Annotated in this window: 48 protein-coding genes (1 of these 48 only partly in view); 31 read left to right on the top strand and 17 right to left on the bottom strand. The window is 72.8% G+C overall.

Going from position 1 to position 57,671, the window contains the following annotated elements; all coding sequences use genetic code 11:
- Window positions 1–286 precede the first annotated feature (286 nt).
- A complete protein-coding gene (locus ABZ783_RS02875; RefSeq protein ID WP_357434098.1) occupies window positions 287–568 on the top strand; it encodes an iron-sulfur cluster biosynthesis family protein in 282 nt (93 codons plus the stop codon).
- A 10-nt stretch (window positions 569–578) separates the two neighbouring features.
- Here ABZ783_RS02875 and ABZ783_RS02870 read toward each other — a convergent pair whose 3' ends face one another.
- From ABZ783_RS02870 to ABZ783_RS02855, 4 genes are all read right to left on the bottom strand, one after another.
- Window positions 579–1,679 (bottom strand): hypothetical protein, encoded by a 1,101-nt coding sequence (locus ABZ783_RS02870; protein WP_357434096.1) that lies wholly within the window; start codon window positions 1,677–1,679, stop codon window positions 579–581.
- Between the two features lie 212 nt (window positions 1,680–1,891).
- Window positions 1,892–2,443: a PepSY domain-containing protein gene (locus tag ABZ783_RS02865; RefSeq protein ID WP_357434094.1), complete on the bottom strand. Its 552-nt coding sequence runs from the start codon at window positions 2,441–2,443 to the stop codon at window positions 1,892–1,894.
- Window positions 2,444–2,524: 81 nt separating this feature from the next.
- Window positions 2,525–3,802: a HAMP domain-containing sensor histidine kinase gene (locus ABZ783_RS02860; protein WP_357434092.1), complete on the bottom strand. Its 1,278-nt coding sequence runs from the start codon at window positions 3,800–3,802 to the stop codon at window positions 2,525–2,527.
- Window positions 3,799–4,494, bottom strand: coding sequence for a response regulator transcription factor (locus ABZ783_RS02855; protein WP_357434089.1), 696 nt, complete (start codon window positions 4,492–4,494; stop codon window positions 3,799–3,801). The genes ABZ783_RS02860 and ABZ783_RS02855 overlap by 4 nt, the downstream gene beginning before the upstream one ends.
- A gap of 336 nt (window positions 4,495–4,830) precedes the next feature.
- Here ABZ783_RS02855 and ABZ783_RS02850 point away from each other — a divergent pair, with 336 nt between their 5' ends.
- The 4 genes from ABZ783_RS02850 (at window position 4,831) to ABZ783_RS02835 (ending at window position 9,915) form a co-directional block, all read left to right on the top strand.
- Entirely contained in the window at window positions 4,831–7,266 is a 2,436-nt protein-coding gene (locus tag ABZ783_RS02850; RefSeq protein ID WP_357434087.1) for a M14 family zinc carboxypeptidase, read from the top strand.
- Between the two features lie 133 nt (window positions 7,267–7,399).
- Complete coding sequence (locus ABZ783_RS02845; RefSeq protein WP_357434085.1) at window positions 7,400–8,677, top strand: YibE/F family protein; 1,278 nt, start codon at window positions 7,400–7,402, stop codon at window positions 8,675–8,677.
- Between the two features lie 99 nt (window positions 8,678–8,776).
- The gene (locus ABZ783_RS02840) at window positions 8,777–9,259 is read left to right on the top strand and encodes a septum formation initiator (protein WP_357434083.1); all 483 of its coding nucleotides are present in this window, start codon (window positions 8,777–8,779) and stop codon (window positions 9,257–9,259) included.
- Between the two features lie 263 nt (window positions 9,260–9,522).
- Window positions 9,523–9,915: a cupin domain-containing protein gene (locus tag ABZ783_RS02835; RefSeq protein WP_357434081.1), complete on the top strand. Its 393-nt coding sequence runs from the start codon at window positions 9,523–9,525 to the stop codon at window positions 9,913–9,915.
- Between the two features lie 23 nt (window positions 9,916–9,938).
- Here ABZ783_RS02835 and ABZ783_RS02830 read toward each other — a convergent pair whose 3' ends face one another.
- Window positions 9,939–11,132, bottom strand: coding sequence for a threonine synthase (locus tag ABZ783_RS02830; RefSeq protein ID WP_357434079.1), 1,194 nt, complete (start codon window positions 11,130–11,132; stop codon window positions 9,939–9,941).
- Window positions 11,133–11,140: 8 nt separating this feature from the next.
- On the bottom strand, window positions 11,141–12,175 hold the full coding sequence (locus tag ABZ783_RS02825) for a DNA polymerase ligase N-terminal domain-containing protein (protein WP_357434076.1): 1,035 nt from the start codon (window positions 12,173–12,175) through the stop codon (window positions 11,141–11,143).
- 137 nt (window positions 12,176–12,312) lie between these two features.
- On the opposite strand from ABZ783_RS02825, the gene ABZ783_RS02820 reads away from it, so the two are divergent.
- Complete coding sequence (locus ABZ783_RS02820) at window positions 12,313–13,101, top strand: aldo/keto reductase (RefSeq protein ID WP_357434074.1); 789 nt, start codon at window positions 12,313–12,315, stop codon at window positions 13,099–13,101.
- A 123-nt stretch (window positions 13,102–13,224) separates the two neighbouring features.
- Here ABZ783_RS02820 and ABZ783_RS02815 read toward each other — a convergent pair whose 3' ends face one another.
- Complete coding sequence (locus tag ABZ783_RS02815; RefSeq protein WP_357434072.1) at window positions 13,225–14,358, bottom strand: cellulose binding domain-containing protein; 1,134 nt, start codon at window positions 14,356–14,358, stop codon at window positions 13,225–13,227.
- A gap of 341 nt (window positions 14,359–14,699) precedes the next feature.
- Between ABZ783_RS02815 and ABZ783_RS02810 the strand changes: the two genes are divergently transcribed.
- Complete coding sequence (locus ABZ783_RS02810) at window positions 14,700–15,806, top strand: FAD-dependent monooxygenase (RefSeq protein ID WP_357434070.1); 1,107 nt, start codon at window positions 14,700–14,702, stop codon at window positions 15,804–15,806.
- Window positions 15,807–15,948: 142 nt separating this feature from the next.
- Window positions 15,949–17,709: a cytochrome c oxidase subunit I gene (ctaD, locus tag ABZ783_RS02805; protein WP_357434068.1), complete on the top strand. Its 1,761-nt coding sequence runs from the start codon at window positions 15,949–15,951 to the stop codon at window positions 17,707–17,709.
- A gap of 755 nt (window positions 17,710–18,464) precedes the next feature.
- On the opposite strand, the gene ABZ783_RS02800 is transcribed toward ctaD, so the two are convergent.
- The 4 genes from ABZ783_RS02800 to ABZ783_RS02785 form a co-directional block, all read right to left on the bottom strand.
- Complete coding sequence (locus tag ABZ783_RS02800) at window positions 18,465–19,679, bottom strand: MFS transporter (protein WP_357434066.1); 1,215 nt, start codon at window positions 19,677–19,679, stop codon at window positions 18,465–18,467.
- Window positions 19,680–19,744: 65 nt separating this feature from the next.
- On the bottom strand, window positions 19,745–20,326 hold the full coding sequence (locus tag ABZ783_RS02795; protein ID WP_357434064.1) for an isochorismatase family protein: 582 nt from the start codon (window positions 20,324–20,326) through the stop codon (window positions 19,745–19,747).
- Window positions 20,327–20,340: 14 nt separating this feature from the next.
- Window positions 20,341–21,627: a nicotinate phosphoribosyltransferase gene (locus ABZ783_RS02790; protein ID WP_357434062.1), complete on the bottom strand. Its 1,287-nt coding sequence runs from the start codon at window positions 21,625–21,627 to the stop codon at window positions 20,341–20,343.
- Window positions 21,628–21,643: 16 nt separating this feature from the next.
- On the bottom strand, window positions 21,644–24,322 hold the full coding sequence (locus ABZ783_RS02785; protein WP_357434060.1) for a LuxR C-terminal-related transcriptional regulator: 2,679 nt from the start codon (window positions 24,320–24,322) through the stop codon (window positions 21,644–21,646).
- 201 nt (window positions 24,323–24,523) lie between these two features.
- Between ABZ783_RS02785 and ABZ783_RS02780 the strand changes: the two genes are divergently transcribed.
- From ABZ783_RS02780 to rdgB, 11 genes are all read left to right on the top strand, one after another.
- A complete protein-coding gene (locus tag ABZ783_RS02780; RefSeq protein WP_357434058.1) occupies window positions 24,524–26,098 on the top strand; it encodes a hypothetical protein in 1,575 nt (524 codons plus the stop codon).
- Between the two features lie 115 nt (window positions 26,099–26,213).
- Window positions 26,214–26,504 carry an ATP-dependent Clp protease adapter ClpS gene (gene clpS / locus ABZ783_RS02775; RefSeq protein ID WP_357434056.1) on the top strand — a complete coding sequence of 97 codons (291 nt, stop codon included), beginning with the start codon at window positions 26,214–26,216 and terminating at the stop codon, window positions 26,502–26,504.
- A gap of 2 nt (window positions 26,505–26,506) precedes the next feature.
- A complete protein-coding gene (locus ABZ783_RS02770) occupies window positions 26,507–27,004 on the top strand; it encodes a DUF2017 domain-containing protein (protein ID WP_357434301.1) in 498 nt (165 codons plus the stop codon).
- Between the two features lie 55 nt (window positions 27,005–27,059).
- Entirely contained in the window at window positions 27,060–27,548 is a 489-nt protein-coding gene (locus ABZ783_RS02765; protein WP_357434054.1) for a M67 family metallopeptidase, read from the top strand.
- Between the two features lie 71 nt (window positions 27,549–27,619).
- Window positions 27,620–27,973, top strand: coding sequence for a MoaD/ThiS family protein (locus ABZ783_RS02760; RefSeq protein ID WP_357434052.1), 354 nt, complete (start codon window positions 27,620–27,622; stop codon window positions 27,971–27,973).
- An 11-nt stretch (window positions 27,974–27,984) separates the two neighbouring features.
- Window positions 27,985–28,950, top strand: coding sequence for a pyridoxal-phosphate dependent enzyme (locus tag ABZ783_RS02755; RefSeq protein WP_357434050.1), 966 nt, complete (start codon window positions 27,985–27,987; stop codon window positions 28,948–28,950).
- 225 nt (window positions 28,951–29,175) lie between these two features.
- On the top strand, window positions 29,176–29,922 hold the full coding sequence (locus tag ABZ783_RS02750; protein ID WP_357434048.1) for an MBL fold metallo-hydrolase: 747 nt from the start codon (window positions 29,176–29,178) through the stop codon (window positions 29,920–29,922).
- A 92-nt stretch (window positions 29,923–30,014) separates the two neighbouring features.
- Entirely contained in the window at window positions 30,015–31,157 is a 1,143-nt protein-coding gene (locus ABZ783_RS02745; RefSeq protein ID WP_357434046.1) for a glycosyltransferase family 1 protein, read from the top strand.
- Window positions 31,158–31,177: 20 nt separating this feature from the next.
- Window positions 31,178–32,311, top strand: a complete 1,134-nt coding sequence (locus ABZ783_RS02740) for a glycosyltransferase (protein WP_357434044.1) — start codon at window positions 31,178–31,180, stop codon at window positions 32,309–32,311.
- 159 nt (window positions 32,312–32,470) lie between these two features.
- Window positions 32,471–33,196, top strand: coding sequence for a ribonuclease PH (rph, locus tag ABZ783_RS02735; protein ID WP_357434042.1), 726 nt, complete (start codon window positions 32,471–32,473; stop codon window positions 33,194–33,196).
- Between the two features lie 52 nt (window positions 33,197–33,248).
- Window positions 33,249–33,866, top strand: a complete 618-nt coding sequence (gene rdgB / locus ABZ783_RS02730; RefSeq protein WP_357434040.1) for an RdgB/HAM1 family non-canonical purine NTP pyrophosphatase — start codon at window positions 33,249–33,251, stop codon at window positions 33,864–33,866.
- A 24-nt stretch (window positions 33,867–33,890) separates the two neighbouring features.
- Here rdgB and ABZ783_RS02725 read toward each other — a convergent pair whose 3' ends face one another.
- Window positions 33,891–34,772 carry a LysR family transcriptional regulator gene (locus ABZ783_RS02725; protein WP_357434038.1) on the bottom strand — a complete coding sequence of 294 codons (882 nt, stop codon included), beginning with the start codon at window positions 34,770–34,772 and terminating at the stop codon, window positions 33,891–33,893.
- A 116-nt stretch (window positions 34,773–34,888) separates the two neighbouring features.
- On the opposite strand from ABZ783_RS02725, the gene kdgD reads away from it, so the two are divergent.
- The 12 genes from kdgD (at window position 34,889) to ABZ783_RS02665 (ending at window position 50,487) form a co-directional block, all read left to right on the top strand.
- A complete protein-coding gene (gene kdgD / locus ABZ783_RS02720; RefSeq protein WP_357434036.1) occupies window positions 34,889–35,803 on the top strand; it encodes a 5-dehydro-4-deoxyglucarate dehydratase in 915 nt (304 codons plus the stop codon).
- A gap of 5 nt (window positions 35,804–35,808) precedes the next feature.
- The gene (locus ABZ783_RS02715) at window positions 35,809–37,410 is read left to right on the top strand and encodes an aldehyde dehydrogenase (NADP(+)) (protein WP_357434034.1); all 1,602 of its coding nucleotides are present in this window, start codon (window positions 35,809–35,811) and stop codon (window positions 37,408–37,410) included.
- Between the two features lie 3 nt (window positions 37,411–37,413).
- The gene (gene gudD / locus ABZ783_RS02710; RefSeq protein WP_357434032.1) at window positions 37,414–38,781 is read left to right on the top strand and encodes a glucarate dehydratase; all 1,368 of its coding nucleotides are present in this window, start codon (window positions 37,414–37,416) and stop codon (window positions 38,779–38,781) included.
- 35 nt (window positions 38,782–38,816) lie between these two features.
- On the top strand, window positions 38,817–39,827 hold the full coding sequence (locus tag ABZ783_RS02705; protein WP_357434030.1) for a tripartite tricarboxylate transporter substrate binding protein: 1,011 nt from the start codon (window positions 38,817–38,819) through the stop codon (window positions 39,825–39,827).
- Window positions 39,828–39,829: 2 nt separating this feature from the next.
- Window positions 39,830–40,396 carry a tripartite tricarboxylate transporter TctB family protein gene (locus ABZ783_RS02700; protein WP_357434028.1) on the top strand — a complete coding sequence of 189 codons (567 nt, stop codon included), beginning with the start codon at window positions 39,830–39,832 and terminating at the stop codon, window positions 40,394–40,396.
- A 25-nt stretch (window positions 40,397–40,421) separates the two neighbouring features.
- Window positions 40,422–41,981, top strand: coding sequence for a tripartite tricarboxylate transporter permease (locus tag ABZ783_RS02695; protein ID WP_357434026.1), 1,560 nt, complete (start codon window positions 40,422–40,424; stop codon window positions 41,979–41,981).
- 2 nt (window positions 41,982–41,983) lie between these two features.
- Complete coding sequence (locus tag ABZ783_RS02690; protein WP_357434023.1) at window positions 41,984–43,162, top strand: mandelate racemase/muconate lactonizing enzyme family protein; 1,179 nt, start codon at window positions 41,984–41,986, stop codon at window positions 43,160–43,162.
- A gap of 28 nt (window positions 43,163–43,190) precedes the next feature.
- The gene (locus ABZ783_RS02685; RefSeq protein ID WP_357434021.1) at window positions 43,191–44,114 is read left to right on the top strand and encodes an AEC family transporter; all 924 of its coding nucleotides are present in this window, start codon (window positions 43,191–43,193) and stop codon (window positions 44,112–44,114) included.
- Between the two features lie 170 nt (window positions 44,115–44,284).
- A complete protein-coding gene (locus ABZ783_RS02680) occupies window positions 44,285–46,348 on the top strand; it encodes an acyltransferase family protein (RefSeq protein ID WP_357434019.1) in 2,064 nt (687 codons plus the stop codon).
- Between the two features lie 54 nt (window positions 46,349–46,402).
- Window positions 46,403–47,359: a glycosyltransferase gene (locus tag ABZ783_RS02675; protein ID WP_357434017.1), complete on the top strand. Its 957-nt coding sequence runs from the start codon at window positions 46,403–46,405 to the stop codon at window positions 47,357–47,359.
- Window positions 47,360–47,682: 323 nt separating this feature from the next.
- Window positions 47,683–49,104 (top strand): hypothetical protein, encoded by a 1,422-nt coding sequence (locus ABZ783_RS02670; RefSeq protein WP_357434015.1) that lies wholly within the window; start codon window positions 47,683–47,685, stop codon window positions 49,102–49,104.
- Window positions 49,105–49,122: 18 nt separating this feature from the next.
- Window positions 49,123–50,487: a lipopolysaccharide biosynthesis protein gene (locus tag ABZ783_RS02665; RefSeq protein ID WP_357434013.1), complete on the top strand. Its 1,365-nt coding sequence runs from the start codon at window positions 49,123–49,125 to the stop codon at window positions 50,485–50,487.
- 249 nt (window positions 50,488–50,736) lie between these two features.
- Here the strand turns inward: ABZ783_RS02665 and hutH are convergent, their stop codons facing one another.
- The 5 genes from hutH to hutU form a co-directional block, all read right to left on the bottom strand.
- Complete coding sequence (gene hutH / locus ABZ783_RS02660) at window positions 50,737–52,275, bottom strand: histidine ammonia-lyase (protein WP_357434011.1); 1,539 nt, start codon at window positions 52,273–52,275, stop codon at window positions 50,737–50,739.
- Entirely contained in the window at window positions 52,263–53,540 is a 1,278-nt protein-coding gene (gene hutI / locus ABZ783_RS02655) for an imidazolonepropionase (protein ID WP_357434009.1), read from the bottom strand. The genes hutH and hutI overlap by 13 nt, the downstream gene beginning before the upstream one ends.
- The gene (locus ABZ783_RS02650; protein WP_357434300.1) at window positions 53,537–54,889 is read right to left on the bottom strand and encodes a formimidoylglutamate deiminase; all 1,353 of its coding nucleotides are present in this window, start codon (window positions 54,887–54,889) and stop codon (window positions 53,537–53,539) included. The genes hutI and ABZ783_RS02650 overlap by 4 nt, the downstream gene beginning before the upstream one ends.
- Window positions 54,886–56,085: an allantoate amidohydrolase gene (locus tag ABZ783_RS02645; protein WP_357434007.1), complete on the bottom strand. Its 1,200-nt coding sequence runs from the start codon at window positions 56,083–56,085 to the stop codon at window positions 54,886–54,888. The genes ABZ783_RS02650 and ABZ783_RS02645 overlap by 4 nt, the downstream gene beginning before the upstream one ends.
- Before the next feature lie 115 nt (window positions 56,086–56,200).
- On the bottom strand, window positions 56,201–57,671 hold the 3' portion of the coding sequence (gene hutU / locus ABZ783_RS02640; protein WP_357434005.1) for a urocanate hydratase. The gene runs 185 nt beyond the window's last position; the window shows 1,471 of its 1,656 coding nt (coding positions 186–1,656); its start codon lies off the right edge, out of view; its stop codon occupies window positions 56,201–56,203.

The following is a 57,671-nucleotide window of genomic DNA, read 5'->3' as shown; positions in this document are numbered from 1 at the left end:
CGACGGAGGCGCGGCTGAAACTCCGCCGAATACCCACCTCACGGACCGCAAAACCCCTGCTCAACCCCCTGGTTACCCGATCGGGTGCCACACCCGTGGCCCCGGTGTCCACTGATCCGGCTCTATTTGACGGATGCCCCCGCAGGGGGCACCGTAGGCCATGAGGGCGGTGCGAGCTGCCCAGATTTGCCCGGCGAAGAGTGATTCGCCGTTCCGGTTCCGGGCCCGGCCGCGTATGGCCGCGTCGACCCGTCCTCGATCCCGAACCTGCCACGAGGAGTCCGCCATGCTGACCATGACCGACAACGCCGTCCTGGTGATCCGCGACCTCGCCGAACAGCAGGACGTCGCCGATGGTGGCGGGCTGCGCATCGCCGCCGACACCGACGCCGGCTCGCTCTCGATCGAGCTGGTGCCGCAGCCGGTGCAGGGCGACCAGGTGGTCGACACCGAGGGCGCCCGGATCTTCCTCGACGCCGACGCCGCCCAGCTGCTCAACGACACCTCCGTCGACGCGGTCGTCGACGAGGAGGGGATCGTCCAGTTCGGCTTCACCACAAAGGAGTGACGACCACCCGTCACCCGGCCCGGCGGTGAGTCTCACCGCCGCGGTGCGGCCGGCCGGAACGGCCCCGCTCAGGCCCGTCCGCGTGCCACGGGTCGTCGCGCTGCTCCGGCCCGGCGGGGAGCAGCGCCGCCAGTACGTGCGCCAGGTGGTGCGAGGTGCTCCAGGCGATCCAGTTCGCCGTCGAGCCGGCCCCCGCACCCCGCCGGGCCCGGCGCAGGATCTCGTGATCGCCCCACGAGAAGCCGGCCCCGGCAACCGGCCAGTGCGGCGCCGCCACGAGCGTGCGGCACAGGTCGGCGAAGCGCTCGTCACCCCGGCCGCCCCGCCGCGACCAGCGATACAGCCACCACGCCCCGTCCGTGGTGTAGCGCAGCGTCGGCAGCCGGTCGCCCGGCCCCTCCGCGTCCGGCTCCGCGCAGCAGACTCCGTAGTCGCCGTAGCCGACGCCGAGGTCGGCCAGCCGCTGCCAGAGCTGCCAGTCGAAGCGGTCCAGGCGGACCGGTTCGTCGGTGGGCAGCCGGGCCAGCGTCGGCGGCATCCCGCCGGCCACCACGGTCACCGAACGCCACGCGTGCCGCCGGGCCCACTCCGCCAGCCGCCGGACCCGAGACTCGGCCAGCCGGACGTCCGCCGGGCAGCAGACGTCCCCGGCGTCGATCAGCAGGTCGCACTGCTCCGGCACCAGCCGGGCCAGCCGCCACACCCGCTCTACCGCGCTGGTCGTTGCGTCCGGCCCGGCCCGGCCCTGACCGGTCCGCAGCCGCAGCACCGCCCGCTGGGCGTACGCCCGCGCGGCGGCACCGTGCGCCACCAGCCGCCGGTGGCTCTCCGCGAGCCCGATCACCGGCACCAGCGGTACGCCCCAGCGGACCAGCTCGCTGCGCGGCCCGTCTGGCAGCGCCGAGACATCGACCGAGGGAAGCAGCCCGGCCGGCAGCCGGCCGACCAGGTCCACGGTGTACGGCTCCACCGCGTGGACGTCGATGACCGGAGCGAGCAGCGGAGCGGTGACCTCGTCGAGATGGGCCAGCGCCTCCAGCTCACCCCGGCGGCCATTGAGTACAGGACGGTAGACCGCATCGGCCGCCCGACCCCCGTGGGCGGGCACCATACTTCAATGTATCGGGCGATTCGCGTTCGCCCACACTTTCGGCGGAATCGGGACGTCGTTGACGGCCGCTGACCAGCGGTGCTGGCACGGGCTGGCGTCGTCGGGCAGGACACCCCGACCACCTCCTGAGCCGACTGCCTGCTTGCGCGCTGGCACTCCGGGGTCCGGGCAGAAGACGTCCGCTCGGGCCCCGGAGCTGTGCGGCGGCTTGCTCAGTCGTCGTCGCGGTTTCGGGGCCGGTCCCCGCCGTGGTCGTCACCGCGGTCGTCGGTGCCGGTGCGGGGCCGGTCTCCGCCGTGGTCGTCGCCGATGTCGTGGTTGCGGTCGTCGCTGCCGCTGCGGGCGGCGGTGCGGTCGTCGCCGCGGCGACCGTCGTCGGCCCGCCGCTGCTCGATCTCGACCACGGTGCCGTCACCCCGGTCGACCTTTACCTCGTACGTGGTGCCGCCCTTGGCGACCTTGACGCTCCACACCCGACGGCCGTGCTCCAGCTCGGCCTCGATCTCCACGATCCGGCCGCCGCCGAGCCGGGCGAGCGCGATCTCGCCCGCCCGCTTGCCGCTCACCGCACCGTCGGCGGTGCCGCTCGGCGCCCCGCTGGACGCCGCGTCGTCGTCCGGCTTGGGGTTGTCGTCTGCGGTCGCTGCGGCGAGCGCGGGGCCGGGAGCCGGCCGGTCGGCCGCTGTCACGCCCAGCGCCACACCGGTCACCGCCAGCACCGCGGCCCCGCCAGCCGCCGCCAGGACCAAAGAAGTCCGTCGCATCGTCTCCACCTTTCCTCGGTTGTGCCGTCGAGGATCGGTCCGGAGTGGATAGCGGCGCGCTACCCGCGGGATAAGCCCGGGTTAAGGCCGGGGCGGCCCGAGCCGCAGCAGCACGAGCGCCCCACCGCCGGGGACGGTCTGCAGCTCCAGCCGGCCACCGCTGGCCCGGGCGGCCCGGTCGGCGATGTCCAGTCCCAGCCCGGTCGAACCCGCGTGGCTGGCGCCCCGACGGACCGTTCCGGACGGCAGACCCGGGCCGGAGTCGGCGACGGTCAGCGCGACCTGCCCCGCTTCGGGGGCGAGCCGGACGGCGAACGGGGTGCCGTCCGGCGTGTGCGCGAAGACGTTGCCCAGCAGCGCGTCCACGGCTGCGGCCAGCTCGTCCTCGGGCACCCCGACCGGCAGCGGGCCGGGCGCCAGGTCGAGGGTGACGGTGCGGCCGGTGTCCTCGGCGAGCACCGACCAGAAGGCCACCCGCTCGCGGACGACCGCTGCCGCGTCGCAGCCGGGCCGGCCGTCCGATGCCGCGCTGCGCCACCGGGCCTGCCGGATCAGGCCGGTGACGGCCCGTTCCAGGCCGTCCACCGCGGTGGTCAGCCGGGCCGCGTCGTCCGGGTCGCGCAGCGACTCGGCCTCCAGCCGCAGCGCGGTCAGCGGGGTACGCAGCCGGTGCGACAGGTCCGCGACCTGCTCACGCTCCTCGCGTAGCAGCACCTGGATCCGGCCGGCCAGGTGGTTCAGCGCGCCGGCGACCTCCCGCAGCTCGGGCGGCCCGGCCGGGGTGACCCGGGCGTCGAGTTCGGCGTTGGCGAGCCGGTGGGAGACCGCGGAGAGTTCGCTGATCGGCCGGACCAGCGTGCGGGCCAGCCGATCGGCGACCGCCAGCCCGACCAGCACCAGCAGCACGCCGAGCAGGGCCAGCACCAGCCAGGCCCGGGTCACCCCGGCGGTGAGCTCCGACCGGGGCACCACGGTCCGGATCACCCCGGTCCCGGCGTCGCGGCCCCGGACCGCGATGACCACCTCCCGGCCGTCGGCCGACTCGATGGTCAGGCTCTGCCCCCGTGCGGCGAGCGCCACCGCGGGCGTCCGTGGCACCGGCGTGCCGAGCACCGTGCCGTCGGGCAGGTACACGCTGATCGGTCGACCCGAGTCGGCGGCACGCTGCTCGACGGTGAGCCGGATGGTGTCCGGGTCCGCCGTGCCGACCACCGGTACCAGGCTCTGCGCCTCGGCGGTGGCCTGGACGGTCGCCCGGTCCGCGGCGACGGTGCGCAGCAGCAGCGCCAGCGGCACCAGGAAGGCGGTCAGGACGAGCACGCTGACGGCGGCGACGAGCAGCGCCAGCCGGCCCCTCACCGGCTGGCCCCGGGAGCCTCCAGCCGCACTCCGACTCCCCGGATCGTGTGCAGGTAGCGCGGTTCCTGAGCGGTCTCGCCCAGCTTGCGGCGGAGCCAGGACAGGTGCACGTCGACGGTCTTGTCGGCGCCGCCGTACGGGATCTGCCAGACGTCGGTGAGCAGCTCCCGCTTGCTGACCACCTGCCCGGGGCGACCGGCGAGGTGGTGCAGCAGGTCGAACTCGCGCGGGGTCAGTTCGACCGCGACGCCGTCCAGGCTCACCTGCCGGGAGCGCGGGTCGATCCGCAGTCCGCCGACCACCAGCGCCGCGTCCTCCGCCCCGGGGTCGCCGGCCGACCGGCGCAGCACGGCCCGGACCCGGGCGTCCAGCTGCGCCGCGGTGAACGGTTTCACCAGATAGTCGTCGGCCCCGGCGTCGAGCAGCCGGACGATCTCGCTCTCGTCGTCCCGCGCGGTGGCCACGATCACCGGCACCGAGCTGACCGCGCGCAGCATTCGGAGCAGCTCACGACCGTCCAGGTCGGGCAGTCCCAGGTCGAGCACGACCAGGTCGGGCCGGTCGTCGAGTGCGTCGCGCAACCCGGTCATCGCGGTCGAGGCGGCGGCCACCGCGTGCCCGCGCTCGCGCAGGGCCCGGATCAACGGGGTACGGATGGTCAGGTCGTCCTCGATGAGCAGCAGCCGGGGCACAGGGTGCACGGTAGCCCGCTGGAGCCGTCCGGGTCAGTCCTCGTCCGGGTTGTCGAGGCGGTCCGGTCTTCGACCGAACGCCCGATTGAGTCCGCAGAAATGTTAGCTGGGCTAATGATGCGGTTCGAGCTGCTCGGGTCGAGGGCTTGGCGGTGCGGGCAGCCCGGTCGGGATGATCGTTCCGATCGGTCGGACCAAGGTTCGCCCTGTCGCCACTGATCTTGACACTGGCTGAGAGGCGGCTCACACTTCCGCCCAACTGTGGCAGCCGGAGGTCGTGCCGGACACTCCCCCACCAAGCGGCCCTCGGGAATCCCCTTGCCTGGAAGGACTCTCATGAGGAGTAGCAGAAAATCGGTCAGAACGGGCCGCTGGTTGGCCCTGCTCGCGCTACCGCTGGCGCTCGCCTTCAGCGCCCCCGGCCTCGCGATGACGTCGGACGGCGAGGTGGCCCCCGACAGGGTGTCGAGTGGTGCGCAGAACGGCGTCGGGCTGATGCGCATCGTGGTCGCCGACAAGTCGGGCATCGATCAGCTCAACGAGCTGGGTGTCGACCTCGCCGAGTACGTCAAGCCGGTCGACAACGGCATCGAGGTGCACGCAATCCTCAGCCCGGAGGAGAGCCAGGCGTTGCGGGACATGGGCTTCGACGTCCAGGACGCCATTTCCGACCAGAACGACTACGCGGAGAACATGACCGAACGGGCCGCCACGATGCGCGCCCTGACGGCTGCGGCGGCCAGCACGGACACCTTGACCATGCTGCGCGCGGAGTGGTTCACCAGCCTCGAAAACCAGCTCTTCCTCAACATTGAGGTGAAGTCGAGCGCCGGCACCGACTCGACGACCGTGCTGACGGCGAGCTGGGACAGCGGAGCGGGTACCGAGATCGGCTCCGGTGGCACCGCCACCATGTCCCGGTTCACCGACGCCGGCCAGTACATGTACCACCGGTTCAGCAACCCGGTGGCCATCAGCGCCGCACCGGCCAAGGCAACCATCACCAGCAACAAGGGCGGCTCGGTCACCGTCGACGTGAGCAAGTGGCTGGGCAGCCCGCGCAAGGTCACCGGCAACCACCCGTACGTGTCGGACTTCGTCGACCACTACATGGACGCGACCGAGGTCACCGCGCGGATCAGCAGCCTGGCCGCCGAGTTCCCGAAGCTGACCCAGCTGATCGACCTGCCGTACAAGACGAACGGCTACCGGCGCCAGGCGCAGGCTCAGTTCGGCACCGCCTCGGCGAGCATCGTCTACGTCACCTCGAAGGCGTACGGCTCCGAGGGCGGCAACGACATCACCATGTCGCTGGTCAACCCGGGCGTGGCGAACGCCCCGCTGACGGTCGGCGTGTCCGGGAGGGCCGTCACGGTGAACCTGGCCACCAACGGCTCCGGCGCGATCAGCAGCACCGCGGCGCAGGTCGTCGCCGCGGTGAACGGCAACGCCGACGCCGCGAAGCTGCTCACCGCCAGCACCTACCGGGGTAACGTCGGCGCCGGTGTGGTGGCCGCGGCGGCGGTCACCAGGCTGACCGACAACCTGAAGGCCCCGGCGAGTGTGTCCCGCGACCCGTTCCAGATGAAGGCGCTGCGGATCGGCAAGCAGCGGGACGGCTCGAAGGTCGGCGTCTTCCTCTACTGCCAGGAGCACGCCCGGGAGTGGGTGACCCCGCTGGTCTGCGTGGAGACGGCCGAGCGGCTGCTGCGCAACTACGCGAAGGACCCGAACACCCGCAAGCTCGTCGATGACCTGGACATCTTCATCCTGCCCACGGTCAACCCGGACGGCTCGCACTACAGCATGTACGACTACAACATGCAGCGCCGGAACATGACCAACTACTGCCCGGCCACCTCGGCGGACCCGGCCAACCGCAACGCCTGGGGCGTGGACCTGAACCGGAACTTCTCGATCGGTTCGGTCTACGACGGCTACAACGGGGGCTCGACGAGCTGTACCAGTGACACCTACGCCGGTCCGAGCAAGTTGTCGGAGCCGGAAGCACGCAACGAGGTGTGGTTGGTCGACACCTTCCCGAACATCAAGTTCGCCATGAACAACCACTCCTACGGTGGTTACTTCATGTGGCCCCCAGGCGCGTACAAGACCGCCGGGCGGGAGGTGCTGCCGCGGGTGGACCAGGGCACCGAGGCCTTCTTCTGGACCTCCTCGGACTACATCCTCTCCCGCGTGCAGGAGCACCGAGGCACCGGGATCTGGCCGGGTCGCACCGGGCCGGTGACCGACGTGCTCTACTCGGCGGCCGGTAACAGCGCCGACGAGCACTGGTACAACCGGGGCATCATCGGCTGGGACTTCGAGGTCGGCGCGGACGTCTACAACCCGACGACCAAGCGGTTCACCGCGGTCGGCTTCCAGCCGTCCTTCGCCGAGGGTCACGAGGAGGCGATGGAGTTCGCCAACGGCAACATCGCCATCCTCGATGTCGCCCGGTCCTACGCGACGGACAAGCTCCAGCCGCGATCCGAGCTGAAGACCGTCAAGCAGGAACCTGGTGCCACGACCTTTACCTTCACCACCAGCGAGCCGGCGAACGTCTACTACACGCTCGACGGCAGCCGGCCGACGTTCGACTCCCCCAAGCTAGCGCTGGCCGGCATGCGGGAGGGCAACCAGACCCTCACGGTCAAGGGCAACACCACCGTCAACTGGTTCTCGATCGACATCGCCGGCAACGTGGAGAGCAACTACAAGCCGGACGGCAACGGCAAGAACTACAACAAGCAGACGGTAGCCATCCAGTAATCAACATCGATGGGAAGCGGTGGCCGTCGACCTCCGGTCGGCGGCCACCGCCGTTGTCCCGGCATGCCCGGCTCGGCTTCGTCCCCGCAGCCACCCCGATCACGCCCATCTCCGCTACCCACCGGAGCAACCGATGCACACCCACACCCGGCCGACCTCCCGGCCGCCGGTCGACCCGTCCCGCGACAGCGCAACCCGACGTCGGACCCTGCTGCTGCTCACTCTGATCCTGGCGCCGTTGGCCGCGGCGACGCTGCTCGGGATGGTGCTGCTCTGGCCGGACGGCAAGCCGGCGAGCGGTAGTGCCACCGCGAGCGCGCGCAGCCGGAGCCATCCCGAGGCGACGGTGCAGAGCGTCGCGACGTACGACTGCCCCGCCGGCAGTCAACAGCCCGGACCAGACGGCCGGCAACAGATGGTGACCTGCGCGTCGGTGCAGGCCCGGTTGGAGACCGGGCCGGAAAGTGGTGGCAGCGTGGCCGTCGACGTGCCGGCGGAGGTCTACCGCGCCGGCCTCGAACCCGGTGATCGGATCAAGCTGGTCCGCGTCTTCAACCACCAGAGCGGCCCGGCCATGTACGCCTTCTACGACTACTCCCGGACCCTGCCCATCTCACTGCTCGCGGCGGCCTTCGCCGTGGTCGTCATCGCAGTGGCCCGGATGCGCGGGCTGAAGGCCCTGATCGGGCTCGGCTTCGCTTATCTGATCATCGTCAAGTTCATGCTGCCCGCGCTGCTGACCGGTGAATCCGGCCTACTGGTCGGCGTGGTCGGCTCGTCGGCGATCATGTTCGTCGTCCTCTACCTGGCCCACGGATTCTCGGTGCGCACCACCTCCGCGCTGATCGGTACGCTGTTCGGCCTGCTGGCCACGGCCGGTATCGGGCTCTGGGCCACCAGCGCCGCCCACCTGACGGGCCTCGGTGACCACGACAGCGGTGCGCTCGCCCTCTTCGACACCCGGATCAACTTGCCGGAGATCGTGCTCTGTGGCGTCATCGTCGCCGGACTCGGCGTGCTCAACGACGTCACCATCACCCAGTCCTCGGCCGTGTGGGAGCTGCACGAACTGGGCTCGAACAGCTCCGCCCGACAACTGTTCGGCAGTGCCATGCGGATCGGCCGCGACCACATCGCCTCGACCGTCTACACCATGGCTTTCGCGTACGCCGGGGCGGCCCTACCCGTCCTGCTGCTGATCAACGCTTACGACCGCCCGCTGCTCAACGTGCTCACCACCGCCCAGATCGCCGAGGAGATCGTCCGGACGCTGGTCGCCTCCATCGGTTTGGTGCTCGCGATCCCGCTGACCACGGCGGTGGCCGTTGCGGTCGTCAAGGCCATCGGGAGCGCGACACCGACCCCTGCCCCGACCCCAGGCGGGATGCCGACCGCCACCGCCGCCGGATGACTAACTCGGCCGAACGGCTGCGGCCGTCGTCGAAGCCCCGCTGACTCATTTAACGTTCCCCAGTGCCGGCCTTAACCTTCCCTCGGGGACACTCGGCGCATGGGCCGTCGTCAGATCCTCGCCGCCGTCGGGTGGTTGGCCACCACCGTCGCCGCCACGCTCGTCGGGATGGCCGCGATCCAGTTGGTCGGCAAGGGCATCGCCGGCACCCCCGGCGGCGTACGCGACCAGCAGGAGGTCGAGCGGGCGCTCGCGTCCCCCGAGCCGGCACCCCCGCGGCCGACCCGAAGCCCGACCGGCTCGCCAGCCGTTGGCGCGACCGCCTCGGCGAGCCCGACGCCCACCGGCCGTCCGACCGGAGCCCGGAGCAGCTTCGCCACCCCGGGTGGCACGGCGGTGGCGGAGTGCGGGCCGGCTGGAGCCCGCCTGGTCACCTGGTCGCCCGCCCAGGGCTACCGGGAGAAGGAAGCCGAACCAGGACCGGACGATCACGTCAAGGTCCGGTTCGTCGGCCCCGGGGGCGAGTACGAGCTGAGGGTGCGCTGCGTCGGCGGGCAGCCGGTGGCCGACCCCCACGACTGAGCCGGCCGGCTGCCGGAACGGGTGCGCAGACGAGCGCACGGCGCCGCTCGACCGGGGTCGTAACGTCGCCGCGCTCTGGCCGTCTCCCACCACCGCAGCCGTACGGCGGTACGACAGCGGGGACTTGGCTCGACCGGCCAGGGTGCACCGGTCCTGGCGCAGCGGATGCCCGTCCAGAGGGGATCCAAACCAGGGCGGGTGGCAAATTCCACCATCCGCAAGTTTCGGCGTGACTGGTGCGGGCGATCGGGTATGTGCCCGCCATGGAGCATTTCACGATCGCGACCGTCGCCGAGAGGAGCCCGGACTTCCGGCGGGTGCTCTGGACCGGGCAGCACACCCAACTGGTGATCATGACGATCCCGCCGGGTGGGGAGATCGGCGAGGAGGTGCACGAGGGCATCGACCAGATCCTGACCTTCGTCAGCGGCACCGGGGAGGCCCGGGTGGCTGGAGAGAAGAAGGAGGTCGTCGCCGGCGACCTGGTGGTCGTACCCGCCGGCACCAGGCACAACTTCGTCAACACCGGCCCCAACCCGCTCGTCCTCTACACCGTCTACGGCCCGCCCGATCACGCCGACGGCGCGGTGCACCGGACCAAGGAGGAGGCCGACGCGGCCGAGGCCGCCGGCCAGGACGAGCCGCCCACCGGGTGACCGGCCAGGGATCGAGGTGCGGATCAGACCGCCACCAGCGGTACCCCGGAGACGTCCACCGTCTCCGGGTACTTCAGCCCGGCGCCGGTGTTCAACACCACCACCCGCTCGCCGGCCCGGATCCAGCCCCCGGCCCGCAGCTGCCGGGCGGCGGTCAGGCAGGCGGCCCCCTCCGGGCAGAGCAGCAGCCCCTCCCGGGCGGCGAAGTCACGCAGGTCGGCGAGGATCTCGGCGTCGTCCACCGCGATCGCCGTCCCGCCGCTCTCCCGCAGCGCGGTGAGGATCAGCTCGTCGCCGAGCGGGGCCGGCACGGTGATGCCGAACGCCACGGTCCGCGCGTCGGCCCAGGCGGTGGCGCGCGGCTCGCCGGCGGCGAACGCCCGGACGATCGGGGCGCAGCCGGTGGACTGCACCGCCACCAGCCGGGGCAGCCGGTCCTCCACCCAGCCCAGCTCGCGCAGCTCGTGCAGCGCCTTGTGGATGCCGATCAGCCCCACCCCGCCGCCGGTCGGATAGATGATCACATCGGGCACCTGCCAGCCGAGCTGCTCGACGATCTCGTACCCCATGGTCTTCTTGCCTTCCAGGCGGTACGGCTCGCGCAGCGTGCCGGCGTCGAAGATCCGTCCGCCCGACTCGGCGACCAGCCGGGCCACCCACCGGCCGGCGTCGCTGATCAGGCCGTCGACCAGCCGCAGGTCGGCCCCGGCCGCCAGGCACTCCCGCCGGCAGATGGTCGGGGCGTCCAGCGGCATGGCGATGGTCGCGCCCATCCCGGCCCGGGTCGCGTACGTCGCCCAGGCCGCGCCGGCGTTGCCGTTGGTGGGCATGGCGATCCGCTCGACGCCCAGCTCCCGGGCCCGGCTCACCCCCACCGCCGCGCCCCGGGCCTTGAACGACCCGGTCGGGGTGAGCCCCTCGTCCTTCACGATCAGGTCCGGGATGCCGATCTCCTGGCCGTACCGGGGGACGCGCAGCAGCGGAGTCCAGCCCTCGCCCAGCGTGGTCACGAAGCGTTGGTCGGCCACCGGCAGCAGCTCCCGGTAGCGCCACAGGTCGGCCGGGCGGAGACCGAACTGCTCCGGGGTCACCGAAGCGCCCACCGCGGCCAGGTCGTAGCGGGCCAGCAACGGGGATCCGCACGCGCACAGGTTCTGCAGCTTGTCGGCCGGATGCTCCCGGCCGCAGCGCGGGCACTCCAGGTGCGTCAGGTGCACGGTGGTCCTCAGCTCGGGTCGATGCTCAGCCAGAGCCGGCTGCGCCGACCCGGCTCGTACGGGGAGTCGAGCCGCTTGGCCACGACTCCCGGGAGCCCCTGTTCGCGGGCGGTCCGCAGGGCGTCCGCGCCGACACCCGGGAACCACGGCGGAGTCTGCCAGTGCTTCCCGGCCAGCGCCAGACCGTCGAGCAGTTCGCGGCGCTGGGCGTACGGCACGTCGAGGGTGGTCACGCCCTCCAGCCAGAGCAGGTCGATGCCCAGGAACTGGCCGTCCCGCTTGGTGGGCGGCTTGACCCGCCCGGCCGGATCGATGCGGACCAGCACGCCGTCCAGCACCGCCTCGGTGGGGGCCAACTCCTCGGCCATCGCCCGCAGCCAGGGGTAGTCCCCGGTGACGTCCGCGTCCGACTCGTCGAGCAGCCGCAGCCGGCCGCCCGAGACGTACGCGACCGCCCGCAGCCCGGCCCAGCGCAGCTCGTACCCCCAGGCGGTCTCGTCCTTCGGCAGGCCCTTCCCCGGGGCGGCGTGCATCGGGCGGACCAGCTCGGGCATCGGGGCCCAGCCCTCGGGGGCGGGGTCGGTGCGGCGGACCATCCAGTCCCGCCCCCGGCCCCCGGTGGCGAAGAGCACGTACCGGCCCTTCGTCCGCTTCCCGTCGAGCACCACGATCACCTCGTCGTCGCGCCACTTCTCGGCGCGGTACGTCCCGGTGTCGTGGATGGTCATCTTCCCGCCGCCGTACTCGCCGGCCGGGATCTCGCCGTGGAAGGTGAGGTACTCCATCGGGTGGTCCTCGGTGTGCACGGCGAGGTGGTTGCGACCCGGGTCGCGGGGCAGGCCGCGCGGCACCGCCCAGGAGGCCAGCACGCCGTCGTGCTCCAGCCGCAGGTCCCAGTGCAGGCTGCGGGCGTGGTGCTGCTGGATGACGAAGCGGGGCTTGCGCCGGGAGGTCCGCTTCCGCTCCGGGGCCGGTTCCGGCACCGGCTCGGGGGTACGCGCCGCGTCCCGCTTCCGCCGGTACTCCTCCAGCCGGTCAGCCACTCCCGCATTGTCCGGTACGCGGCGGCGCTCCGCAGGGGTGTCGTGGGGCGGATCGTCCCGTTTCCGCCGTCGGCGCCGGGCCCGTCCGCCGGCGGGTCGCCGGCATGGTGGGCCCGATCAGGGGTAGAACAGCCGCCATGACTGGTGTTGAGCAGCAACCCACCGTCCCGCTCTCCGGCGACGTCCGGATCCCGTTGCTCGGGTTCGGCACCTGGCAGGCCACCGGCCGGGCCGGTTACGACGCCGTGCTCGCCGCCCTCGACGCGGGCTACCGGATGATCGACACCGCCACCATGTACGGCAACGAGGAGGAGGTGGGCCGGGCGGTCAAGGAGAGCGGGCTGCGCCGGGAGGATGTCTTTCTCACCACCAAGATGCTGCCGGACCAGGTCGGCCGGGAGCGGGAGGCCATCGAGGCGAGCCTGCGGGCCCTCGACACCGACTACGTCGACCTGTGGCTGATCCACTGGCCGCCGTCCGCGCCCGGGGACAGCATCCCCGTGTGGCGGGAGTTCCTGGCCGCCCGGGACGAGGGCCTTGTCCGCACGGTGGGGGTGAGCAACTACAGCATCAGCCAGATCGACGAGCTGATCCAGGCCACCGAGGAGAATCCGGCGGTCAATCAGGTCCGGTGGAGCCCGACGCTGTACGACCGGCAGACGCACGCCGCCCACCGGGACCGGGGCGTGGTGCTGGAGGGCTACAGCCCGTTCAAGACCAGCGACCTCTCCGACCCGGTGCTGGTGCGCATCGCCCAGGCCCACGGCGTCTCCCCGGCGCAGGTGGTGCTCCGCTGGCACATCGACCACGAGATCGTGGTGATCCCCAAGTCGGTCCACCCGGAGCGGATCCAGGCCAACGCCGACGTCTTCCACTTCTCGCTCACCGCCGAGGAGATGCGCGACATCGACGCCCTCGGCGGCTGACTGCGGCGGGAAAGGGACGGCGGGCGAGGTGACCTGGACCGCGTCCGGTAAGCCGACCCGGTGTCCTGAGCCGGGTGCTGGGCGCCGGGGGCGCGGTCCGCACGGGCCGCGCCCCTTCTCCGCTCAGGCCCGCGCGCAGGTGACGCCGTTGAGGGTGAAGCTGGTCGGCGAGGAGTACGCCCCGCTCAGCGTGCCCTGGTAGCCGAAGCTGGTCGAGGCGCCCGGCGCCAGCGTCCCGTTGTAGCCGAGGTTCCGCGCGGTAACCGCGGATCCGCTCTGGCTCACCGTGGCGTTCCAGGCGCTGGTGATCTGCTGTCCGGCTGGCAGGTTGTAGCTGAGCGTCCAGCCGTTGACCGTCGACGAGCCGGTGTTGGTGATCTGCACGTCGGCGGTGAAGCCGTTGTTCCAGGCGTTCGGGGTGTACTTCACCGCGCACCCGGTGCCGGACGGCGGGGTGGTGGTCGGCGGCGTCGTGGTGGGCGGGGTGGTGCCGCCGCCGGTGTCGACGCTCTGCGAGAACGAGTTCACCGCCAGGCCGACGCCGCCCTGCCACGGCTCGAACCCGGCCTGGATGCTGGTCAGGTACCAGTCGGCGGTGATCGCGCCGCGGCTGCGGGTGTCGTTGATGAACGCCATGACGTCGAAGCTCATGCTGGTGATCGGCGACGGCGCCAGGTACGAGATGACGTTGTTCGACCCGTTGCTGCCCCGCCAGACCTCCCAGGTCCGCCCGGCCACGGTGGTGTTGCCCACCGGCGAGCCGATCGGCTGGATCGGGCCCTGCCGGTTGAACCAGATCATGATCTCCATCTGGTTGACCCCGTCCCGCTTCGGCGTGGGGTCGAGCCAGATGTCGTACGCCGCGTCATAGATCGCGCCGCTGACGTAGTTGTAGCTGATGCTGCTCGGCGCGCTGCTGATGTTCTTCACCTGGACCGGCAGGTTGGTGCCGGGCGAGCAGTTCGTGTAGTGGCACCCCACGAAGATCGACGGGTAGGAGACCGGCGCGCCGCTGGTGTTCCCCACCCCGTCCTGCCGGCTGATCGAGAAACCGGTCGAGGTCACGTTGATGCACTGTTGCGCGCTGGTGCCCCACCGGTTGTTCTGCACGACGTACCGGCTGCCGATGACGGTCGAGCCGTACTGCTCGCAGATCTGGGTGTCGGCGGAGGCGTTGCCGCCGGCGAGGACGACGGCGACGAGCGAACCGGCGGCCAGCAGGGCGGCGGCCGCGAGGGCTCTCAGTGGACGCTTCATGGTGCTCCTTGGGTGGCGGGAGGATGGCTGGTTCGGTCCGGGGAGCAAGGCCGGGAGCGCTCCCAAATTCCATTGCAACACATTTACATGTCTGAAAGCCTTCCGCAACCACCCGGTCGGATCTGTCCCGGATGGCGACGCCGGGTGACTGCCCACTCGCTCCCGCGCCGGGCGGCACGGCGCGACGTCCCCCGGTCGACGTGGGACTCCTGCTGGTGGGATCGCCGAGCCGCGCCGACGGGCGGTGCCGCCAGGGCCGATGGGCCCTTCCGCCTTTCGGTTGCGGGGAGTAGTGTCGTGCCTCCAACGCGTGCCGATCCCCTCCGGAGGCGTACCCCACCATGGGTGGTCCACCCCTGCGCATCCTCGTCGTCGGCGCAGGCATCGCCGGTCTCGCCGTGGCCCGAGCGCTGCGGCTGGCGGGGTTCCGGCCCGACGTCACGGAGCGGCTGCCCCCCACCGAGCGGGCCGACACCGGTCTCTACCTCCCCGGAAACGCGGCCCGGGCGCTGCGCCGGCTCGACCTGGACGGCCCGCTCCGCCCGCTCGGCCAGGTCATCCACCGCCAGCGGTTCCTCGACGCGTCCGGCGCGCTGCTGTGCGAGGTGGACCTCGACGCCCTGTGGGCCGGGGTGGGGGAGTGCCGGGCGCTGCCCCGCGCCGAGCTGCACCGGGTGCTGCTCACCGGCGCGGGCGGGGCGGTCCGGCACGGCGCCGAGGTCAGCGCCGTCGAGCCGCGCCCCGGTGGCGTCACCGTCGGCTTCACCGACGGGACCTGCGGGGACTACGACCTGGTCATCGGCGCCGACGGGCCGCACTCCGCGGTGCGTACCCTGGGCGCGCTCGGCGGCCCGCCCCGCCCCGCCGGCCAGGTGGTCTACCGGGGGATCGTCCGCGGCGGCCCTCGGGTCGCCGACTGGACCGCCCTGCTCGGCCAGCGCGCCGGCTTCCTGGTGGTGCCCATCGGCGCCGGGCGGCTGCACTGCTACGCCGACGAGGCGGGCACCATCCTCCCGGCCGACCCTCTCGCCCGCCTGCACGAGCTGTTCGGCTCCTACGGCGGCCCGGTCCCCGAGATACTCGCCGCGCTGGACGACGTGCACGTCGAGATCACCGAGGAGGTCGAGCTGGGGCGCTGGTACCAGGGCCGGGTGCTGCTCGTCGGTGACGCGGCCCACGCCACCGCGCCGACCCTGTCCCAGGGTGCCGCCATGGCACTCGAGGACGCCGTGGTGCTCGCCGAGTCGCTGAAGGCCGCCGGCAGCGTGGAGGCCGCCCTGGTCGCGTACGAGAGCCGCCGCCGGCCGCGTACCCGCTGGGTGCGGGACCGCACCCGGGACCGCAACCGGACCCGCGACGTGCCGCCGGCGCTGCGCGACCCGTTGCTGCGCGGCCGCGGCGGGCGCATCTTCCAGGAGCACTACCGGCTTCTCGTGGACCCGCTCTGAGGCGCTGCGCCGGGCGGCGGTGATCGTAGCGGCCCACCCCCGGAGGCGGTGCCACCTGCCGGGGACTATCCTCCTTGCGGATGACGGCTGCGCAGATGACCAGCGTTTGCCGAGCGGGACAACCCAGAACCGGAGGCCACTCGTGACCACCGTCGCACCCAAGCCGGTCGTGACCCGGCCCTGGCCGGTCCGCGAGCCGGTCAAGGGGTCGGCCATCGCGCGGCTGCTGCGCACCACGGACGCGAAGCAGATCGGGATCATGTACATGGTCACCGCGTTCGCGTTCTTCATGATCGGCGGCCTGATGGCCCTGATCATGCGCGCCGAGCTGGCGCGACCGGGCCTGCAGTTCCTGTCGCCCGAGCAGTACAACCAGCTCTTCACCATGCACGGCACGATCATGCTGCTGTTCTTCGCGACGCCGATCGTGTTCGCCTTCGCGAACTACGTGGTGCCGCTGCAGATCGGCGCGCCCGACGTGTCGTTCCCCCGGCTGAACTCTTTCGCCTACTGGCTGTACCTGTTCGGCGGCACCATCGCAACCGCCGGCTTCATCGCCCCCGGTGGCGCGGCCGACTTCGGCTGGACGGCGTACACGCCGCTGAGCAACGGTGAGCACTCGCCGGGCGTCGGCGGGAACATGTGGGTGGTCGGCCTGGCGATCTCCGGTCTGGGCACCATCCTCGGCGCGGTCAACCTGATCACCACGATCCTGACCCTGCGCGCCCCTGGCATGACCATGTTCCGGATGCCGATCTTCACCTGGAACATGCTGGTCACCAGCCTGCTGGTGATCCTGGTCTTCCCGCTGCTGGCCGCCGCGCTCTTCGCGCTCGCCGCGGACCGGCTGATCGGCGCGCACGTGTACGACCCGGCCACCGGCGGCCCGATGCTGTGGCAGCACCTGTTCTGGTTCTTCGGTCACCCCGAGGTCTACATCATCGCGCTGCCGTTCTTCGGCATCATCTCCGAGATCATCCCGGTCTTCTCCCGGAAGCCGATCTTCGGTTACAAGGGCCTGGTCGCCGCGACCATCGCCATCGCCGCCCTGTCGATGAGCGTCTGGGCGCACCACATGTTCGCCACCGGCCAGGTGCTGCTGCCGTTCTTCAGCTTCCTCAGCTACCTGATCGCCGTGCCGACCGGTATGAAGTTCTTCAACTGGATCGGCACCATGTGGCGGGGCCAGATCACCTTCGAGACGCCGATGCTGTTCTCCGTCGGCTTCCTGGTGACCTTCCTCTTCGGTGGCCTGACCGGTGTGCTGCTGGCCAGCCCGCCGCTGGACTTCCACCTCCAGGACTCGTACTTCGTGGTGGCGCACTTCCACTACGTGCTCTTCGGCACCATCGTGTTCGCCGTGTTCGCCGGCATCTACTTCTGGTTCCCGAAGATGTTCGGCCGGATGCTCGACGAGCGCCTGGGCAAGATCCACTTCTGGCTGACCATGATCGGCTTCCACACCACCTTCCTGGTGCAGCACTGGCTGGGCAACGAGGGCATGCCCCGGCGGTACGCCGACTACCTGCCCGACGACGGCTTCACCTTCCTGAACACGGTCTCCACGATCGGCGCCTTCATCACCGGTATCTCGACCCTGCCGTTCATCTACAACTGCTGGAAGTCGTACAAGGCTGGTCCGGTGGTCGAGGTCGACGACCCGTGGGGCTACGGCAACTCGCTCGAGTGGGCCACCACGTCCCCGCCGCCGCTGCGGAACTTCGACCGGATGCCGCGGATCCGCTCCGAGCGCCCGGCGTTCGACCTCAAGTTCCCGGAGCTGGCCGCCGGGCAGCAGAGCCTGGCCGGCCCGCCGGAGGGTGGCGCCAAGCCGCTGACGAGCGAATCCAACGGTGGCGCCAGCTACCAGGAGGACGTCGCCAGCAACCTCGACCGGCGCTGACCCGCTGCCGGCACCGCGCCACGGGCGCCGCACCCCACCGGGTGCGGCGCCCGTCGCCGTTCCGGCCGAACCGGCCGTCCGGTGCCGCATGGGCGCTGGCCGCGCGTGGGCGGTGGCCGCGCGTGGGCGGTGGCCGCGCGTGGGCGGTGGCCGCGGGCGGGCGCTGGCCGCGGGCGCTGGCCGCAACTTCGGGGACGTTGCTGTCTCTGCGGCTGCGGAGGGGCCAACTTCCGCGATGTTGTGCGGATCTTGCGCTCCGCACGGCCGGCGTCGCTGGCACCGCGCGCCGAGAGGTGACTCCTCAGCCGCTACGAACTTGATGACGCAAACGATTCACCTCAATCGGGCCGCCCTGGTGATCTCCACGTCATCAGGTTCGTAGGCGCACGAGAGCTAGTCGGGCCGGCAGCTGGGCCAGTCGGCCCGGTACCCGCGCCACCCGGGCCAGTCGGCCCGGCACCTGGGCGCGCTGGTGTGATGACGCCCTTGGGAGCCGATGTCGCCAAGTGATCCGGCGCCCCGCCACCCGACGGCGGCCGCCCTCTTCAGGCAACGTCCGCCCGGCTGGGAACGGGGTAGCAGGCAACGTCCGCCCGGTGCCCGGTGCCCGGTGCCCGGTGCCCGGTGCCCGGTGCCCGGTGCCCGGTGCCCGGTGCCCCGGTGCCCGGTGCCCCGGTGCCCGGTGCCCCGGTGCCCCGGTGCCCGGGTGCCCGGGTGCCGGGAGTCGGGTGGCCGGGGTGGGGAGGAGCCGGGGATCAGACGGTGGCGGGGGCCAGTTCCGGGGCGGCCGGCTCGGCGGCGGCCTGGCGGCGGTGGCGCAGCTCGATCGGGAGCACCGCCAGGGCGACCAGCACGCCGATCGCGCCGGTGACCGCGAAGCCCCACGGCGGGGACGAGGCGTCGATCACCGCGCCGGCGAGCGGCGCCCCGAGCGCGATGCCGACGGTGACGGCGGAGCCGTGCAGGCCCATCGCCTCACCGCGTACGCCGGCCGGGGCGAGCCGGCTGACCGCGTCGGCGGTCGACGCGATGGTGGGCGCGCAGAGCGCACCGGTCGGGATGAGCGCCAGGCAGAGCAGCCACCAGTGCGCCCCGCCCAACCCGACCGGGATCGTGGTGAGGCTGAGCACCGCCATCAGGACCAGCGGGGAGAACGAGCGGGTGACCGCCCCGTACGCGAAGCCGCCCACCAGTGACGCCACCGCCCACATGGTCAGCACGGCCCCGGTCCACCCGACCTCGCCGCCGGCACGCAGCACGGCGACCACGGCGACGTCCGTGCCGCCGAGCACCAGGGTGGCGGCCAGGCTCACCGCCAGCACGGCGAGCAGCCGGGGCGTCAACCATTCGCGGCGGGGCACCTTCCGGTGCGGGCCGGCCGGCTCGTCGGCGCTGCGGGTCGGCGGGTCGAGCAGCCAGAACCCGATCCCGGAGGCGACGATGCCGATCCCGACCGCCCACATGGTGAGCCGCGGGGAGACGGCGGTCGCCACGGCCACGGCCAGCGCCGGGCCGACCATGAACGACAGCTCCACCGACATCGAGTCCAGCGCGTACGCCGGGCGGCGCCGCTCGGCCGGCACCAGCGCGGCGACCGACTGGCGGACCACCGAGAAGACCGGCAGGGCGAGCAGTCCGGCCAGGAACGAGGCCGGCAGCAGCACCGGGTACGACAGCGCCGGGGCACTGGCCCAGAAGATCCCCTCGGCGATCGTGGTCAGCAGGAGCACCGGGCGTAGCCCGCGCCGGTCGACCAGCCGCCCGAGCAGCGGAGAGCCGAGCGCGGCGCCGACGGTCGACGCGGCGCCGACCAGGCCCGCGGCGCCGTATCCCCGGCCGAGGTCGAGCACGACGTGAAAGGTGAGCGTCACGCCGGTCGCGGTGAGCGGGATGCGGGCCAGCACCGACACCAGCAGCAGCGACCGGAGACCGGGCAGGGCGAGCGCCTCCCGGTAAGGCTTCAAGTTCACGACGGTCCGTACCTCCGGCGCACATCCTCGACCGGGGGTACGACAATCAGCAACCGATTACCTGGTCAAGCGGTCCTGATCACAGGCGCGCCGACCATGGTGACCCCGGCGCCGCCCATGGCCCGCAGGGCCACGTCCAGCGTCTCGGGTGCCACGGCGGCGGTGAGGTCCAGCAGCACGGTGGTGCCGAACCCCTCCCGGGCGGCGTCCAGGGCGGTCGCCCGGACGCAGTGGTCGGTCGCGATGCCCACCACGTCGACCCGGTCGACGCCGTGCTGGCGCAGCCAGTCGGCCAGGCACTCGCCGTCCTCGGCGTGCCCCTCGAACCCGGAGTACGCGGCCGCGTACTCGCCCTTGTGGAAGATCGCCTCCACCCGGCCGGTCTCCAGGTCGGGGTGGAACTCCGACCCGGGAGTGCCGACCACGCAGTGCCGCGGCCAGGATTCGACGTAGTTCGGCGGCTCGCCGAAGTGCGCGCCCGGGTCGATGTGGTAGTCCTTCGTCGCCACCACGTGGTCCCACCGGTCCGGCTCGGCGGCGAGCAGCCGGGAGATGCCGGCCGCCACGCCCGCCCCGCCGGCCACGGCCAGCGAGCCGCCCTCGCAGAAGTCGTTCTGCACGTCCACGATGATCAACGCGTTGCTCACGCTGGCGGTCCTCCTCAGGTCGCGGGTACGACGGTGACCGGAACGGCCGGGTCGCCGCCGGAGAGCTTCAGGCCTTCCCACGGAATGGAGATCAGGCACTGCCGTAGGTGCTCCCGCGACTCGTCGAGGGTGGGCAGCGCCACCGGCTCTCCGTGCACGATGAAGGAGTGCTGGAGCAGCCGGTCGTTCGGCTGCCGGTCCGGCACACCCTGCGGCACGATGATCTCCTCGGTCGCGGTGCCGGTCGGCTTGTGCCGGCGTACCGCCACTTTCCGGCCGCCGATGGTGGCCTTGCGCTCGGAGCGCTTGACCACCGGGCGGCCGTCGACCTCGACCAGCTTGTAGACCAGGCCGGCGGTGGGCGCGCCCGAGCCGGTCACCACGGCGGTGCCGGCGCCGTACATGTCGACCGGCTCGGCCGCGAGCGCGGCGATGGCGTACTCGTCCAGGTCGCCGCTGACGATGATCTTCGTCTCGGTGGCTCCGAGCGAGTCGAGCAGCTCCCGGGACTGCTGGGCGATCACCGCGAGGTCGCCCGAGTCGATCCGGATGGCCCGCAGCTCCGGCCCGGCCACCGCGATGGCGTTGCGGATGCCCTCGCTGATGTCGTACGTGTCGACCAGCAGCGTGGTGTCCTTGCCCAGCGTGGTGACCTGCGAGGCGAACGCCGCCCGCTCGTCGTCGTGCAGCAGGGTGAAGGCGTGCGCGGCGGTGCCGGCCGTGGGGATGCCGTACTTGTGGCCCGCGGCGAGGTTGGAGGTGAACCGGAACCCAGCCAGGTACGCGGCCCGTGCGGCGGCCACCGCCGCCCCCTCGTGCGCCCGGCGGGAGCCCATCTCGATCAGCGTCCGGCCGCGGGCGGCGGTGACCATCCGGGCGGCCGCAGCGGCGACCGCGCAGTCGTGGTTGAGCACCGACAGCACCAGCGTCTCCAGCACCACGCACTCGGCGAACCCGCCGGAGACGGTGAGGATCGGCGAGCTGGGGAAGAAGAGGTCACCCTCGGCGTACCCGTCGATGTCACCGGTGAAGCGGTAGTTGGTCAGCCACTCGGCGGCCCGGTCGTCCACCACCCGGCTGCGGCGGAGGAACTCGACCTCCTCGGCGTCGAACCGGAAATCCCGGATCAGCTCGATCAGCCGCCCGGTCCCGGCGACCACTCCGTAGCGGCGGCCCGCCGGCAGCCGCCGGGTGAACACCTCGAAGACGCAGCGGCGATCGGCCGTGCCGTCGCGGAGCGCGGCGCTGACCATGGTCAGCTCGTAGTGGTCGGTCAGCAGCGCGGGGCGAAGGGTGCTCACGGCTCCAGCCTAAAGTTCAGGCCGGATCCCCGCCGTCGTGCCCCGGCATCGACCACAGTGCGGCCCGCAGCTCGGCCCGGCCGGTCACCCCGAGCTTGCTGTAGACCCGCTGGAGGTGGTTCTCCACAGTGCGGGTGGAGAGGTAGAGCCGCTCCGCGATGGCCCGGCTGGTGGCTCCCTCGGCCGCGAGCGTCGCGACCTCCCACTCGCGGTCGGTGAGTGCGGGCCGCAGCCGCCGCAGGGCCGGGGTGGAGATCTGGTCGCCGCGGCTGAGCAGTGCGGCGAGTCGTTCCCGGACCGGCGCGGTCGCGGCGGCCCGGCTCCGGCCGAGCCGGTGCAGGGCCATCGCGGTCGCCTCGGCGGCGTACACGGTCAGGTCCCGGGCGGCGAAGTCGTCGGCGACGGCCAGCAGCTCGGGGACGGAGTCCTCGACCGTGGCGCGGGCGTACCGGGCGACCAGCGGCGGCAGCGCCCCGTCGACCCGCTCGGAGAGCTCGGCCAGGCGTTGCGCCACGGTACGGCGGCCGCCGTCGGTGCACATCGGCCCGACCGGGGCGGCGGCCTGGTCCAGCCGGACCAGGTCGAGCAGGACGAGCAGCTCGTGGCCGGCGAGGGTGTCCTCGCGGAGCCGGTCGGCCAGCGCGCACAGGTGCTTGGCGGCGGTCGGCAGGTCACCGGTGGCCGCGTGCACGGCGGCTCGGGCCTGTTCCAGCCACGGATACAGCACCGCCATGCCCGGGGCGTGGGTCCGGTCCGCCTCGGCCATCGCCTCGGCCGCGTGCGTGGCGTCGCCGCGCAGGGCCGCCGCCTGGGCACGCTCGGCGTGCGCCAGCCCGGCGTACACCCGGCTGGTGGCGAGCACCGCGCAGGCGCCGAGGCTGGTCTTGAGCGCCTCGTCGCTGCGGCCGCGCAGCCGCGCCGCGTACGCCTGGAGGATGGCCAGGTAGCCGGTGCCGAGCCGGAAGTCACCCGCGCCGGCCAGGTCGGCGAACTCGTCGGCGACGATCGCGTCGATGCCGGCCAGGTCGCCGGAGAGCGCCAGCCGGGTGCCCCGGGCCAGCTCCATGGCGAGCTGAAGGTATGGCATGTCGCCCCGCCAGCGGGCCGCCTCCGCCTGCACCAGGGCGATGGCGGTGGCGCTGCGCTGGTATTGCCCCTGCGCGGCCTGGAGGTGGGCGATGGTGCAGCGGACCAGCTCCCGGGCCGCCATGGGTGAGGCCGGGCGGTCCAGCACGGCCTGGGCGAGCCGCAGCGCGGCGTCGGTGTCCAACCGGTGCAGTCGCATGATCGCCTCGAAGGCGCGGACCCGGGCCCGGTCGGCCGAGTCGGTCATCTCGTCGCCGCGGGCCGCGATCTCCTCCACCGTGGACTCGCGGCTGAGCCCCCAGTAGCTGACCATGCCACGGACCGTCAGCCAGCGGCTGCGCCGCCGGTCGCAGCCGATCTCCCCGGCGACCGAGTCGAGCACCTGGATGGCCTCGTCCGGCCGGTCGCCGAACATCAGGATGGTGGCGAGCAGTTCCGCGGCGTCGAAGCCGCCGTCGGCGTCCAGCGCGGCCCGGGCCAGCCGGGTCGCCAGCGGCACGTCGTACCGGCCGAAGGCCTGGGCGGCCGCGTCGAGCAGCAGGGCCGCGTCCTGCGCCGTACCCGAGTCGAGCCGCCACACCGCGACCCGGAGCAGGTCGTCCCGGCGGCGCTTGCCGACCTGTTCCAGCAGCTCGGCCAGGGTGGCCTGGAGCCGGCGGGTCCGGCTGACCGGGCACTGCCGCCGCATCACCTCGCCGTAAAGGGGGTGGGCGAGCCGGACGTCCAACCGGCGGTCGTCGTGGACCATGGTGATCAGGCCGCGTTCCTCGGCGGCCTCCACGTCGGCCGGGTCGACCGCCTTCTGCAGCAGTTGCAGGCCGAGCGGCTCGCCGAACGCGACCAGCTCGACCACCGACCGCACGCCGGGGGTGAGCTGGCCGATCCGGATGTCGATCAGGTCGGTGAGGTTGGGGGCCAGCTCCAGCCGGCCGGTCCACTTCCACATCCCGTACGTCCGGCTCAGCTCGTCGCCGCCGGAGGCGGCCAGCACCAGCTCGCGCAGCAGCAGCGGGTTGCCCGCGGAGAGCTGGAACAGCCGCTCGGACGACTTGTCGTCGACCGGGCCGCCCAGGATCGCGGCGAGCAGGCCGCCGGTCTCGGCCGGGCCGAGCGGGGCCAGCTCGACCAGGTCGACCAGATCGTCGGTCCACAGGGCGCGGATCGGCAGCGGGATCTGCTCGCCGTTGCGCAGGGTGCCGATCACGGTCGCGTTCTCCGCCCGGGCGAGCAGATGCACCAGCGCGGCCGAGGGCGGGTCGAGCAGGTGCGCGTCGTCGATCGCGAGCACGATCGGTCGGCCGGCAGCCTGCTGCTGGAGCATGTCCACGGCCCAGCGGAGGACACCGGCGGGGGAGAGCCCCTGCGGCTGCTCGGCCGGGAGCACCTGCACCAGGCCGCCGAAGGGCAGCGTGGCGGTGGTGGCGCTGGCCGCGACGGACCAGATCGCGTACCGGTCGGTGGGGAGGGCGGCCACCCCTTCGCGCAGCAGTCGGCTCTTGCCGACCCCGGCGCTGCCGCTGAAGAACAACCCGCGCCCCTCGGGGTCGCCGACCGTTGACAACAGACGGTTGAGCTCTTCCGTCCGGCCGACGAACTCCCACCGACTCATCCCAGCAGCATATCGACGGTAATCCGTCCGCGCGCAGAGCGTCACGCACCGAAGTTGAGTAACTGGCCGATCAGCCCTGAGTATCGGGAGTGTTCGCTGTCGGACTTGCGACAGAAGTACTCTTCCGGCAGCCCAGATTAACCGCAGGATTTCCCACGCGACGCGGTCCGCAACCCGGTCGCCTGGTTGGGAGGCCATCTCATGAAGCGGCGTCCGCTGCCCTCGGTCGACGTGTCCGAACCGGGCGCGCCGGCCGAGCGAACCCGCTGCGCCCCGCTGCCAACCCGGCTCGGGGTGACCGAGCCCTGCCCCGAGGAGCCGCTGGCCGTCGTCGTCGCGGGTCCGGCCGGCGCCGGTCGGCGCGAGCTGCTCGCCGGCCTGCTCGAGGTGGCGCCCGGCATGCTGGCCGTGCCCGCCGGCAGTTGCCTGCTCGTCAACCACGCCAAGGTGCCGACCCGCGCCGCGTACGTGCCGGGCTACCGCCAGCCGCACTCGTACGGCGCGGATCCGCTCGCGGCCGGCCCCGCACTGGCCCGTCCGCCGCGCCGGGTGGAGCTGAGCCTGCCCGACCCGCTGCTGCGCCATTTTTCGGTGCTCGACACGCCGGACACCGGCTCCCTCGGCGTCGCCGGTGACCAGGTGCTGCTCGACGCGGTCGGCCGGGCCGGCGCCCTGCTCTTCGTGATCTCCGCCGACCAGGCGTTCACCGCCGCCGAGCTGCACCTGCTGGCGGAGGTGGCCCGGGCCCGGGTCGAGGTGTTCTTCGCGGTCACCCCCGGGGCGGCCGGCTGGGCGGCCCCGGCGGCCGGCCCGACGACGACGGAGGACCCGGGGGCGTCCGTCGCGTCGGCCGGTCGTGCCCGGCCGCCCGGGCCGCGTGCGGCGGACCGCCGGGTCGACCCGGCGGAGGTCTCCCTGGCGGCGCACCGGGCGGCCCTGCTGTCCGCGGTGCCCGGCCTCGCCTCGGCCCGCTGGTACCCGGTGCGGCAGGCGGACCACTCGGCCCTGCGCCGCGCCCTGGTGGGCTGGGCGGCGGACGAGGGACTGCGGCGGGCCAGCGCCCACCCGCCGGAGCCGCCCGGCGTGCACCACCGGGTGGCCGTCCTGCCCGGGCTCGACCCGGGCGACCTCACCGATCGCCTCGACCGTCAGGCCCGCTCGTGCGCCCAGCGGATCCGCCAGCACCTCGCCCTGGAACTGGCCAACATCCACCTCCGGGTGGTGCAGGAGATCGTCTTCGGGGTCGGCTGCGCGGGCCTGCCGCAGCTGCTCGACCGGGAGATGGAGGCGTTGTCGCTGCTCGCCACCGCCCAGTGCGACGAGGCGGTCCGGAGCATCGTCGATGACCTGGCGGCCCGGGTCTTCGGCGCGCCCCTGGCGGAGGGGGTGCGGCGCCGGATCACCCACGCCGTCCGGTGGGGCCTCGCCGACCAGCCGGTCGGCGGGGAGCTGGACCGGGTGCTCCTGGTCACCAGCACGGCCGGGGTGGCCGGGCTGAGCGGCACCGGGGCGACGGACGCCCTGGCCGGCTTCCCCGGTGCGGCCCGCGACGAGGTGCTGCCGCCCATCGGGGTGGCGCTCTCCGGCGGCTGCTGGCAGCACTGGCGCGTTCCCGGCAACGACGACCCGAACAGCGCCCGCTCCTGGTCGCAGCGGGCACTGCGGGAGGTCGAGCTGGAACTGTCCCGCGAGGTGTCCCGTCGCTTCGAGGTGATCCGGCTCTCGCTGGGGGCGGTGCTCACCGATGCTGTCGACCACGGCATCCTGCTCGCCTGAGGTCGGGCTCGCCGGCCGGCCGGCCGGGTCGCCGTGGGCGGCCCGGGCGGGTGATCCGGGCCGGGGTGACGTTCCGGTTCATCGGTTCCCCGGATCCGGTGGCACGATGGGGGGCATGGCGGCTCCACAGGTTGCGCCGGTCGAGACGCCGGACACTGAAGAGGTGCCGGCTTCCGACCGGCCCTGGGTGACCATCGTCTGGGACGATCCGGTCAACCTCATGACGTACGTGACCTGGGTGTTCCAGAAGCTCTTCGGGTACAGCCGAGAGAAGGCCGAGCAGCTCATGCTGGATGTGCACCACAAGGGCAAGGCGGTCGTCTCCAGTGGCGCCCGGGAGCGGATGGAGCACGACGCGTCGCAGCTGCACGCGTACGGCCTGTGGGCGACGGTGGACCGGTCGTGAGCATGTTCCGTCGCCAGGGCGACCGCTACGTGGCCACCTTCGCGGTGGACGAGGTCCGGGTGCTGCGCAAGGTCGCCTCCGAGGTGGTCGGCCTGCTCACCGACGGCTTCGACCACGGCGACCCGGTGGTCGGCCGGCTGTTCCCCGCGGTCTACCCGGAGGACGCGGCGAGCGCCGCGGAGTTCCGCCGCTACACCGAGGGTGACCTCAAGACCGCCAAGATCGACCAGGCCGGCGCCATCCTCGCCGCGCTGCCCGACGGTGAGGCCGGCGGCGAGGTGCGCCTCGACGCGGAGGCGGCCGAGGCGTGGCTGCGGGCGCTCAACGACGCCCGGCTGGCCATGGGGGTCCGGCTGGAGATCAAGGACGGCATGGACCTCGGGGAGGAGCTCGACGACGCGGTCGCCGCGGACCCGACCTCCTCCCGGGTGTTCCAACTGTCGGTCTACGCGTACCTCGGGTATCTGCAGGAATCCCTGCTCAACGCCCTGATCGACTGATTCGTGACGGTCACCACCTCGCCGCCCGTGACGCCCAGGCGCTACGCTGGTCGGCGTGCTGAGCATCGACCGGTCGATCATCGACGCGATCGTGGCCCACGCGCGTCGGGACCACCCGGACGAGGCGTGCGGCGTGGTCGCCGGTCCCGCCGGCAGCGACACCCCGACCCGGCACATCCCGATGGAGAACGCCGCCCGCTCCATGACCTTCTACGAGTTCGACTCGATGGAGCAGCTGCGGTTGTGGCGGGAGATGGACGACCGCGACGAGGAGGCGGTCGTCATCTACCACTCGCACACCGCGACGGAGGCGTATCCGTCCCGGACGGACATCTCCTTCGCCGGTGAGCCGCGAGCGCACTACCTGCTCGTCTCGACCCGCGAACCCGACACGGAGGAGATCCGCTCCTTCCGCATCGTCGACGGGGTGGTGACCGAGGAGCCGGTCCGGATCGTGGATGCCGCCGTGGACCCGCACGCCGTCCAGTCCTACATGTTCGGGCAGAGCCCGGCGACGGTCGACTACGAGTGTTCCGGCCGCTGACCTTTTCAGCGCCGGCACCTCCTTCTTTCCCCCGTCACCTGGCACTACCCGTTCAAGGAGCACGAGACATCATGGCCATCGAGGTTCGCATCCCCACCATCCTGCGCAGCTACACCGGCGGCGTGAAGGTCGTCGAGGGCACCGGCGACACGCTCGCCGACCTGCTCACCGACCTGGACGCCCGGCACGCCGGCCTGAAGGCCCGGCTGGTCACCGACGCCGGAGCGCTGCACCGGTTCGTCAACGTCTACGTCAACGACGAGGACGTCCGTTTCCTCGGCGCGCTCGACGCCAAGCTCAACGACGGTGACAGCGTCACCATCCTGCCGGCCGTGGCGGGCGGCGCGTTCGGCTTCGCGGCGGCAGCCGCGATCGCGCAGCACAGTGCCGCCGCGGCGGCTGGCGTGCGCGCAGCGCGCCGCTGACGGCGGCCGTCATGGCGCGGTACGACAGCCTGCTCGATGCCTGCGGCGGTACGCCCCTGATCGGGTTGCCCCGGCTCTCGCCGACGGTGCCCGACGGGGCGCCGCCGGTGCGGCTCTGGGCCAAGTTGGAGGACCGGAACCCGACCGGCAGCATCAAGGACCGGGCCGCCCTGTTCATGGTCCGCGCGGCCGAGGCGGCGGGGCAGCTCCGGCCGGGTGACACCATCCTGGAACCGACCAGCGGCAACACCGGAATCTCCCTGGCCATGGTGGCCAAGCTGCGCGGATACCGGCTGGTCTGCGTGATGCCGGAGAACGTCTCCACTGAGCGCGTCCAGCTGCTCCGGATGTACGGCGCGGAGATCATCTTCTCGCCGGCCGCCGGCGGCTCGAACCAGGCCGTCGCCACCGCGAAGCAGATCGCCGCCGAGCACCCCGACTGGGTGATGCTCTATCAGTACGGCAACGAGGCGAACGCCCGGGCGCACTACGAGACGACCGGGCCGGAGCTGCTGCACGACCTGCCCACGATCACCCACTTCGTGGCCGGTCTGGGCACCACCGGCACCCTGATGGGCACCGGACGCTTCCTGCGGGAGAAGGTCGACGGCATCCAGATCGTCGCCGCCGAGCCCCGTTACGGCGAGCTGGTCTACGGCCTGCGCAACATCGACGAGGGCTACGTCCCCGAGCTCTACGACGCGGGGGTGCTCTCCCGGCGGTTCTCGGTGGGCACCCGGGACGCGGTGCTGCGTACCCGGCAGCTTGTCGAGGTGGAGGGGATCTTCGCCGGCTTCTCCACCGGCGCGATCCTGCACGCCGCCCTGGCGGTGGCGCACGAGGCGGTCCGGGCGGGCCGCCCGGCCGACGTCGCGTTCGTGGTCGCCGACGGCGGCTGGAAATACCTGTCGACCGGGGCGTACGGGGGCACCCTGGCGGACGCCGAGGACGCTCTCGAGGGGCAGCTCTGGGCCTGACCGTTGGCGGTTCGGGCCGGTCGGCGTCATCCGCCGGCCGGCCCGCCCCCGCCGTGTCGGCATCGGACGTGTACGGGTGTCACGTTGATGACAACTTCCGTTGGATCATTCTTGCCCGCCCGGACCGACGCGTAGGCTGCGCAGCGTGGCGTACGCGTCGGTTGTGATCATCGGCGGAGCGACTGCCGGCGTTTCGACTACGAAGCGTGACATCGGGGCGACCGGATGCGACTGACCGTCCTCGGCTGCGCGGGCAGCTTCCCCGGCCCCGAGTCCCCCTGCTCCGCCTACCTGGTGGAGGCGGAGGGCTTCCGCCTCCTGATCGATTTCGGCCCGGGGGCGCTCTCCACCCTCCAGCGCTACGTCGGGCTGCACGCCCCCGACGCCATCCTCCTCACCCACCTGCACTGCGACCACATGCTCGACGCGGCGTCCTACGTGGTGGTGCGCCGCTACGCCCCGGACGGCCCATACCCGCCCCTGCCGGTCTACGCCCCCTCCGGCGCGCCGGACCGGATCGCCGGCGCGTACGGGCAGGAGGACAGCACGGTCGAGGACGTCTACCAGTTCTACGGGCTCCAGCCCGGCACCTTCCCGATCGGCCCGTTCACCGTCACCGTCGACCGGATGAACCACCCGGTCGAGACGTACGGCGTGCGGCTGGAACACAACGGCCGGGTTTTCTGCTACTCGGCGGACACCGCGCCCTGCGACGCGCTGCTGCGCCTCGCCCAGGGCGCCGACCTATTCCTCTGCGAGGCCAGCTACCTCGACGGCGTGGAGAATCCGCCGGACCTGCACCTGACCGGCCGGGAGGCCGGCGAGGCGGCCACCAAGGCGGGGGTGGGTCGGCTGCTGCTCACCCATCTGGTGGCGGCCTGGGGCAGCGAGGCGCACACCGTCGAGTCGGCGGCCGGGGCGTACGTCGGGCCGCTGGACGTGGTCCGCCCCGGCGCCTGCTACGACGTCTGACCACGACGGCGGCGCGCCGCGTTGCCGTAGTGTTCGCCGATCCGTCAGCGGCTGGTCGCCTGACGCACCCGTCCGGCCCGCACCCTCGGGCCATGCGGATCGCCATCGTGACCGAGTCGTTCCCGCCGGACGTGAACGGCGTGGCGAACTCCGTCGTCCGGACCGCCGAACACCTCGTGGCGCGGGGACACGAGCCGCTCGTCATCGCGCCCGCGCCGGCCCGGGGCCGGCACCGACCCACCGAACCGCACCCCTACCCCGTGGTGCGGATCCCCAGCCTGCCGCTGCCGCGCTACCAGGGCTTCCGGCTCGGCGTACCGACCGCCGGGCTGGCCGCCGCCCTGCTCGGCCACCGGCCGGACGTCGTCCACCTCGCCAGCCCGTTCGTCCTCGGCGCGGCGGGGGCGACCCTGGCCGTCCGGCACGACCTGCCCGTCGTCGCCGTCTACCAGACCGACGTGGCCTCCTACGCCCGCGCGTACCGGGTCGGCTGGGGTGAGGCCGCGGCCTGGCGCCGGCTCCGCGAGATCCACAACTGCGCGCAGCGCAACCTCGCGCCCTCGACCCGTGCCGCCGCCGACCTGATCGCCAACGGAATCCAGCGGATCTGGCTCTGGCGGCGGGGCGTGGACGCCGACCTGTTCCACCCGACCCGGCGCAGCGACCCGCTGCGCCGGACCTTGGCGCCCGGCGGCGAACTCCTCGTCGGCTACGTGGGCCGCCTCGCCCCCGAGAAGCGGGTGGAACTGCTCGCGGCGACGGCCCGGCTGCCCGGCGTACGGGTCGTGGTGGCCGGCGACGGCCCGGCCCGCCGGCAACTCGAACGCGCCCTGCCCGGGGTGCGGTTCCTCGGCGTGCAGCACGGGGAGGCGCTGGCCCGCCTCTACGCCAGCCTCGACGTGTTCGTCCACACCGGCCCGCACGAGACGTTCGGGCAGACGCTGCAGGAGGCCGCCGCCAGCGGGGTGCCGGTGGTGGCGCCGGCCAGCGGTGGACCGGTCGACCTGGTCGAGTCCGGCGTGACCGGGCTGCTGGTCCCGCCCGACGACGGGGACGCGCTCGCCGCCGCCGTGGCCGAGCTGGTCGCCGACCCCGACCGCCGGACCCGGTACGGCACCGCCGCCCGGGCGGCGGTCAGCCGCCGCAGCTGGAGCGCCGTCGGGGACGAACTGGTCGGGCACTACCAGGCCGCCGTCGCCGGCACGTCGCTCGCCGGCCTCCGGGCCCCCGGGTGAGCGGGGTCCGCATTGTCCGGGTGGCCAACTTCGTGACCGGCCGCTCCGGCGGGCTGCGTACCGCCCTGCGGCACCTCGGCGAGGGCTACCTGGCCGCCGGCCACGAACCGGTGCTGGTGATCCCCGGCGAGCGGTACGGCGACACCCGGCAGCCGTGGGGCCGCGTGGTCACGCTGCCGGGACCGGTGCTGCCGGGCAGCGGCGGGTACCGGCTGCTGACCGACCGGCGCCGGCTGGCCGGGGTGCTCGCCGACCTGGCGCCCGACCGGCTGGAGGTCTCCGACCGGAGCACCCTGCGCTGGACCGGCCGGTGGGCCCGGGCGCACGGCGTGCCGTCGGTGATGGTCTCGCACGAGAGCCTGACCGGGCTGCTCGGGCAGTGGCGGCTGCCGGGCGCCGCGGCCCGGCGGGTCGCCGACCGGCTCAACCGGGAGACCCTGCGCCACTACGACCGGGTGGTCTGCACCACCCGCTGGGCGGCGGAGGAGTTCGACCGGCTCGCCGGCCCGCCCGTCGACCTGGTGCCGCTCGGGGTCGACCTGACCACGTTCCACCCCGACCGCGCCGACCCGGTGCTGCGCGAGCGGTACGCCGACCACACCGAGGTGCTGCTGGTGCACTGCGCCCGGCTGTCGGTGGAGAAGCGCCCCGAGCTGGCGGTGGCCGCCCTCGCCCGGCTGCGCCGCGCCGGCGTACCCGCGGTGCTGGTGATGGTCGGCGACGGGCCGCTGCGGGCGACGCTGGCCCGGCGCGCGGCCGGACTGCCGGTGCACTTCGCCGGCTTCCTGCCCGACCGGGCCGCCATCGCCGCGCTGCTGGCCAGCGCGGACGTGGTGCTCGCACCCGGTCCGGTGGAGACCTTCGGCCTGGCCGGGCTGGAGGCGCTGGCCAGCGGCACCCCGGTGGTGGCCAACGCGGCCAGTGCGCTGCCGGAGGTGATCGGGCCGGGCGGGCTGGCCGCCTACGGCACCCCGTCGGCAATCGCCGCCGCGGTCGTCCGGCTGCTTCAGCGCCCCGAGGCGGCGCGGCGGTCGGCCGCCCGGCGCCGGGCCGAGGAGTTCGGCTGGCCCGCCGCAGTCGCCGGTTTCCTCCGCGCGCACGGCGTTGCACCGGTCCCCGCCGAGCCCGCCACGGAGGCACCCGGCCCGCCCTGACCCGTGCCGCTCCGCTCGTTCCGGCGGCGAGCAGGGCCCCCGCCACTGCCGGGTCGGACGGAACCGACCGGCCCGCGCTTCAGGCGCGGGCCACCGACCCGCCCAGGCAGAGGGCACACCGCGGCGCGCTTCGATCACGACACCGCATAAGGTGCAGGCATGGCGCGACCTGACGGGCGGCGGCCCGACCAACTCCGACCGGTGACCCTGACCCGGGGCTGGAGTACCCACCCGGAGGGCTCGGTCCTCGTCGAGTTCGGCGCGACCCGGGTGCTCTGCACGGCGAGCGTGACCGAGGGGGTGCCCCGCTGGCGTAAAGGCTCCGGGCTCGGCTGGGTCACCGCCGAGTACGCGATGCTGCCCCGGGCCACCAACACCCGCTCCGACCGGGAGAGCGTGCGCGGGAAGATCGGCGGGCGTACCCACGAGATCTCCCGGCTGATCGGCCGCAGCCTGCGCGCCTCCATCGACCTGAAGGCGCTCGGCGAGAACTCGATCGTGCTCGACTGCGACGTGCTCCAGGCCGACGGCGGCACCCGGACCGCGGCGATCACCGGCGCGTACGTGGCGCTGCACGACGCGGTGACCTGGCTGGCCGAGCGCAAGGCCCTGGCCGGCAAGGTGGAGAAGGTGATGCACCGTTCGGTGGCCGCGGTCAGCGTCGGCATCATCGCCGGCGAGCCGCGCCTGGACCTCTGCTACGAGGAGGACGTGGCCGCCGAGGTCGACATGAACGTGGTCTGCACCGGGACCGGCGACTTCGTCGAGGTGCAGGGGACGGGCGAGGCCGGCGTCTTCGCCCGGGAGCAGCTCGACGCCCTGCTGGACCTGGGCATGGTGGGCTGCCTGGAACTGGCCGACGCGCAGCGGAAGGCGCTCCAGTGAGCGCGAGGAGCGAGCTTGTGAGCCCCGCAGTCGCGAACGAAGGTGATCTCTCATGAACACGGTCCTGCTCGCCACCCGGAACCGGAAGAAGCTCGTCGAGCTCCAGCGGATCCTCGACGGCGCGCTCGGCGCGCACCGGATCGCCCTGCTCGGGCTGGACGACGTCGAGGAGTATCCGGAGCTGCCGGAGACCGGCCTGACCTTCGGCGAGAACGCGCTGATCAAGGCGCGGGAGGGCTGCCGGCGTACCGGCCTGCCGACCATCGCCGACGACTCCGGGCTCGCCGTGGACGCGCTCAACGGCATGCCGGGCGTGTTCAGCGCCCGCTGGGCCGGCCGGCACGGCGACGACCGGGCCAACTTCCAGCTGGTGCTGGACCAGATCGCCGACCTGGCGGACGAGCACCGGGGCGCCGCCTTCGTCTGCACGGTGGCGCTGGTGCTGCCGAGCGGCAAGGAACACCTGGTCGACGGCCGGCAGCCGGGCCGGCTGCTGCGGGCCCCGCGCGGCGACGGCGGCTTCGGGTACGACCCGATCTTCCTGGGCGACGGTCAGGAGCGGACCAACGCGGAGCTGACCCCGGAGGAGAAGGACGCGGTCAGCCACCGTGGCAAGGCGCTGCGCGAGCTGGCCAAGCTGGCCGCCAAGGTGCTCCTGCCGGCGGCCTGACCGAGCGTCGGCGCGGGTGCCTGGTCAGCCGGTCACCCGCGCCAGCAGCGCCGCCAGGGCCGGGTTCTGGTGGCCGGTGCGCCACACGCAGTGCAGCTTCACCGTGCCCTCCTCGATGTCGGTCACGTCGAGGAAGGCCAGGTTCTCCAGTCGCAGCGCGGACGCCGAGCGCGGCACCAGGGCCACCCCCAGGCCGGCGTTGACCACCGACAGCAGGGTGTGCACCTGGCTGATGTGCTGGACGTACCGGGGGGCGACGCCGGCCTGGTGGAACGCGGCGACCACCAGCTCGTAGAAGTACCACGCCTCCGAGGGCGAGTAGGTGACCACGTCGTGTTCGGCGACGTCGGCGAGCCGGGGCGGGCGGCCGAGCCGGGTCAGCGGGTGGTCGCGGGGCGCCGCCAGCACCAGCGACTCGGTGTGAACCAGCCGGGAGGCGAGCAGCTCGCTGCGCGGCACCTCGCGGACCAGCCCCACCTCCAGCTCGCCGGCGAGGATCGCGTCGAGCTGGACCCGGGTGACCATCTCGGAGAGCACCAGGTCCACGCCGGGCAGGTGTTCGGCCGCGGTGGCGATCCAGCGCCCGAGCACGGTCAGCGCCGACACGGCGGTGAAGCCGATCCGGATCGACCCGGCGGTGCCGTCGGCGACCCGGCGCGCGGTCAGCGGCGCGGTGGCGGCCAGGGTGAGCAGCCGCCGGGCCTCGTCGAGGAAGACCCGGCCAGCGGGGGTGAGGGTGACGCCGGTGGACGTCCGCTCGAACAGCAGCAGCCCGGTGGCGCGCTCCAGCCGCTGGATCTGGCGGCTCAGCGGCGGCTGGGTCATCCGCAGCCGGGCGGCCGCCCGCCCGACGTGGCCTTCCTCGGCGACCGCCACGAAGCCCCGGAGCTGATCGAGGGTGAACATGGCACCTCCAGCGATGATGCCGGGAAGGTATCAGCCAATGCCCAACTCGTGTTGGACCGGTATCACCCGAGGTGCTTAACCTCCTGGTCACCTACCCGAAACAGGAGTCCAGCGAGATGACGCGACACACGCCGGAAGAGCTTCAGCGCGTGCTGGGGAGCGGATTGCTGTCCTTCCCCGTCACCCACTTCACCCCCGAGCTGGAGTTCGACGAGGCCGCGTACCGGGAGAACCTGAGCTGGCTCGCCTCGTACCCGGCGGCGGGGCTGTTCGCCGCGGGCGGCACCGGGGAGTTCTTCTCCCTGACCCCGGACGAGATCGCCCGGGTGGTGCGGGCGGCGGTGGCGGCAAGCGGCGGCACGACGCCGATCATCGCGCCGGCCGGCTTCGGCACCGCCCAGGCGGTCGACCTGGCCCGCGACGCCGAGCGGGCCGGCGCCGACGGCATCCTGCTCTTCCCGCCGTACCTGACCGAGTCGAGCCAGGACGGCCTCGCCGCCCACGTCCGGGCGGTCTGTGCGGCCACCTCGCTGGGCGTGGTGGTCTACCACCGGGCCAACGGCCGGTTCACCGTGCCGACGATGGAGCAGCTGGTGGCGACCTGCCCCAACCTGATCGGCTTCAAGGACGGCGTCGGCGACATCGAGCTGATGACCCGGCTGTACGCCACGATCGGCGACCGGCTGCTCTACATCGGCGGCCTGCCCACCGCGGAGACGTTCGCCCTGCCCTACCTGGAGCTGGGCGTCACCACCTACTCGTCCGCGATCTTCAACTTCGCCCCCACCTTCGCGCTGGAGTTCTACGCCGCCGTGCGGGCCCAGGACCGGGCCGGCGTCTACACCCGGCTCAACGAGTTCGTGCTGCCGTACCTGGAGATCAGGAACCGCAAGGCCGGCTACGCGGTCTCGATCATCAAGGCCGGGATGCGGATCGTCGGCCGCCCCGCCGGCCCGGTCCGGCCACCGCTGACCGACCTCACCGCCGACGAGCAGGGCGCGCTGGCCACCCTCATCGAGAAGCTGGGCTGACCGCCATGACCACCACCGAGACCACGCCGCTCACCGGCGCTATGCTGATCGGTTCCGCCGAGGTCCACGGCAACGAGGGCGAGGTCCGGGCCGTCGACCCGCGTAGCGGGCGGACGCTGGAACCGGCGTACGGCCTGGGCGGCGCCGCCGAGGTCGACCGCGCCGCCGAACTCGCCTGGACCGCGTTCGACGGCTACCGGCACGCCGACCTGGCGACCCGGGCCGCGTTCCTGGAGAGCATCGCCGCCAACCTCGAGGCGCTCGGCGACACCCTGATCGAGCGGGTGGTGGCCGAGACCGGCATCCCGGCGGCCCGGGTGCTCGCCGAACGAGCCCGTACCTGCAACCAGCTCCGGCTCTTCGCCTCGGTCGTCCGCGACGGCGACTGGCTCAACGTCCGGATCGATCCCGCCCAGCCCGACCGGGTCCCGCTGCCCCGACCGGACCTGCGGCAGCGTCGCGTCCCGCTCGGCCCGGTCGCGGTCTTCGGCGCGAGCAACTTCCCGCTGGCCTTCTCCGTCGCCGGCGGCGACACCGCCTCGGCGCTGGCCGCCGGCGCCCCCGTGGTGGTGAAGGCGCACGAGGCCCACCCCGGCACGTCCGAGCTGGCCGGCCGGGCCGTCCAGGCCGCGGTACGCGAGCACGGTCTGCCCGAGGGCACCTTCTCCCTGCTGTACGGCGACGGCCCGGGGCTGGGCGCCGCCCTGGTCCGTCACCCCCGGATCCGGGCGGTCGGGTTCACCGGCTCCCGCGCCGCCGGGCTGGCCCTGGTCGCCGCAGCCGCCGCCCGCCCGGAACCCATCCCGGTGTACGCCGAGATGTCCAGCGTCAACCCGGTGTTCGTGCTGCCCGGCGCGTTGGCCGAGCGCGGCGCCGAGCTGGGCGCCGCCCTGATCGGCTCGGTGACCGTCGGCGTCGGCCAGCTCTGCACCAGCCCCGGCCTGGTCTTCCTGCCCGACGGCGACGGGTTCGACGAGTTCGTGGCGGCCGCCGCCGAGGCGGTCCGGGGCGTCCCGGCGGCGCCGATGCTGACCGCCGGCATCCACGCCGCGTACGACCGGGGCGTGGACCGGCTGGCCGCGCTCGACGGGGTACGCGCCGTGGCCCGGGGCGCCGCGGACGCGGGCATCGCCTGCGCCGGCCGGCCCGGACTGCTGGTCACCGACGGCGCGACGTTCCTGGCCGAGCCGGCGCTGCGCGAGGAGGTCTTCGGCGCGGTGACCGTGGTGGTCCGGGTGACCGGCGACGACCAGCTGCGGGAGATCGTCGACCGGCTCGACGGGCAGCTCACCGCCACCGTGCACGCGGCCCCCGCCGACCACCCGCAGGCCCGCCGGCTGCTCGCCGAGCTGGAGCTCAAAGCCGGCCGGGTGCTGATCAACGGCTGGCCCACCGGGGTCGAGGTGGGGCACGCCGTGGTCCACGGCGGCCCCTTCCCGGCCACCTCCGACCCGCGGAGCACCTCGGTCGGCACCCTGGCGATCGACCGTTTCCTGCGTCCGGTGAGCTACCAGAACGTGCCGGCCGACCTGCTGCCCGCCGAACTCGCCGACGACAATCCGCTGGGGCTGTGGCGACGCGTCGACGGCCATCCGGGACGGGACTGAGCCATGACCAGTCAACTTGCCGAGGCGCCCACCGTGACCCCGCCCCGCACCCCCGTGGTGACCGGGATGCGGGTCGTGCCGGTCGCCGGGCACGACTCCATGCTGCTGAACCTCAGCGGCGCGCACGCCCCCTTCTTCACCCGCAACCTGGTGCTCCTCACCGACAGCGAGGGACGGCTCGGCGTCGGCGAGGTGCCCGGCGGCCCGGCCATCACGCAGACCCTCTCCGACGCCCGGGACCTGGTGCTCGGCCGGCCCGTCGGCCAGCACCACGGCGTGCTGGCCGCCGTCCGGGCACGCTTCGCCGACCGCGACGCCGGCGGCCGGGGCGCGCAGACGTACGACCTGCGAACCACCGTGCACGTGGTGACCGCGCTGGAGGCGGCGCTGCTGGACCTGCTCGGCCAGCACCTGGAGGTGCCGGTGGCCGCCCTGCTCGGCGACGGCCAGCAGCGCAGCAGCGTGCCCACCCTCGGGTACCTGTTCTTCGTCGGCGACCGCAACCGGACCGACCTGCCGTACCGGAGCGAGCCGGACGCGGCCGACGACTGGCTGCGGCTGCGGCACGAGGAGGCGCTGACTCCGGAGGCCGTCGTCGCCCTGGCCGAGGCGGCCCGGGCCCGCTACGGCTTCCGCGACTTCAAACTCAAGGGCGGGGTGCTGCCCGGCCCGGTCGAGGCCGAGGCGGTGCGGGCGCTGGCCGGGCGATTCCCGGACGCCCGGATCACGCTCGACCCCAACGGCGGCTGGCTGCTCCGGGACGCCGTCGCGCTCTGCCGCGAGCTGCGCGACGTGCTCGCGTACGCCGAGGACCCGTGCGGCGCCGAGGGGGTCTTCTCGGCCCGCGAGGTGCTGGCCGAGTTCCGCCGGGCCACCGGCCTGCGTACGGCCACCAACATGGTCGCCACCGACTGGCGGGAGCTGGGCCACGCGATCCGCGCCGACGCGGTCGACATCCCGCTGGCCGACCCGCACTTCTGGACCATGGCCGGCTCGGTGCGCGTCGCCCAGCTGTGCGACGCCTGGGGGCTGACCTGGGGCTCGCACTCCAACAACCACTTCGACGTGTCGCTGGCGATGTTCACCCACGTCGCGGCCGCCGCGCCCGGCGAGATCACCGCCATCGACACCCACTGGATCTGGCAGGACGGCCAGCGGCTCACGAAGAACCCGCTGACCATCGCCGACGGCGCCATCGCGGTCCCCACCGCGCCGGGCCTCGGCGTCGAGCTCGACCTGGACCGGGTCGAGGCGGCCCACCAGCTCTACCTGGAACACGGCCTCGGCGCCCGCGACGACGCCGAGGCGATGCGCTACCTCATCCCCGACTGGACGTTCCACCCCAAACGTCCGTGCCTGGTCCGGGGCTGACCCCCACCACCCCCACACACGCACGAGGAGTCGTCATGAGATCCCCCCTCCCGTCCCCGTCCCGCCGCCGGCTGCTGGCCGGCCTCGCCGCGCTCGCCGTGCTGCCGGTCGCCGCCTGCTCCGGCGTGCAGGGCGGCAAGGACGCCGCGGGCGGCAACTACCCGACCCGCGCGGTCCAGTTCACCGTGCCGTTCGCCCCGGGCGGCAGCGGCGACCTGATCAGCCGGGCCATCGGCAAGGCCGCCGAGAAGCCGCTCGGACAGTCGGTCGTCGTCACCAACAAGCCGGGCGCCAACGGCGCCGTCGGCGGCAAGGAGGTGCTGGCGTCCGCGCCGGACGGCTACAACATCGCCCTGCTGGTGAAGTCGCTCTTCGCGATTACCCCGCTGGCCGTGCAGGACCCCACCGCCATCCAGCCGGACAAGATGACCATCCTCACCACGCTCACCCAGGAGGACTACGTCCTCGTGGTCAACGCGGCCTCGCCGTACCAGACGCTGGAGGACCTGCTCAAGGCCCCGTCCCTCCGGTACGCCACCACCGGCGTGGGCACCGGCGCCCAGCTCTCCCAGGCCCTGCTGTTCAAGGCGGCCAACGTCAAGGCCACCGACGTGCCCTTCGACGGGGGCGCGCCGGCCGCGACCGCCCTGCTCGGCAAGCAGGTGGACGTTCTCTCCGGCTCCCTCGCCGAGACCATGCCGCAGATCAAGGCCGGCAAGTTCCGCCCGCTCGCGATCTTCTCCGAGAAGCGCAGCAGCTACCTGCCCGACGTGCCGACCGCCCCGGAGAAGGGCTTCGACGTGGTGGTCGACCAGCGCCGCTTCATCGTCGCGCCCACCGGCCTGCCGGACGCGGTCGCCAAGAAGCTGACCGACTCCTTCGCCGAGGCACGCAAGGACGCCGCGTACGACAAGTTCCTCAAGGACAACTACATGGAGCGCTGGGAGGTTTCCGACCAGGAGGCGCGCCAGCACCTGACCGACGCCGCCAAGGAGTACGCCGACCTGAGCAAGAAGTTCGGCCTCACCTTCGGATCCGGGAAATGACGGTGAGCGACACCCGACCGGCCGCCCGGGCCGACGCCGTACCGCCCGAGACGCCGGGCGGGTCGGCCGCCGTGCCGCAGGAGGCCGCGGAGCCCGCGACCGCGCCGCCCGGGGAGGAGATCTCCCCGGGCGGCCCGGTCCTCGCCACCGTGGCGGGCGCGGTGCCAGTGCTGCTCGGGCTGGCCACCCTCTGGCTGGCCCACGGGCTGGGGCTCGGCACGCTGACCGAGCCCGGCCCAGGCCTGTGGCCGACGATCGTCGCGGTGCTGCTGCTGGTCAGCGGGGTGGCCCTGGTGCTGCGCGCCCGCGGGACGACGGACACCGAGGCCTTCACCCGGGGCACCGGCGTGGTGCTCGTCGGCGCCGCCAGTCTCGCCCTCTACGCGTTCCTGTTCGAGCTCGTCGGCTTCGAGATCCCCACCGTGCTGGTGCTGGTGCTCTGGCTGCGGTTCTTCGGGCGCGAGGGATGGCGCACCACCGCGCTGGTGTCGGTGCTCACGACGGCCGCCCTGTACGGGCTCTTCATCACCGCGCTCGGGGTGCCGCTGCCCCACCTGATCGTCATCTGACCCTCCGCCAGAGAGGAGATCCACCATGGACCTGACCCCCGTGCTGTCCGGGTTCGCGGTGGTGTTCGAACCGCAGAACCTGCTCTACTGCCTGCTCGGCGTGACGCTGGGCATGCTGGTGGGGGTGCTGCCCGGGCTGGGACCCGCGGCCACCATCGCCATCCTGCTGCCGGTCACGTACGGCATCGAGCCCGCCGCGGCGGTCATCCTCCTGGCCGGCATCTTCTACGGCGCCCAGTACGGCGGCACCATCACCTCGGTGCTGCTCCGGCTGCCCGGCGAGGCGTCGACCGTGGTCTCCGCGCTCGACGGCTACCAGATGGCCCGCAAGGGCCGGGCCGGTTCGGCGCTGGGCATCGCCGCGATCGGCTCGTTCATCGGCGGCACCGCCTCGATCATCCTGCTCACCCTCATCGCGCCGCTGGTCGCCGACTTCGCCCTGCAGTTCGGACCGGCCGAGTACACCCTGCTGGCGCTGATCGGCATCTTCATGGTCGCCACCCTCGGCAGCGGCTCCCTGGTCAAGAGCGTGGCCGCCGCCGGCGTCGGCCTGCTGCTGGCCACCGTGGGCCTGGACCCGATGGTGGGCACCCCCCGCTTCACCTTCGGCAGCGACCAGCTCGCCGACGGCATCGACTTCGTCATCGTCGCCATGGGGCTGTTCGGGGTGGGGGAGATCCTCTACAACCTGGAACACCGGCTGCGACCCCAACCGGCCGTGCTGTCCTTCGGGCGAGCGATCCCGACCCGGCCGGAGTGGCTGCGGTCCCGGCTGGCCGTGCTGCGCGGCTCCGTGGTCGGCTTCGTCCTCGGGGTGCTCCCCGGCGGGGGCGCCACCATGTCCTCGCTGGTCGCATACGCCGTGGAGAAGCGGGCGGCGAAGGACCCGTCCCGGTTCGGCAAGGGCGCCATCGAGGGCGTCGCCGGCCCGGAGAGCGCCAACAACGCCGCCGCGACCTCGTCCTTCATCCCGCTGCTGACCCTCGGCGTACCGGCGAACGCGACCATGGCGGTGCTCTTCGGCGCGCTGCTGCTGCAGGGCATCCCGCCCGGGCCGCAGCTCATCACCGAGCACCCGGACGTGTTCTGGGGCGTGGTCAACTCCATGTACGTGGGGAACATCTTCCTGCTGCTGCTGAGCATCCCGCTGATCGGCGTCTTCGTCCGCCTGCTGCGGGTACGGGCCGGTATCCTGGCCCCGCTCACCGTGCTGATCACCATGGTCGGTGTCTACAGCATCCGGAACAACGTCTTCGACATGTTCCTCGTGGTCGCGCTCGGCCTGGTCGGCTACGGGATGAAGAAGCTCGGTTTCGAGCCCGGCCCGTTCGTGCTGGCGTTCGTCCTCGGCGAGCTGCTCGAGTCGTCGTTCCGCCGATCGATGCGCCTCTTCGAGGGCGACTTCACCGGCTTCGTCCAGCGTCCCGTCTCGGCGGCGCTGGTCGCCCTGCTGGTGCTGACCGTGGTCGTCGTACCGGCGCTGCGGGCCGTCCGCGGCCGGCAGGCCGCCCAGGTCGAGCACCAGGTGACCACCCCGACCCCCGACGGCGGCCTCGCCGTCGCCGCCACCCGAACCGAGGAGTGATGGTGACCTCTCCCGCCGCGGCGCACCCGGCCGCCGCTTCGTCCCCTGCCGCCTCCGGCGACCGCATCGCCTGGGTCGGCCTGCGCCTGGTGTACCTGCCGCTGCGCACCCCGATCAGCGACGCCAAGGTGCTCACCGGCCGGCAGAAGCCGCTGACCGAGGTGGCGTTCCTCTTCGCCGACGTGGTCACCGCCGACGGCCACCACGGCCTGGGCTTCAGCTACTCGAAGCGGGCCGGCGGCCGGGGCCTGTTCGCCCACGCCGCCGAGGTGGCACCGGAGCTTGTCGGCGAGGACCCCAACGACATCGCCCGGCTGTGGCAGAAGCTGGTCTGGGCCGGCGCCTCGGTCGGCCGCAGCGGCCTGGCCACCCAGGCGATCGCCGCGCTCGACATCGCCCTGTGGGACCTCAAGGCGAAGCGGGCCGGCCTGCCGCTGGCCAAGCTGCTCGGCGCCCACCGCGACTCGGTGCCCTGCTACAACACCTCCGGCGGCTTCCTGTCCAGCCCGCTGGAGGAGGTGCTGGACAACGCCCGGGCGCTGGTCGCCGGCGGCATCGGCGGCATCAAGATCAAGGTGGGGCAGCCGGACACCGCGGCCGACCTCAAGCGGGTTACCGCGGTCCGGGAGACGCTCGGCGACCGGTTCCCCCTCATGATCGACGCCAACCAGCAGTGGGACCGGCGCACCGCCCAGCGGTTCGGCCGGGCCATGGAACCGCTGAACCTGGTCTGGATCGAGGAGCCGCTGGACGCGTACGACGTCGAGGGGCACGCCCGGCTGGCCGCCACCCTGGACACCCCCATCGCCACCGGGGAGATGCTGACCAGCCCGGCCGAGCACTGGCGGCTGATCGAGGCCGACGCGGTGGACTTCATCCAGCCGGACGCGCCCCGGGTCGGCGGCATCACCCAGTTCCTGCGGATCACCACCCTGGCCGACCACAAGGGACTGTCGATGGCCCCGCACTTCGCCATGGAGATCCACCTGCACCTGTCCGCCGCGTACCCGGGGGAGACCTGGGTGGAACACTTCGACTGGCTGGAGCCGCTCTTCAACGAGCGGCTGGAGCTGCGGGACGGCCGGATGGTCGTCCCCGACCGGCCCGGCCTCGGCGTCACGCTCAGCGAGCAGGCCGAGGCCTGGACGGTCGCCCGGACGGAGACCGGCGCGCGGCCCTGACCGGCCCGGCAGGCGGAGGAAGGCCCACGTGCAGGGTGTGCTGAACGGCTTCGCCGTCATCGTGGCCGTGATCGCCATCGGCTACCTGCTCGGGCGCGGCGGGGTGCTCGGCCCGGAGGCGGGCGGCGTGCTGTCCCGGGTCGCGTTCCTCGTCGCCACCCCGGCGCTGCTCTTCACCACGGTGGCCCGGGCCGACATCCACGCGGTCATCTCGTCCGTACTGGTCGTCACGGTGGTCAGCGCGACCGCCGTGGCGACCCTGTTCGTGCTGATCGCGAAGCTGTGGTGGCGCCGGCCGGTGGCCGAGACGACGATCGGCGCGCTCGCCTCGTCGTACGTCAACGCGGCCAACATCGGCATCCCGATCGCCGTGTACGTGCTGGGTGACGCCTCCTACGTGGCGCCGGTGCTGATGTTCCAGCTCGTGGTGATGGCGCCGCTGGCTTTCGTGGTCCTGGATAACGCGACCGGGCCACGGCGACGCTCGCTGCTCGCGACAGTCACCCAGCCGCTCGCCAACCCGATCACCATCGCCTGCGTCCTGGGCCTGGTGGTCAGCCTCACCGACTGGATGCCGCCGGAGCCGCTCATGCGGCCCGTCGAACTGGTCGCCGCGATGGCCGTGCCGGCCACCCTGCTCGCGTACGGCCTGTCGCTGCACGGCGCCCCGGTGCCCGGCTCCGGCGACACCGGGCCGGAGGTCCGGCTCGCGGTGGCGCTCAAGGCAGTGGCCCAGCCGGTGGTGGCCTACCTGGTCGCCCGGTTCGCGCTGGGCCTGCCGCACGTGCTCGTGCTGGCCTGCACGATCACCGCCGCGCTGCCCACCGCGCAGAACGTCTTCGTCTACGCGGCCCACTACGGGCGCGGCACGGTCCTGGCCCGGGACTCGGTCCTGCTGTCGACCGTGGCGGCGCTGCCCGTGCTGATCGGCGTGGCGGTGCTGGCCACCTGACCCGGGTGCCTCGCGGGAGGCCGGTCGGTCGGGACGGCAATCCGGGCCGCACGCCCGACAGTTCGGTCCGGGGCAGTGCTGGCAGGCGCGACCCGATACGCTCACCGCCGCCATACCGCTGCGGCCAGCAGTGGCTTGAACCCCTGCCCGTACGGTCGTTGTGAGGATCAGTGAACGTCTCCAGGGACACACCCCGCGGAGTGCTGCGGCCGGAGATCCAGGCGCTCCGGGCGCTCGCCGTGCTGCTGGTGCTGCTGTTCCATTTCTGGCCGCACCGGATTCCGGGCGGCTACGTCGGTGTCGACGTCTTCTTCGTCATCAGTGGTTTCCTCATCACCGCACACCTGGTGCGGGAGGTGCAGAAATCGGGCTCGGTCCGACTTGGTGCTTTCTGGGCCCGCCGCATCCGGCGTCTGCTGCCGGCTTCCCTGCTCGTGCTCGTCGCCACCGCAGCAGCCGTGTTCATCTGGGTGCCACAGCTCTACTGGCCGCAGATCCTCCGCGAGATCGCGGCAGCGACCGTCTATGCCGAAAACTGGCAGCTGGCGCACGACGCGGTGGACTACCTCGCCGCGGAGAACGTCCAGTCACCGGTGCAGCACTACTGGTCGCTCTCCGTGGAGGAGCAGTTCTATCTGGTCTGGCCCCTGTTGATCGTGATCGCGATCATGGTCGCCCGCCGGATCCGGCAGGCGGACCCGATCGGCGCGATCCGGGTCACGCTCGCCGTGATCGTCCTGGCATCCTTCGCCTACTCCGTCTACGAGACGTCGGCGAACGGCGCCGCCGCGTACTTCGTCACGCCCACCCGGGCCTGGGAGTTCGGGGCCGGAGCGCTGTTGGCGACGCTGCCGGCGTTCGGCGGGTTGTCCGGCGACCGCACCCGGGCGGCCGTCTCCTGGCTGGGACTGCTCATGATCGGCGTGGCGGCGTTCGCCCTCGACGCCGCCACCACCCCGTTCCCGGGCTACGCGGCGGCGCTGCCGGTCGTCGGCACACTCTGCGCCATCTGGGCGGGCGCTCCCGCACTGCGGTGGTCGCCGCTGGGGTTGATGAAGTCAGCGCCGGTGCAGAAGCTCGGCGACTGGTCCTACTCCGTCTACCTCTGGCACTGGCCGCCTATTGTGATCTTCGCGCTGGCAACCGGCGACAAGATGACCTGGCCGGTGAAGTTCGTCGCCATCGCCGGTGTCGTGGCGCTGGCCGCGCTGACCAAGCGCTTCGTCGAAGACCCGGTACGGTTCCGCGCGTTCGCCAGCGGGCGCCGACTCTGGCCGCAGTACGGCGCCGCCGCGGTCTCGATGGTGATGGTCCTGTCCGTCGTCTTCGTCGGCAACCAGCTGCTCGAGCAGAGCAGCCGGGCCAACAACTCGCGCCTCGATCAGCTCCTGGCCGGCGGGACACCCTGCCTGGGGGCGGAGGCCATGCTCGCGGCTGAACGTTGTGCCGACGGCCCCCTCGGCTCGCAGCTGTATCCCGAGATGTCGACGCTCACCAAGGACACCGGCTCCGCGTACCGGTGCTACGACCAGAAGCCGGCGGCCGACCTCTCGTCGTGTCGCATCGGCTCCCAGCGGCCGGACGCGACCAAGGTCGCCCTCGTCGGCGACTCGCACGCCGCGATGCTCATCCCGGCGATCGAGGGTCACCTCGAAGCCCACAACTGGACTGTCGACACCTATGTCGCCCGTGGGTGCATCTGGGCGAAGGTGGACGCCGCCGACCAGGCCGACCCGTGCTACGCGCGGCGGCACGCCATGGCGCAGCGGCTGGGGACCGGCCCGAAGTACGACCTTGTCATCATCACCGGGAGGCGGAGCGCCAGCGGCGATCGACCGACCGCGGACGGGCAGATCCGCGGGTACCTCGACGCGTGGCAGCCGGTGCTGGAGCGGGGGACCAGGATCGTCGTGGTGGCGGACAATCCGGGGCTCGGCGAGGACGACATGAGCTGTCTCGTCGACGACGCGGCGAACGGCGGGGATCCGACCCGGTGCGCCGTCGACCGCAAGGCCGGGCTCGGCACCCGCGACGCTCTTGCGGACGCCGCGCGGCGGACCGACGGCAAGGTCCGCGTCGTCGACCTCACCGACCTGTTCTGCACCGAGACCGAGTGCCCGTTGGTGATCGGTAACGTCATCGTCTACCGGGACAGTCACCACATCACCGCGACCTATGCGCGTACCCTGGGCCCGCACCTGGTCGAGCGGATCACCGGTGCCCTCGCGTCGTAACCCCTCACTGCCGTCCCTGCTGGGACCCGGCGCCGTAAGGAATGGTGATCACCGATGACCCCGCCCCTGTTCATCTCGTGGAAGCGCTATCAGCGGCGCTCGGACGTGCTCGCCGAGGCGCTCGGTGCGGAGATGGTGTGGCGGCCGCACCGGGCGAAGGGCAAGCTGTTGCGGCCCGGTGACTACCTCGCGCACGCCCGGCAGGACCTGGCCCGGATCCGGGCCGAGCGACCGCGGTACGTCATCGCTCAGACCCAGCCCCACTTCACCGCGCTCGCGCCTCACCTGGCCGGCGTGCCGTACGTCGTCGACGCGCACAACGGTCAGTTCCAGTCCTGGTGGCGGCGGGTTCCCGGCACCGAGCAGGTGCTTCGCGGGGCGCGCCTGGTGCTGACCCACAACCGGGAGGCGGATCGGATCGCTCGCGCCGCCTTCCCGGGGCTGCGGACGCTGGTGGTGCATGATCCGCTCCGGGAGATCCCCCCGGCGTCGCCCCGTGACTGGGTCTTCATCGTCGCGACGGCCGCGCCGGACGAGCCGATGGACGTCCTCATCGACGCCATCGAGGCGCTGCCGGACGTCGGCTTCGCCACCACCGCTCCCCTGCACAAGCTTCCCGAGCCGTTGCGCGAGCGGGCGGCGCGGCTGCCCAACCTGCGGACGCTGGGCTTCCTCGACCTCCCGGACTACGAGGCGGCGTTGGCCGGATCCCGCGCCGTCGTCGTCCTCACCGACCGGGAGGGGTGTCAGCCGAGCGGGGCCTGCGAGGCGCTCAGCGCAGGTCGGCCGCTGGTCCTGTCCCGGACCAGCACCACCGAGGAGCTGTTCGGCAGCTTCGCCACGCTGGTGCCGAACGAGTCGGTGGCGCTGGCTGCTGGTATCCGTGAGGCGCTGGATGAGGATCCGACCAGGGCGGCGCGGATCGCGGCGGCCCAGACCGCCTGGACGGCCCGAACGGCGGCCGAACTGGCGGAGCTGGCGTCGGCCCTGCCGGCGGAGGTGGCACCGTGACGATGGCTGGCGGGCTCGCCCTCCTCGGCGCTGCCGAGTTCTGGCGGTAGTGCTTGAGGCGCGCGGCTCCCGCGCGCCCGGCTGGGTCAGTCCATCGGCTGCCCCGGACCGTCTGACTGGCCGCCCGGCCAGCTTGCGTGAAAGGGGGAGAAATTGCCACCAGTCGGGTTGATCGCCGTTGGTTCGCAGCCGACGGAGGCGATCTCTGATGGTCGTGTCCTTCCCGTATAGTGCCCGAGAATGTAGCGCGGAGGAGATCGCAAGATGGACATATGCCTCGAAATGTGGTGGCCATCCGGACGATGGGAAGTGGCTGGCGTCTGATGGGTAACACCGCGTTCTCCGCCACCGCCGGGCACCGTTCTTCGGATGGTGTCCCGGCCGGGCGTTCTTCTTGGTCTACGGCCACCCAGATCATGGTCGTGCTCGCCATGGCGGTGATTGGCGTAAAGCCATTCATCGACGTATTCGGCGCGAAGGTCCCCGAGGATACCGTGGACGCCGGCATGGTGGCGACGGTGATCGGTGCCCTTCTCATGGCAGGCGCCTTTGTCGCCGTGGCGGTGATGTCCAAGCGGCTGCCGAGAGGTCTGACACCCGCACTCGCCGCGCTGCTGCTCATCGGCCTGTTCTCGGTAATCGACCTGCTGGCCGTCTCGGCCCGGGACGACTTCCTTCAGATCTTCACCACGACCCACGTACGCGAAATCTTCGGGCCGTACATTCGGCCAGAAGGTGGGATCATCACGGCGGCTGCTCAGCTGGCGGTCGGGTTCGCTCCGGTCGCGTTGTTGGCGGTCATGCTCGTCAAGCCGGAATGGTTCTCCCTCGATCGGCTTCGTTGGGTCCTTCTCCTCGTGGTCATCGGCACCGTCGTGCATTGTGTGATCGCCTGGCTGCAGGTCGCCGGCGTCGTGGACTACACCTACTTCTTCAACGAGCCGACCGGAAGAGTCGGGCGTGCATCCGGCGGCTACTTCCATCCGGCGTCGCTCGGTCGCCTTTTGATCTTCGCGGTGTTCATTCTCTACGCCGCCGGTGACCGGCTCCGGCTCAGCCCGCTGGCCCGTTACGCCGTGCTCGCCCTGCTGGTAGCCACCTCGGTCGTCAGCACCCACCGGATAACCATTGTCTGCGTGCTGTTCGTGATAGTGGCGTTCGAGATGCGCCGGCTCCCTGAGCTCACTCGACAGATATCCAATCTGCCGTTCCGTACCGCCGTCTGGGGGGCCGTCGTTCTCGTCGCGCTGGTGATCGTGTCGGCGATCCGCTGGGGGGCGTACCTGCTCGACCGCGCGCTGTTCGTCCTCACCCGGGTCGGCTCGCTCAACCCGGCAAACGACGAGTTCCTGCACGGCCGCGGGCAGATCTGGTTCCGGGTAGCGGAGGTGTGGCAGGACGCGACCCCGGACATCTGGCTCATCGGACTGGGCTACGAACCGTGGAACACGCACCTGGACCCGTTGCGGGTCTTCGTGGTCTGGGGATTCCTCGGGATCGTTCTCATGGCGGTGGTCTTCGTCAACCTCTGGCGGCTGACGAGACGTCTTGTCGGGGTCGAGGCGAGGTGGATGCTGACGGTCCTTTTCGCGCTGGTGGCCGTCAACGCCCTGACCCAGAAGCCGACCTCCTACTCGTACTTCATGTGGTTGTTCTTCCTCTGCCTCATGCTGATAGTCGCGTCCTTCCCCCGCGTGACGGTGCCGGGCGCCATGGCGACGGAGGCCAGCGGTGAACGCAAATGAACGCCCGGGTGGCTCGCGATGATCGAAACTGACCTGCGGAGCAGCACGGCGACACCGCGCCGGTCTGGAAGCGGCATGGCACGCCGCCTCCGGCAGTTGGGCATGCTCGGGGTCAGTCAAGCCGGCGTCACGCTGACCGCGTTCGTCACCCAGGTGCTGCTCGCCCGTAGCCTGCCGCAGGCGCAGTTCGGTGCCTTCATGTCGGTCATGTCGCTGGTGACGCTGGCCGCGCCACTGGCCACCTTCGGGGTCGCTGACTTCTGGTTGCAGCGCTTCGGCCGGGAAGGGCCAAGGGCGTTCCGTTGGGTGCGGCCGTCCATCGTGCTGGTCGCCGTCAGTTCCGGCCTGCTGGTCGCGGCGCTGGTCGGCTGGGGCCTGGTCGAACTGGATGAACCTGCCGACGCCGGGCTACGCATCGCGCTCGCCCCGATCATCCTGTCGCTCGTCGCCATGGCGCTCTCCGGGGCGGCCCTCCAACTGCGGGGTGCCTACGGGCAGCTCGCGGCGCTGCAACTTGCGCCGCAGGTGGGTCGACTCCTCGTGGCGCTACTGACCGGGATCCTCGGACTGTCGGCGCTCATGGTGGCGCTGGGCTACGCTCTCGTGGCTGTCGTCACGGTGGTCATGAGCGTCCTGGTGATCGCGCCGTTCTGGCACGGGCGAGCGACGCTGGAGGGCCACCCACCGGCACCCCGTCCTTCCACCCGCCGACCCCGGGTGGATCACCTCGTCGCCGGTACCGGCCTGTTCCTGCTCGGCAGCCTGTTCTATCAGCTGGGCATGAACCTGGGCGTCGTCACCTCCGCCGAGTTTCTGAGCCCGGAGGACGCCGCGGTGCTCGCGGTGCCGATGACCCTGTTGACCGCGATCTATCTCCTGCCACGCATCGTGTATCAGCAGTACTTCCTGGCGAAACTGCACCGGTGGTCCCGCTCCAACCGCAACGCGGTCCTCATCGCATACCGGGCCGGCACGATCGGGATGATCGGTCTCGGGGTGCTGCTCGGCGTGGTGGTTGCGGTCGCGGGCCGGTTTGCCATTCCGCTGATCTTCGGTTCGCAGTACCGTGCGTCCGTCCCGGTGATGGCCGTCCTCGCGATTGCGATCCCACTCCGCTTCGGCGCAGCCAGTGTCGAATCGCTGCTGACCAGCAACGGGCTGGTGCGGCAGAAGGTGCTGTATCAGGGGCTGGGATCGCTCGCCTTCCTGGCCGCGCTGGCCACCGCGATCCCGCTGTTCGGCGCCGCCGGCGCCGCTTGGGCGACGGTGTTGTCCGAGGCGATACTGCTCACCCTGTTCTGGGCAAAGGCGAAGCGGAAGGTCGTTGCGGACGCCGAGCTCCCGTCCTGGGCAGAGATCCGGCGGACCTTCGCCAGAAGCTGATCTTCAGCCGTACCAGATCGCCACGAAACCGGCGATGATCTGCGTCCGTGGCGGTCACCGGGTCACCAGCCAGGCGTCGGGCAGCAGGACGGCGGCGGCCGCCGGCCCGGTGAGCGGGCGGGCGGCCGCCGCGACCAGGGCGCACCCGATGACGGCCGGCCAGACCAGCCGGCGCCACCGGTGCGGCGCCAGCGAGCCTGGGTGCTTTGCTCCATCCTTCCAGGGTGGACTCGCCCGGCCGGGATCCGGTCAGCCGAGCGGGCCGACCTCCCGCTCGATCGCCGCGCGCAGCTCGGGACCGCGCACCACCTCGCGGGCGGCCTCCATGAGCGGGGCCAGGAACACGTCCGGTCCCGGCTCGCCCACCACCTCGCGCAGCGCGGCCAGCGCCGCCCGGCCCGCTGGCGACGGCTCCAGCGGCGTCCGGAGCTGGAGCCCGCGTACGGCGGCCAGCAGCTCCACGGCGAGCAGGCTGGTCAGGTTGTCCAGCACGGTCCGCAGCTTCTTGGCCGCCGCCCAGCCCATCGAGACGTGGTCCTCCTGCATGCCGCTGGTGGGCAGCGAGTCCACCGACGCGGGCGCGGCCAGCCGCCGGTTCTCGGCGACGATCCCGGCCGCCGTGTACTGGGCGATCATCAGCCCGGAGTTGACCCCGGCGTCGGGGGAGAGGAACGCGGGCAGCTCCCGGGAGCGGGTGACGTCGAGCAGCCGGTCCACCCGGCGTTCGGCGATCGCGCCCACCTCGGCCGCGGCGATGGCCAGGTAGTCGGCGGCGAAGCCGAGCGGCGCGCCGTGGAAGTTGCCGGTCGACTCGACCCGCCCGTCCGGCAGCACCACCGGGTTGTCCACCACCGACAGCAGCTCCCGGCCGGCGACGGCCGCGACGAAGTCCAGGGTGTCCCGGGCTGCCCCGGCCACCTGCGGAGCGCACCGCATCGAGTACGCGTCCTGCACCGCGTGCGCCAGGTCGTCCCGGTGCGAGTCCATCACCGCCGACTGCTGCAGCAGCCGATGGATGTTCGCCGCCGACTCCGCCTGGCCCGGATGCGGTCGGATGGCGTGCAGCTCGGGCAGGAACGGCCGCTCCGAACCGAGCATCGCCTCGATCGCCAGCGCGGCGGTGACGTCGGCCATGGTGAACAGGTGCCGGGCGTCGTGGATGGCCAGCAGCAGCATGCCGAGCATGCCGTCGGTGCCGTTGATCAGCGCCAGCCCCTCCTTGGCGGCCAGCTCGATCGGGGCGAGGCCGACCCGGCGCAGCGCCTCACCGCCGGGGATCCGCTCCCCGGCCGGGCCGAGCACCCAGCCCTCGCCGAGCAGCACCAGCGCGCAGTGCGCCAGCGGGGCCAGGTCACCGGAGGCGCCGAGCGAGCCGTGCTCGGGCACCCACGGGGTGACCTCGTGGTTGAGCAGGTCCACCAGGGCCTCGGCGACCAGCGGCCGGACCCCGGAGCGGCCGAGGGCGAGCGAGCGTACCCGCAGCAGCATCATCGCCCGGACCACCTCGCGGGGCATCGGCGCGCCCACCCCGGCGGCGTGCGAGCGGATCAGCGCGTGCTGCAGCTCGGCCCGCCGCTCGGGCGCCACGAAGGTGTTGGCGAGCGCCCCGAAGCCAGTGGAGACGCCGTAGACGGGCCGGCCGGCCGCCTCGATGCCGTCCACGATGGCCCGGCTGGCCGCCATCGCGTCCACGGTGGCCGGGTCGAGCACTACCTTGGCGGTGCCGCGGGCCACGGCGAGCACGTCGGCGGGGGAGACCCCGGTGGGCTGAATGCTTACGGTCGACATTGCGGCACTCCATCGTGCAGAACCTGGCGGATCAAGGGGACACCAGGCCGGTAGGCCAGGTGCAGGTGGGAGGGGGCGTCGAGGATCATCAGGTCGGCCCGAGCGCCCCGGGTCAGCCGCCCGACGTCGGTGCGGCGCAGCGCCGCCGCTCCGCCGGCGGTCGCGGCCCAGACCGCCTCCGCCGGGGTCATCCGCATCTCGCGTACGGCGAGGGCGATGCAGAACGGCATCGACGACGTGTACGACGACCCGGGGTTGCAGTCGGTGGCCAGCGCCACGGTCACCCCCGCGTCGAGCAGCCGCCGGGCGTCCGGGTACGGCGACCGGGTGGAGAACTCCGCGCCGGGCAGCAGGGTGGCGACGGTGGCGGTGTGCCCGCCCTCGGCGCACATGCAGTCGATCCGCTGCGTGGCGAGCGCCTCGACGTCGGCGTCGGACACGTGGGTGCAGTGGTCCACGCTGGCCGCGCCGAGTTCTACCCCGAGCTGCACGCCCGGACCGGGGCCGAGCTGGTTGGCGTGCACCCGCACCCCCAGCCCGACCGCCTGCCCGCAGGCGAGGATCGCCCGGGCGTGGTCCACGTCGAAGGCGCCCCGCTCGCAGAACACGTCGATCCAGCGGGCGTACGGGGCGGCGGCGGCCAGCATCGGTCCGCACACCATGCCCACGTAGTCGTCGGGGCGGTCGGCGTACTCGGCGGGGACCACGTGCGCGCCGAGGAACGTGGTGTCCTCGCTGAACTCGGCGGCGATCCGCAGCGAGCGGGCCTCGTCGGCAACGGTGAGCCCGTACCCGCTCTTGATCTCGATGGTGGTGGTGCCCTGCCGCATGGCCTCGGTGCGCAGCCGCTGCACGGTGGCCCGCAGCTCGTCGTCGGCGGCTGCGCGGGTGGCGCCGACGGTGGTGCGGATGCCACCCCCGGTGTACGGCTCGCCGGCCATCCGGGCGGCGAACTCGACGGCCCGGTCCCCGGCGAAGACCAGGTGGGCGTGGCTGTCCACGAAGCCGGGCAGCACCGCCGCTCCCTCGGCGTCGATCCGCCGGTCGGCGGCCGGGGTGTCGCGGGCCGACCCGACCCAGGCCACCACGCCGTCCTCGACCAGCAGGGCGGCGTTGCGCCGGATGCCCAGCGGGCCGCCCTCGCCCGCCCCGAAGGAGTTGGTGACCAACTCCCCGATGTTGTCCACCAGCAGGCTGCCCGAGTTCCGCACCGCCGGCCGCAGCCGGTCGCCCGGTCGCACCGGCCGCTCCGGGAAGCCGGTCATACGGTCACCCCCTCGATGGCGGCGCGCAGCTCGGTGGGCACGTCGACCGTGCGGTGCCGGCCGTCGGCGACCACCGTCCGCCCGTCGACCACCACGTGCGTGACGTCCGCCGCGGTGGCCGCGAAGAACGCCCCGACCGGCGGCACCCCGGCGGTCCGGGCGCTGTCCAGCCGTACGGTGACCAGGTCGGCCCGGTCGCCGACCGACAGCCGGCCGGCGTCACCCCAGCCCAGCGCGGCGTGCCCGCCGACGGTGGCGGCGGTGAGCAGCTCGGCGGCGGTGAAGTGCCCCCGTCTGCGGGTCCGCAGCCGCTCGTCCAGCTCCACGGCGCGGGCCTCCTCGAACAGGTCGACCACGGCGTGGCTGTCGCTGCCGAGGCTGAGCGGGCTGCCCGCCTCGGCCATCCGCCGGGCCGGCCCGATCCCGTCGGCGAGGTCCCGCTCGGTGGTGGGGCAGAGGCAGATCCCGGTCCGGCTCTCCGCGAGCAACGTGATGTCGGCGCTGGTCGGGTGGGTGGCGTGCACGGCGGTGGTGTGCCGGCCGAGCACCCCGTGGTCGGCCAGCAGCCGGGTCGGGGTGCAGCCGTGCACGGCCCGGCAGGCGTCGTTCTCGGCCGGCTGTTCGGACAGGTGCACGTGCAGCGGCCGGCCCTGGCGGTCCGCCCAGCCGGCCACCGTGGCGAGCTGCTCCGCCGGCACCGCGCGCACCGAGTGGATCGCCGCACCGACCCGGGCGTGGTCGTTGCCCGGGGTGAACCCGCTGACCCGCTCCGCCCAGCGCAGCGCGTCTCCATCGCCGAACCGCCGCTGCGGCCCGGCCAGCGGCGCGCCGTCCACCCCCGCGGTCAGGTACGCGGTGTCCAGCAGGGTGATCCGGATGCCCGCGTGCGCGGCCGCCTCGACCAGCGCCGCCGACATCGCGTTCGGGTCGTCGTACGCCGTCCCGTCCGGCGCGTGGTGCAGGTAGTGGAACTCGCCGACGCAGGTGATCCCGGCGAGCGCCATCTCCGCGTACGCGGCCCGGGCCAGGGCCAGGTAGGACTCCGGGTCGAGCCGGGCGGCCACGTCGTACATGACCTCCCGCCAGCTCCAGAAGTCGCCCCGCCCGCCGTGGGTACGCCCGCGCAGTGCCCGGTGGAACGCGTGCGAGTGGGCGTTGGCCAGGCCGGGCAGGGTGAGCCCGGGCAGCCGTACCGCGTCGTGCAGCACCTCCACCCCGGCGGTCGGCGTGCCGCCGCCGACCAGCGGGGTGACCGCGGTGATCCGGCCGCCCTCGGCCTCGATCAGCACGTCGGGCGTGGGTTCGGCGTGGTCGGGCAGCCAGGCGTACTCGGCCAGCCAGCGGGTCAGCGGCATGCCAGCTCCTCCAGCACCCGGGCCAGGGCGGTCACCCCGGCGGCGCAGTCGGCGTCGGTGGCGGACTCGGCGGGGGAGTGTGACACCCCGGTCGGGTTGCGGACGAAGAGCATCGCGGTGGGCAGGTGCGCGGCGAGCACGCCCGCGTCGTGCCCCGCCCCGGTGGGCAGCACCGGCGCGTCGAGCAGCCGGGCCAGCCGGTCGGCCAACCCGCCGTCGAACGCCACCAGCGGGGTCGCCGACTCCTCGGTGCAGGTCAGCTCGGTGCCGTCCCGCCGCGCCCGCTCGGCGGCCTTGTCCCGCACCGCCGCGACGAGGCCGTGCAGCGTCTCCGGCTCGGCCGCCCGGGCGTCCAGCCAACCGGTCACCCGGGACGGGATCGCGTTGGTGGCGTTCGGCTCGACGGCCACCCGGCCGACCGTGGCGTGCGCGTCGCGCAGCCGGGCCTCCTTGTTCGCCGCCAGCACGGTGAACGCGTAGGTGAGCATCGGGTCGCGGCGGTCGGCCATCCGGGTCGTACCCGCGTGGTTTCCCTCGCCGTGGAAGTCGAAGCGCCAGCGCCCGTGCGGCCAGATGGCGCTGGCCACGGCGACCGGCGCGGCCTGGTCGACCAGCGCGCGGCCCTGCTCGACGTGCAGCTCCACGAAGGCCGCGAAGCGGCCGAGCAGCGCCGGGTCGGCACCCGCCGGCCGGTCGCCCAGCGCCTCGGCGAAGCTCACCCCGTCGGTGTCGCGCAGCCCGGCCGCGCGGTCCACCGCGATCTCGCCGGTGAGCAGCCGCGACCCCAGGCAGGGTACGCCGAACCGGCCCCCCTCCTCCTCCACGAACGCGGCCACCGCCACCGGGCGGACCGGGGCGACGCCGGCCGCCCGCAGCTCGTCCACGGCGAGGAACGCGCTGACGATGCCGAGCGGCCCGTCGTACGCGCCGCCGTGCGGCACCGAGTCGAAGTGGCTGCCGGTGAGCACCGCCCCGCCCGCCACCGGGTCACCCCACCAGGCGAAGAGGTTGCCGTTGCCGTCCTCCTGCACCGGCATGCCCCGCTGCTCGGCCTGCTCGCGGAACCACGCCCGCAGCCGCAGCTCCGGCGCGGTCAGCGCGTACCGCAGGTAGCCGCCGCTGCCCGCGTCCCGCCCGACCGGGGCCAACTCGTCCCACAGCTTCCGGAACCGGGCCACCAGGTCCGTCACGCCGCACCCCGGTTGTTCGCGACTGCGGGGCTCCGCTGCGCTGCACTCCTCGCGCTCACGCCGTACCCCCGGTTGTTCGCGACTGCGGGGCTCCGCTGCGCTGCACTCCTCGCGCTCACGCCGTTCCCTCCGCCATCGGCACCCGGACGCCGGTGCGGACGGCGACCTCGCGGGCGTCGTCGTAGCCGGCGTCGACGTGCCGGATGACGCCCATGGCCGGGTCGTTGGTGAGCACCCGTTCGATCTTCTGCCCGGCCAGCGCGCTGCCGTCGGCGACGCAGACCTGGCCGGCGTGGATGGACCGGCCGATGCCCACCCCGCCGCCGTGGTGGATCGACACCCAGGACGCCCCGCTGGCCGTGTTGACCAGCGCGTTGAGCAGCGGCCAGTCGGCGATCGCGTCGGACCCGTCGGCCATCGCCTCGGTCTCCCGGTAGGGGCTCGCGACGCTGCCGCAGTCCAGGTGGTCCCGGCCGATCACCACCGGCGCGCTCAGCTCGCCGGCGGCGACCATCTCGTTGAACCGCACCCCGGCCTTGTCCCGCTCGCCGTAGCCGAGCCAGCAGATCCGTGCCGGCAGGCCCTGGAAGGCGACCCGCTCGCCGGCCATCCGGATCCACCGGGCGAGGGACTCGTTCTCCGGGAACAGGTCGAGGATGGCCCGGTCGGTGGCCGCGATGTCGGCCGGGTCGCCGGAGAGCGCCGCCCAGCGGAACGGGCCCTTGCCCTCGCAGAACAGCGGCCGGATGTACGCCGGCACGAAGCCGGGGAAGTCGAACGCCCGCTCGTAGCCGCCGAGCTTCGCCTCGCCACGGATCGAGTTGCCGTAGTCGAAGACCTCCGCACCCGCGTCGAGGAAGCCCACCATCGCCTCGACGTGCTTCGCCATCGACGCCCGGGCCCGGTCGGTGAACTCGGCCGGCTTCGCCTTCGCGTAGTCGCGGGCGTCGGCCAGCTCCACCCCCTCCGGCAGGTACGACAGCGGGTCGTGCGCGCTGGTCTGGTCGGTGACGATGTCGATGGCGACGCCCCGGCGCAGCAGCTCCGGGAAGGCGGCGGCCGCGTTGCCCACCACACCGACGCTGATTGCCCGGCGGTCCCGCTTCGCGGCGAGCACCCGCTCGACCGCGTCGTCGAGCGAGTCGGCGATCTCGTCCAGGTAGCGGTCGTGCGCCCGGCGCTCCAGCCGGCTGCGGTCCACGTCCACGATCAGGCAGGCGCCACCGTTCATGGTGACCGCGAGGGGCTGCGCGCCGCCCATCCCGCCGCAGCCGGCGGTCAGCGTCAGCGTGCCGGCGAGGCTTCCGTTGAAGCGCTTGGCGGCGACGGCGGCGAACGTTTCGTAGGTGCCCTGGAGGATGCCCTGGGTGCCGATGTAGATCCAGGAGCCGGCCGTCATCTGCCCGTACATGGTCAGGCCGAGCTGCTCCAGCCGGCGGAACTCCGGCCAGGTGGCCCAGTCGCCGACCAGGTTCGAGTTGGCCAGCAGCACCCGGGGCGCCCACTCGTGGGTGCGCATGACGCCGACCGGACGGCCGGACTGCACCAGCATCGTCTCGTCGTCGCGCAGCTCGGTGAGCGTCCGG

It is taken from the genome of Micromonospora sp. NPDC047738, assembly GCF_040642675.1.
Classification (GTDB): domain Bacteria; phylum Actinomycetota; class Actinomycetes; order Mycobacteriales; family Micromonosporaceae; genus Micromonospora.
This window is presented reverse-complemented; position numbering and strand designations above follow the sequence as displayed.

What these genes read in the sequence shown, in the direction of transcription:
- ABZ783_RS02875 (WP_357434098.1), top strand. Translation starts at nt 287, where the DNA reads ATGCTGACCATGACCGACAACGCCGTCCTGGTGATCCGCGACCTCGCC.
- ABZ783_RS02870 (WP_357434096.1), bottom strand. Translation starts at nt 1,679, where the DNA reads ATGGTGCCCGCCCACGGGGGTCGGGCGGCCGATGCGGTCTACCGTCCT.
- ABZ783_RS02865 (WP_357434094.1), bottom strand. Translation starts at nt 2,443, where the DNA reads ATGCGACGGACTTCTTTGGTCCTGGCGGCGGCTGGCGGGGCCGCGGTG.
- ABZ783_RS02850 (WP_357434087.1), top strand. Translation starts at nt 4,831, where the DNA reads ATGAGGAGTAGCAGAAAATCGGTCAGAACGGGCCGCTGGTTGGCCCTG.
- ABZ783_RS02845 (WP_357434085.1), top strand. Translation starts at nt 7,400, where the DNA reads ATGCACACCCACACCCGGCCGACCTCCCGGCCGCCGGTCGACCCGTCC.
- ABZ783_RS02840 (WP_357434083.1), top strand. Translation starts at nt 8,777, where the DNA reads ATGGGCCGTCGTCAGATCCTCGCCGCCGTCGGGTGGTTGGCCACCACC.
- ABZ783_RS02835 (WP_357434081.1), top strand. Translation starts at nt 9,523, where the DNA reads ATGGAGCATTTCACGATCGCGACCGTCGCCGAGAGGAGCCCGGACTTC.
- ABZ783_RS02820 (WP_357434074.1), top strand. Translation starts at nt 12,313, where the DNA reads ATGACTGGTGTTGAGCAGCAACCCACCGTCCCGCTCTCCGGCGACGTC.
- ABZ783_RS02815 (WP_357434072.1), bottom strand. Translation starts at nt 14,358, where the DNA reads ATGAAGCGTCCACTGAGAGCCCTCGCGGCCGCCGCCCTGCTGGCCGCC.
- ABZ783_RS02810 (WP_357434070.1), top strand. Translation starts at nt 14,700, where the DNA reads ATGGGTGGTCCACCCCTGCGCATCCTCGTCGTCGGCGCAGGCATCGCC.
- ABZ783_RS02785 (WP_357434060.1), bottom strand. Translation starts at nt 24,322, where the DNA reads ATGAGTCGGTGGGAGTTCGTCGGCCGGACGGAAGAGCTCAACCGTCTG.
- ABZ783_RS02780 (WP_357434058.1), top strand. Translation starts at nt 24,524, where the DNA reads ATGAAGCGGCGTCCGCTGCCCTCGGTCGACGTGTCCGAACCGGGCGCG.
- clpS (WP_357434056.1), top strand. Translation starts at nt 26,214, where the DNA reads ATGGCGGCTCCACAGGTTGCGCCGGTCGAGACGCCGGACACTGAAGAG.
- ABZ783_RS02770 (WP_357434301.1), top strand. Translation starts at nt 26,507, where the DNA reads ATGTTCCGTCGCCAGGGCGACCGCTACGTGGCCACCTTCGCGGTGGAC.
- ABZ783_RS02760 (WP_357434052.1), top strand. Translation starts at nt 27,620, where the DNA reads ATGGCCATCGAGGTTCGCATCCCCACCATCCTGCGCAGCTACACCGGC.
- ABZ783_RS02755 (WP_357434050.1), top strand. Translation starts at nt 27,985, where the DNA reads ATGGCGCGGTACGACAGCCTGCTCGATGCCTGCGGCGGTACGCCCCTG.
- ABZ783_RS02750 (WP_357434048.1), top strand. Translation starts at nt 29,176, where the DNA reads ATGCGACTGACCGTCCTCGGCTGCGCGGGCAGCTTCCCCGGCCCCGAG.
- ABZ783_RS02745 (WP_357434046.1), top strand. Translation starts at nt 30,015, where the DNA reads ATGCGGATCGCCATCGTGACCGAGTCGTTCCCGCCGGACGTGAACGGC.
- rph (WP_357434042.1), top strand. Translation starts at nt 32,471, where the DNA reads ATGGCGCGACCTGACGGGCGGCGGCCCGACCAACTCCGACCGGTGACC.
- rdgB (WP_357434040.1), top strand. Translation starts at nt 33,249, where the DNA reads ATGAACACGGTCCTGCTCGCCACCCGGAACCGGAAGAAGCTCGTCGAG.
- ABZ783_RS02725 (WP_357434038.1), bottom strand. Translation starts at nt 34,772, where the DNA reads ATGTTCACCCTCGATCAGCTCCGGGGCTTCGTGGCGGTCGCCGAGGAA.
- kdgD (WP_357434036.1), top strand. Translation starts at nt 34,889, where the DNA reads ATGACGCGACACACGCCGGAAGAGCTTCAGCGCGTGCTGGGGAGCGGA.
- ABZ783_RS02715 (WP_357434034.1), top strand. Translation starts at nt 35,809, where the DNA reads ATGACCACCACCGAGACCACGCCGCTCACCGGCGCTATGCTGATCGGT.
- gudD (WP_357434032.1), top strand. Translation starts at nt 37,414, where the DNA reads ATGACCAGTCAACTTGCCGAGGCGCCCACCGTGACCCCGCCCCGCACC.
- ABZ783_RS02705 (WP_357434030.1), top strand. Translation starts at nt 38,817, where the DNA reads ATGAGATCCCCCCTCCCGTCCCCGTCCCGCCGCCGGCTGCTGGCCGGC.
- ABZ783_RS02695 (WP_357434026.1), top strand. Translation starts at nt 40,422, where the DNA reads ATGGACCTGACCCCCGTGCTGTCCGGGTTCGCGGTGGTGTTCGAACCG.
- ABZ783_RS02675 (WP_357434017.1), top strand. Translation starts at nt 46,403, where the DNA reads ATGACCCCGCCCCTGTTCATCTCGTGGAAGCGCTATCAGCGGCGCTCG.
- ABZ783_RS02670 (WP_357434015.1), top strand. Translation starts at nt 47,683, where the DNA reads ATGGGTAACACCGCGTTCTCCGCCACCGCCGGGCACCGTTCTTCGGAT.
- ABZ783_RS02665 (WP_357434013.1), top strand. Translation starts at nt 49,123, where the DNA reads ATGATCGAAACTGACCTGCGGAGCAGCACGGCGACACCGCGCCGGTCT.
- hutH (WP_357434011.1), bottom strand. Translation starts at nt 52,275, where the DNA reads ATGTCGACCGTAAGCATTCAGCCCACCGGGGTCTCCCCCGCCGACGTG.
- hutI (WP_357434009.1), bottom strand. Translation starts at nt 53,540, where the DNA reads ATGACCGGCTTCCCGGAGCGGCCGGTGCGACCGGGCGACCGGCTGCGG.